General features: G+C 34.3%; 47 protein-coding genes, 1 pseudogene and 1 riboswitch (1 of these 49 running past the window's edge). Of the genes and pseudogenes, 41 read left to right on the top strand and 7 right to left on the bottom strand.

From position 1 onward, the window contains the following. From F1592_RS04390 to F1592_RS04315, 16 genes are all read left to right on the top strand, one after another. A protein-coding gene (locus F1592_RS04390) for a 5,10-methylene-tetrahydrofolate dehydrogenase (RefSeq protein WP_037538311.1) crosses the window boundary here: on the top strand, nucleotides 1-11 show its final stretch. 1,189 nt of this gene lie to the left of the window's left edge; only the last 11 of its 1,200 coding nucleotides appear in the window; its start codon lies beyond the left edge, outside the window; it ends in the stop codon at nucleotides 9-11. After that, nucleotides 8-1,126 carry a hypothetical protein gene (locus F1592_RS04385; protein WP_053016323.1) on the top strand — a complete coding sequence of 373 codons (1,119 nt, stop codon included), beginning with the start codon at nucleotides 8-10 and terminating at the stop codon, nucleotides 1,124-1,126. Before F1592_RS04390 ends, F1592_RS04385 begins: the two co-directional genes overlap by 4 nt. Before the next feature lie 190 nt (nucleotides 1,127-1,316). After that, nucleotides 1,317-2,114 (top strand): zinc-ribbon domain-containing protein, encoded by a 798-nt coding sequence (locus tag F1592_RS04380; protein WP_053016324.1) that lies wholly within the window; start codon nucleotides 1,317-1,319, stop codon nucleotides 2,112-2,114. A 195-nt stretch (nucleotides 2,115-2,309) separates the two neighbouring features. Then, on the top strand, nucleotides 2,310-3,041 hold the full coding sequence (locus F1592_RS04375; protein ID WP_037538321.1) for a phosphoadenylyl-sulfate reductase: 732 nt from the start codon (nucleotides 2,310-2,312) through the stop codon (nucleotides 3,039-3,041). Nucleotides 3,042-3,215: 174 nt separating this feature from the next. Continuing rightward, nucleotides 3,216-5,084, top strand: a complete 1,869-nt coding sequence (locus F1592_RS04370; protein ID WP_149809766.1) for an assimilatory sulfite reductase (NADPH) flavoprotein subunit — start codon at nucleotides 3,216-3,218, stop codon at nucleotides 5,082-5,084. An 18-nt stretch (nucleotides 5,085-5,102) separates the two neighbouring features. Next, complete coding sequence (cysI, locus tag F1592_RS04365) at nucleotides 5,103-6,824, top strand: assimilatory sulfite reductase (NADPH) hemoprotein subunit (protein WP_016930652.1); 1,722 nt, start codon at nucleotides 5,103-5,105, stop codon at nucleotides 6,822-6,824. 36 nt (nucleotides 6,825-6,860) lie between these two features. After that, nucleotides 6,861-7,625 carry a uroporphyrinogen-III C-methyltransferase gene (cobA, locus tag F1592_RS04360; RefSeq protein ID WP_016930653.1) on the top strand — a complete coding sequence of 255 codons (765 nt, stop codon included), beginning with the start codon at nucleotides 6,861-6,863 and terminating at the stop codon, nucleotides 7,623-7,625. A 44-nt stretch (nucleotides 7,626-7,669) separates the two neighbouring features. Next, nucleotides 7,670-8,281: an NAD(P)-binding protein gene (locus tag F1592_RS04355; RefSeq protein ID WP_033079703.1), complete on the top strand. Its 612-nt coding sequence runs from the start codon at nucleotides 7,670-7,672 to the stop codon at nucleotides 8,279-8,281. A gap of 20 nt (nucleotides 8,282-8,301) precedes the next feature. Then, nucleotides 8,302-9,171 carry a sulfite exporter TauE/SafE family protein gene (locus F1592_RS04350; RefSeq protein WP_053016327.1) on the top strand — a complete coding sequence of 290 codons (870 nt, stop codon included), beginning with the start codon at nucleotides 8,302-8,304 and terminating at the stop codon, nucleotides 9,169-9,171. Nucleotides 9,172-9,222: 51 nt separating this feature from the next. Continuing rightward, nucleotides 9,223-10,401, top strand: coding sequence for a sulfate adenylyltransferase (gene sat, locus F1592_RS04345; protein WP_149809765.1), 1,179 nt, complete (start codon nucleotides 9,223-9,225; stop codon nucleotides 10,399-10,401). 16 nt (nucleotides 10,402-10,417) lie between these two features. Next, nucleotides 10,418-11,017: an adenylyl-sulfate kinase gene (cysC, locus tag F1592_RS04340; RefSeq protein ID WP_053016329.1), complete on the top strand. Its 600-nt coding sequence runs from the start codon at nucleotides 10,418-10,420 to the stop codon at nucleotides 11,015-11,017. A gap of 148 nt (nucleotides 11,018-11,165) precedes the next feature. Then, nucleotides 11,166-12,536, top strand: a complete 1,371-nt coding sequence (locus F1592_RS04335; RefSeq protein WP_107609736.1) for a CitMHS family transporter — start codon at nucleotides 11,166-11,168, stop codon at nucleotides 12,534-12,536. A gap of 519 nt (nucleotides 12,537-13,055) precedes the next feature. Next, nucleotides 13,056-13,835, top strand: coding sequence for a CHAP domain-containing protein (locus F1592_RS04330; RefSeq protein ID WP_149809764.1), 780 nt, complete (start codon nucleotides 13,056-13,058; stop codon nucleotides 13,833-13,835). 181 nt (nucleotides 13,836-14,016) lie between these two features. Beyond that, entirely contained in the window at nucleotides 14,017-14,283 is a 267-nt protein-coding gene (locus F1592_RS04325; RefSeq protein WP_053016331.1) for a hypothetical protein, read from the top strand. 223 nt (nucleotides 14,284-14,506) lie between these two features. Beyond that, nucleotides 14,507-15,799, top strand: coding sequence for an anaerobic C4-dicarboxylate transporter family protein (locus tag F1592_RS04320; RefSeq protein WP_053016332.1), 1,293 nt, complete (start codon nucleotides 14,507-14,509; stop codon nucleotides 15,797-15,799). Nucleotides 15,800-16,161: 362 nt separating this feature from the next. Then, on the top strand, nucleotides 16,162-17,787 hold the full coding sequence (locus F1592_RS04315) for a BCCT family transporter (protein WP_053016333.1): 1,626 nt from the start codon (nucleotides 16,162-16,164) through the stop codon (nucleotides 17,785-17,787). Between the two features lie 60 nt (nucleotides 17,788-17,847). Here F1592_RS04315 and cudC read toward each other — a convergent pair whose 3' ends face one another. After that, complete coding sequence (cudC, locus tag F1592_RS04310; protein WP_037551526.1) at nucleotides 17,848-18,402, bottom strand: choline uptake/conversion transcriptional regulator CudC; 555 nt, start codon at nucleotides 18,400-18,402, stop codon at nucleotides 17,848-17,850. Nucleotides 18,403-18,665: 263 nt separating this feature from the next. Here cudC and betB point away from each other — a divergent pair, with 263 nt between their 5' ends. From betB to mbcS, 9 genes are all read left to right on the top strand, one after another. Then, the gene (gene betB / locus F1592_RS04305) at nucleotides 18,666-20,156 is read left to right on the top strand and encodes a betaine-aldehyde dehydrogenase (protein WP_053016334.1); all 1,491 of its coding nucleotides are present in this window, start codon (nucleotides 18,666-18,668) and stop codon (nucleotides 20,154-20,156) included. Between the two features lie 141 nt (nucleotides 20,157-20,297). Continuing rightward, entirely contained in the window at nucleotides 20,298-22,004 is a 1,707-nt protein-coding gene (betA, locus tag F1592_RS04300; RefSeq protein WP_053016335.1) for a choline dehydrogenase, read from the top strand. Nucleotides 22,005-22,307: 303 nt separating this feature from the next. Next, nucleotides 22,308-24,572, top strand: a complete 2,265-nt coding sequence (gene aryK / locus F1592_RS04295; RefSeq protein ID WP_149809763.1) for a transcriptional regulator AryK — start codon at nucleotides 22,308-22,310, stop codon at nucleotides 24,570-24,572. Nucleotides 24,573-24,718: 146 nt separating this feature from the next. Next, complete coding sequence (locus tag F1592_RS04290) at nucleotides 24,719-25,894, top strand: M20 family metallopeptidase (protein WP_149809762.1); 1,176 nt, start codon at nucleotides 24,719-24,721, stop codon at nucleotides 25,892-25,894. Nucleotides 25,895-25,906: 12 nt separating this feature from the next. Further along, nucleotides 25,907-27,289: an MFS transporter gene (locus F1592_RS04285; protein ID WP_037558319.1), complete on the top strand. Its 1,383-nt coding sequence runs from the start codon at nucleotides 25,907-25,909 to the stop codon at nucleotides 27,287-27,289. 182 nt (nucleotides 27,290-27,471) lie between these two features. Beyond that, nucleotides 27,472-28,653 (top strand): amidohydrolase, encoded by a 1,182-nt coding sequence (locus tag F1592_RS04280; protein WP_053041300.1) that lies wholly within the window; start codon nucleotides 27,472-27,474, stop codon nucleotides 28,651-28,653. A gap of 116 nt (nucleotides 28,654-28,769) precedes the next feature. Beyond that, on the top strand, nucleotides 28,770-28,982 hold the full coding sequence (locus tag F1592_RS04275; protein WP_037538349.1) for a sterile alpha motif-like domain-containing protein: 213 nt from the start codon (nucleotides 28,770-28,772) through the stop codon (nucleotides 28,980-28,982). Between the two features lie 71 nt (nucleotides 28,983-29,053). Continuing rightward, the gene (locus F1592_RS04270; RefSeq protein ID WP_011274761.1) at nucleotides 29,054-29,527 is read left to right on the top strand and encodes an antibiotic biosynthesis monooxygenase family protein; all 474 of its coding nucleotides are present in this window, start codon (nucleotides 29,054-29,056) and stop codon (nucleotides 29,525-29,527) included. A gap of 166 nt (nucleotides 29,528-29,693) precedes the next feature. Further along, on the top strand, nucleotides 29,694-31,289 hold the full coding sequence (gene mbcS / locus F1592_RS04265; protein ID WP_053016339.1) for an acyl-CoA synthetase MbcS: 1,596 nt from the start codon (nucleotides 29,694-29,696) through the stop codon (nucleotides 31,287-31,289). A 117-nt stretch (nucleotides 31,290-31,406) separates the two neighbouring features. Here mbcS and F1592_RS04260 read toward each other — a convergent pair whose 3' ends face one another. After that, the gene (locus tag F1592_RS04260) at nucleotides 31,407-32,177 is read right to left on the bottom strand and encodes an SDR family NAD(P)-dependent oxidoreductase (protein WP_223197211.1); all 771 of its coding nucleotides are present in this window, start codon (nucleotides 32,175-32,177) and stop codon (nucleotides 31,407-31,409) included. 120 nt (nucleotides 32,178-32,297) lie between these two features. Here F1592_RS04260 and F1592_RS04255 point away from each other — a divergent pair, with 120 nt between their 5' ends. The 4 genes from F1592_RS04255 (at nucleotide 32,298) to lqo (ending at nucleotide 38,649) form a co-directional block, all read left to right on the top strand. Then, nucleotides 32,298-33,179: a LysR family transcriptional regulator gene (locus tag F1592_RS04255; protein ID WP_223197210.1), complete on the top strand. Its 882-nt coding sequence runs from the start codon at nucleotides 32,298-32,300 to the stop codon at nucleotides 33,177-33,179. Nucleotides 33,180-33,386: 207 nt separating this feature from the next. After that, on the top strand, nucleotides 33,387-36,014 hold the full coding sequence (ppdK, locus tag F1592_RS04250) for a pyruvate, phosphate dikinase (RefSeq protein WP_149809761.1): 2,628 nt from the start codon (nucleotides 33,387-33,389) through the stop codon (nucleotides 36,012-36,014). 1 nt (nucleotide 36,015) lies between these two features. Then, complete coding sequence (locus F1592_RS04245) at nucleotides 36,016-36,846, top strand: pyruvate, water dikinase regulatory protein (RefSeq protein ID WP_011274768.1); 831 nt, start codon at nucleotides 36,016-36,018, stop codon at nucleotides 36,844-36,846. A 309-nt stretch (nucleotides 36,847-37,155) separates the two neighbouring features. After that, nucleotides 37,156-38,649 (top strand): L-lactate dehydrogenase (quinone), encoded by a 1,494-nt coding sequence (gene lqo / locus F1592_RS04240; RefSeq protein ID WP_053016342.1) that lies wholly within the window; start codon nucleotides 37,156-37,158, stop codon nucleotides 38,647-38,649. 53 nt (nucleotides 38,650-38,702) lie between these two features. Here the strand turns inward: lqo and F1592_RS04235 are convergent, their stop codons facing one another. Next, entirely contained in the window at nucleotides 38,703-39,407 is a 705-nt protein-coding gene (locus F1592_RS04235; RefSeq protein ID WP_149809760.1) for a GntR family transcriptional regulator, read from the bottom strand. A 214-nt stretch (nucleotides 39,408-39,621) separates the two neighbouring features. Between F1592_RS04235 and F1592_RS04230 the strand changes: the two genes are divergently transcribed. The 5 genes and pseudogenes from F1592_RS04230 (at nucleotide 39,622) to F1592_RS04210 (ending at nucleotide 44,326) form a co-directional block, all read left to right on the top strand. Then, nucleotides 39,622-41,061, top strand: a complete 1,440-nt coding sequence (locus F1592_RS04230; RefSeq protein ID WP_149809759.1) for a 6-phospho-beta-glucosidase — start codon at nucleotides 39,622-39,624, stop codon at nucleotides 41,059-41,061. 172 nt (nucleotides 41,062-41,233) lie between these two features. Beyond that, nucleotides 41,234-42,085, top strand: coding sequence for a class I SAM-dependent methyltransferase (locus tag F1592_RS04225; RefSeq protein ID WP_053016345.1), 852 nt, complete (start codon nucleotides 41,234-41,236; stop codon nucleotides 42,083-42,085). 11 nt (nucleotides 42,086-42,096) lie between these two features. Then, the gene (locus F1592_RS04220; protein ID WP_053016346.1) at nucleotides 42,097-42,414 is read left to right on the top strand and encodes a YciI family protein; all 318 of its coding nucleotides are present in this window, start codon (nucleotides 42,097-42,099) and stop codon (nucleotides 42,412-42,414) included. Nucleotides 42,415-42,550: 136 nt separating this feature from the next. Beyond that, nucleotides 42,551-43,128 (top strand): annotated as a pseudogene (locus F1592_RS04215) (PadR family transcriptional regulator). 19 nt (nucleotides 43,129-43,147) lie between these two features. Continuing rightward, on the top strand, nucleotides 43,148-44,326 hold the full coding sequence (locus F1592_RS04210) for an FAD-dependent oxidoreductase (RefSeq protein WP_149809758.1): 1,179 nt from the start codon (nucleotides 43,148-43,150) through the stop codon (nucleotides 44,324-44,326). Nucleotides 44,327-44,529: 203 nt separating this feature from the next. Here the strand turns inward: F1592_RS04210 and F1592_RS04205 are convergent, their stop codons facing one another. Then, a complete protein-coding gene (locus tag F1592_RS04205; protein ID WP_011274776.1) occupies nucleotides 44,530-45,420 on the bottom strand; it encodes a fructose bisphosphate aldolase in 891 nt (296 codons plus the stop codon). A gap of 173 nt (nucleotides 45,421-45,593) precedes the next feature. Between F1592_RS04205 and F1592_RS04200 the strand changes: the two genes are divergently transcribed. The 3 genes from F1592_RS04200 to F1592_RS04190 all read left to right on the top strand — a co-directional run bounded on the left by F1592_RS04200 (nucleotide 45,594) and on the right by F1592_RS04190 (nucleotide 48,662). After that, a complete protein-coding gene (locus tag F1592_RS04200; protein ID WP_053016348.1) occupies nucleotides 45,594-46,076 on the top strand; it encodes an AAA family ATPase in 483 nt (160 codons plus the stop codon). 197 nt (nucleotides 46,077-46,273) lie between these two features. Beyond that, nucleotides 46,274-47,020 carry an HAD family hydrolase gene (locus tag F1592_RS04195; protein ID WP_053016349.1) on the top strand — a complete coding sequence of 249 codons (747 nt, stop codon included), beginning with the start codon at nucleotides 46,274-46,276 and terminating at the stop codon, nucleotides 47,018-47,020. A 316-nt stretch (nucleotides 47,021-47,336) separates the two neighbouring features. Then, nucleotides 47,337-48,662, top strand: a complete 1,326-nt coding sequence (locus F1592_RS04190; protein ID WP_053016350.1) for a putative glycoside hydrolase — start codon at nucleotides 47,337-47,339, stop codon at nucleotides 48,660-48,662. A 161-nt stretch (nucleotides 48,663-48,823) separates the two neighbouring features. On the opposite strand, the gene F1592_RS04185 is transcribed toward F1592_RS04190, so the two are convergent. Both F1592_RS04185 and F1592_RS04180 read right to left on the bottom strand, forming a co-directional pair. Next, on the bottom strand, nucleotides 48,824-49,450 hold the full coding sequence (locus tag F1592_RS04185) for a cell surface protein (protein ID WP_223197212.1): 627 nt from the start codon (nucleotides 49,448-49,450) through the stop codon (nucleotides 48,824-48,826). Between the two features lie 202 nt (nucleotides 49,451-49,652). After that, on the bottom strand, nucleotides 49,653-50,075 hold the full coding sequence (locus F1592_RS04180) for a hypothetical protein (protein WP_053016352.1): 423 nt from the start codon (nucleotides 50,073-50,075) through the stop codon (nucleotides 49,653-49,655). Nucleotides 50,076-50,222: 147 nt separating this feature from the next. After that, nucleotides 50,223-50,329, top strand: a riboswitch (SAM riboswitch). A gap of 113 nt (nucleotides 50,330-50,442) precedes the next feature. Between F1592_RS04180 and F1592_RS04175 the strand changes: the two genes are divergently transcribed. Then, nucleotides 50,443-51,258 carry a MetQ/NlpA family ABC transporter substrate-binding protein gene (locus tag F1592_RS04175; RefSeq protein ID WP_053016353.1) on the top strand — a complete coding sequence of 272 codons (816 nt, stop codon included), beginning with the start codon at nucleotides 50,443-50,445 and terminating at the stop codon, nucleotides 51,256-51,258. Between the two features lie 379 nt (nucleotides 51,259-51,637). Beyond that, nucleotides 51,638-52,975, top strand: a complete 1,338-nt coding sequence (locus tag F1592_RS04170; RefSeq protein ID WP_053016354.1) for an aspartate aminotransferase family protein — start codon at nucleotides 51,638-51,640, stop codon at nucleotides 52,973-52,975. 57 nt (nucleotides 52,976-53,032) lie between these two features. Here the strand turns inward: F1592_RS04170 and F1592_RS04165 are convergent, their stop codons facing one another. After that, on the bottom strand, nucleotides 53,033-54,484 hold the full coding sequence (locus F1592_RS04165; RefSeq protein ID WP_037551542.1) for an APC family permease: 1,452 nt from the start codon (nucleotides 54,482-54,484) through the stop codon (nucleotides 53,033-53,035). Between the two features lie 740 nt (nucleotides 54,485-55,224). Between F1592_RS04165 and alsS the strand changes: the two genes are divergently transcribed. Both alsS and budA read left to right on the top strand, forming a co-directional pair. Continuing rightward, nucleotides 55,225-56,889 carry an acetolactate synthase AlsS gene (gene alsS, locus F1592_RS04160; protein WP_053016356.1) on the top strand — a complete coding sequence of 555 codons (1,665 nt, stop codon included), beginning with the start codon at nucleotides 55,225-55,227 and terminating at the stop codon, nucleotides 56,887-56,889. Nucleotides 56,890-56,923: 34 nt separating this feature from the next. Next, the gene (budA, locus tag F1592_RS04155) at nucleotides 56,924-57,628 is read left to right on the top strand and encodes an acetolactate decarboxylase (RefSeq protein ID WP_053016357.1); all 705 of its coding nucleotides are present in this window, start codon (nucleotides 56,924-56,926) and stop codon (nucleotides 57,626-57,628) included. The last annotated feature ends 43 nt before the right edge of the window (nucleotides 57,629-57,671 follow it).

The raw sequence follows: 57,671 nt of genomic DNA, 5'->3' as shown, positions 1-57,671 counted from the left end.
ATGACGCATGAATGAAGCTAAAACAATCGGTTTAGTTGTAGCGCCTGGTGTTACAGAAAAATTAGCTGAGAGTTTAATGGATGATATTCCGAACATCTTATCTCACCAGAATAACAACCAACATGACTGGGAAGTGGATCTCGTGGTTGATCCTCTGACAGGCTACGCAGAATCCGTTGGCAAAATTTTTAAAAAGATACAAGATTATCATGATAAGCGACAATGGGATTATGTCGTTGCAATTACAGATTTACCTATGTTTCATAATGAACGGGTGTTAGCACTGGACATTAATAAGAAGAATGGCGCTGCTGTTTTCTCTTATCCTGCTTTTGGTTGGCGTCCAGTTAAGAAACGTTTTAAGAACGCCATAGTTGCGATAATTAATGAAGTACATCATTCTGAAGCTGAAAAGAATGATTATGATGCCGATGATAATGTAACATATGCTGTTAACAAACAATTTCCATTGTCTAAAATTGATAAAACTGAAGTATATTTAGATGAAACAGGTAATGATCATTTACGCTATTTATCCAATACTAGGTCAATGGGTATGGTTCGGCTTGTGAGTGGTATGACATTTGCGAATAATCCACTTAATATGATGGCAAGCCTTAGTAATATTGTGGCCATTGCTTTTACCACTGGCGCATTTGGCTTAATATTTACGACGATGTGGCAGATGAGTATGGAATTCTCAATGTGGCGTCTATTTGGAATATCTATTATCGCTGTCTTAGGTATGTTACTTTGGATTATGATGTCTCATGATTTGTGGGAATCTGTCAAACAAAGTCGTAATAAACGAATTACTTGGTTATATAACTTAACTACAGTGATGACGCTCTTTGTAGCTATTATCATTTATTACATTATTCTCTACACATTATTTTTAATTGCGGAGCTTGTGTTATTACCATCTGATTTCTTAGGGCAACAAGTAGGGTTAAAAGGACCGGCTGGAATTGATTTATATCTAAGTATTCCTTGGTTTGCTGCTTCTATTTCAACTGTTGCAGGTGCGATTGGTGCTGGATTATTAAATGATCAACTAATCAAAGAAAGTACTTATGGTTACCGACAACAAATGCGATATGATGATAGAGATAAAGATGAAGAATAACGAGATTAAAGTCGAGAAGTGTTAAGCTTTCTTCGGCTTTATTTTTTAGGTAAATTTATATAAAAAATTATAGAAATTAATTAGTGCTTAATTTAAAATTAAATATAATGTAGGTGTCAAAATAAATAAGAGACCTAAATTCACAACAACTACTTAGATTTAGCAACATGAAGTGAAGGAAGGTAATATCATGAATTTTTGTCCTAGATGTGGTAATAAAATAACTAAAGAGCAACGATTTTGTAGTAAGTGTGGCAATGATTTACGCGTATTTGAATATGATTCAATTGAGTCACAATATGAAGTAGCTGAGCGTAAGTCAAGCATTTGGCCATTTATATTAGTTGGCTTAGTTGTTATTGGGATTATAGTCAGTTGCTGTTTTGCTTATTATCATTTCTTTTTAAAAGAAGGGGAACAATCGAAGCAGACTACGACTACAACAGCGCATGTGAAGAAAGATAAAGAAACAACGGATGACGGTAAAGTGTCTAACGATCCTATTAAAGCGGAAAAGCAAAAAGCGAAACAAAGTGAAGATGAAAAAGACAAAGATGCAACTCATTCACAAGCACCTAAAATTGATGTCATGAGTGAGGATTTCCATAAGTCATTTATGCAAAAGGATACAAGGGACGCTTATATGGGAATTAAACCTGGCATGACCAGAGCAGAAGTGGAAAAACGGTACGGAAGTTCAAATCGTGTCTTTCATAAAACAGGGATGGATTATCTTTATACCATTTATGGAAATTTAGCAGTGGCCTATGAATTGAAAGGTAATAAAGAAGTAGTTCGTGAGATTGGTGTAGCACCTTTGAATGTTGATGAACAAACATTTATTAGTAAATACAGTGATTATGAAAAAAATAATGGTTCTGGAAGTTATATTTATAATACCGTGAAAAATAATGGCTTTGAAATTTTAGTAACTACAAAGAATGGTGAAATTGCTTTGATTCAGTGTATTCCAGAAAATCATTACTAGGGAAAAGTTGAAACGTTTAGGGAGTGTGACGGATGCAAAATGGAATCAATGTCATACTCCCTCTTTCTTTATATAATTCTCCACAGAACCTTGACTTTATAGCAAAATCTCGATAAAGTAGTAACATATTATTCTGACAATTCTGATAGGTATTAGATTAATAAATTTTGAAATTTTAGGGGGGACCATAAGTTTATGTCAGTACCGACAATTACGTATGAGAATTTTGAAGGTGACCCTTTCATTGATTCTATTTCTACTGACGATGCAACTAAAGGCGCTTATGAAATATTAGAATGGGCGTATCGCACATATGGTGATTCCATTGTTTATTCATGTAGTTTTGGTGCGGAAAGTATGGTTTTAATTGATTTGATTTACCAGATTAAGCCAGATGCACAAATTGTCTTTCTAGATACGGATTTACATTTCCAAGAAACGTATGACTTGATTGATAGAGTGAAAGAACGCTTTCCAAAACTTCGTATTGAAATGAAGAAGCCTGATTTAACGCTTGAAGAACAAGCTGACAAATATAATCCGGCATTATGGAAGAATAATCCTAATCAATGCTGTTATATAAGAAAGATTAAACCTTTAGAAGAAGTGTTAGGTGGTGCTGTTGCTTGGGTTTCAGGTTTACGTCGAGACCAATCGCCAACACGTGCAAATACGAACTTTATTAATAAAGACGAGCGTTTTAAATCAGTAAAAGTGTGTCCTTTAATTTATTGGACAGAAGATGAAGTTTGGGACTATATTAAGAAACATGATTTACCTTATAATGTATTGCATGATCAACATTATCCTAGTATTGGTTGTATCCCATGTACCGCTCCTGTATTTGACTCAGACGATTCTAGAGCAGGGCGTTGGTCGAATTTCGATAAAACAGAATGTGGCTTACATGTTGCTGATAAACCATAATGTGTTTGGATAAAAATTTTTAACTATAAAACATAGTATTCTGATATGTTTTAAACAAAACCTACAAAATATGTCCGACAATAGTGTACAGACGGACATATTTCTTACATAATAAAAGTAGTATAAAGCTTTTATAAAATGATTGTTATTTTACGGAATAAGAGGTGGATACAATTGAATTTAAGTGTTACAAATAGTCCTTTTACAGAAGGACAAGCGGCACAAATTAATGAACTCTTACAAACACTTACACCTGAACAAAAGGTATGGTTAAGTGGATACTTAGTTGCTAACCAACAATTGACGTCAAATGGAACTGTACCATCACAAACAGGTTCAAGTTCAACAAATGCAAATGGTCTAACTGAAGGCACAGAAGCGATGCTTCAACAAAACGAGCCTGTCATCACGCCGGAGAAACGAGCAATTACACTCTTATATGGTTCTGAAACAGGTAATGCACAAGGGTTAGCTGAAATATTTGAAGAACGCTTATCAAATATAGGTCATAACGTGACATTGAAAGCAATGGACGATTTTAAACCTAAGAATCTAAAAAATGTTGAAGATTTATTCATTATCACTTCTACTCAAGGTGAAGGGGATCCACCTGATAATGCAGCTGAATTGCATGAGTTCATTCATGGTCGTAAGGCACCTAAACTTGAAGGTGTGAGATTCTCAGTTCTAGCATTAGGGGATCAAACGTATGAATACTTCTGTCAAACAGGTCGTGACTTTGATAGAAAGCTAGATGAATTAGGTGCAGAACGTATATATGATCGTGTGGATTGCGACGTTGATTATGAAGAAGATGCTGAAAAGTGGATGGCAAATGTAATCAATGCGATTGATACTGCACCAGAAGGCACTCAAAATGAACAAATTGTAAGTGAATCAATTAAGTCTGCAAAAGAAAAGAAATTCTCTAAAGCAAATCCATATCAAGCAGAAGTCTTAGAAAATATTAACCTTAATGGACAAGGTTCAAATAAGGAAACGAGACATATTGAATTTCTATTAGATAATTTCGGTGAAGATTATGAAGTTGGAGACTGTTTAGTCGTTCTACCTCAAAATGACCCAGCTTTAGTTGATTTATTAATTAGCACATTAGGTTGGGATCCAAATGATCAAGTTCAAATTTCAGATGAGGGTGACACATTAGGATTAGAAGAAGCCTTAACAACTCATTTTGAAATTACGAAGTTAACGAAACCGCTTCTTATCAATGCGGCGTCATTCTTTGAAAATGAAGAACTTAATGAAAAAGTTGAAGATAATGAATGGGTTCAAAGTTACATTGAAGGTCGTGACCTAATCGACTTATTAAATGACTTTGCGACAACAGAACTTCAACCAGAAAATTTATATCAATTATTAAGAAAATTACCACCTAGAGAATATTCAATATCTAGTAGTTATGAAGCGCTACCAGATGAAGTGCATATTACAGTTGGGGCGGTTAGATACAACTCACATGGACGTGACCGTTCAGGTGTATGTTCAGTTCAATTTGCTGAACGTATTCAACCAGGTGACACTGTTCCAATTTACTTGAAACGTAATCCAAACTTCAAATTCCCTAAAGAGGCTGACACACCAGTTATTATGATTGGACCTGGTACAGGAGTTGCACCGTTTAGAGCATATATGCAAGAAAGAGAAGAACATGGATTTAAAGGTAACACTTGGTTATTCTTTGGTGATCAACACTTTACAACAGACTTCCTATATCAAACGGAATGGCAAGAATGGTTGAAAGACGGCGTGCTAGGTAAAATGGATGTTGCATTCTCAAGAGACACTGATGAAAAAGTATACGTCCAACATCGTATTGCTGAACACAGTAAAGAATTTAATGAATGGCTTCAAAATGGTGCTTCAATTTACATTTGTGGTGATGAAAAACATATGGCGAAAGATGTACATCAAGCTATCCGCAATGTTTTAGTGAAAGAACAAAACTTATCTGAAGAAGATGCTGAAGCCTACCTTAAACAAATAAAGAAAGATAAACGTTACCAACGCGATGTGTACTAATAGAAAGGGTGGTACTTAATGGCTAAGACAAATAAGCAAATGTCAGAAGAACTTGATAAGAAGCTAGATGCTTTAGAGTATTTAAAAGACGAAAGTAATTATTTACGTGGGACAATTGAGCAAGGCTTAGCAGACCCACTTACTGGTGCTATTTCAGATGATGACACTAAATTATTGAAATTCCATGGTAGCTACCAACAAGATGATAGAGATTTACGTGACGAACGTCGTAAGCAGAAATTAGAACCAGCATACAGCTTTATGATTCGCGTGCGTCTACCAGGAGGAACAGCTACACCTGAACAATGGATTGCCATGGATGACATTTCTAATAATTATGCCAACCAGACACTGAAATTAACAACACGTCAAACTTTCCAATTTCACGGCATTTTAAAAAGAAATTTAAAAACATCTATGAAGAAAATTAATGAGTCTGTACTTGATACGATCGCGGCATGTGGGGACGTGAATCGTAATACAATGTGTAATCCTAATCCATATCAATCTCATATTCATAAAGAGATTAATGATTATGCAACTAAAATCAGTGACCATCTATTACCTAAGACCAATGCCTATCATGAAATTTGGTTAGATGGAGAGAAAGTATTAGATTCTTCAGAAGAAATTGAACCAATGTATGGTAAGAAATATTTACCACGTAAGTTTAAAATTGGTATCGCCTTACCACCATCTAATGATATTGATGTCTATTCACAAGACATCGGACTTATCGGTATCGTTGAAGATGAAACACTCGTCGGATTTAATGTCACAGTTGGTGGCGGTATGGGTATGACACACGGAAATACAGATACGTACCCACAAGTTGGTCGTTTAGCTGGTTTCGTCCCTAAAGAACAAGTCGTTGATGTTTGTGAGAAAATCTTAACAATTCAACGTGATTATGGTAATCGTGAGAACCGTAAAAATGCACGATTCAAATATACAGTTGACCGCTTAGGTGTGGATAAAGTTGTAGAAGAACTAAATACACGTTTAGGTTGGGAAATTGAAGAAGCACGTGATTTTGAATTTGAACATAATGGTGATCGTCTAGGTTGGATAGAGGGCGACGAAGGTGTTTGGAATTATACATTATTCATTCAAAATGGACGTGTTAAAGATACAGAAGATTATCAATTAAAAACGGCATTACGAAAAATTGCAGAAACACATACGGGCGACTTCAGATTATCTCCTAACCAAAATTTAATTATTGCAAATGTAACTCCAGAGAAAAAAGAAGAAATTCAAAATCTTATCGATCAGTATGGTTTAACAGATGGTAAAAATTATACGGGATTAAGACGTAATTCGATGGCATGTGTTGCGTTCCCAACATGTGGATTAGCGATGGCTGAGTCAGAACGTTATTTACCATCATTAATCTCTAAGATTGAAGACTTATTAGATGAAGCGGGTGTGAATGATGAAGAAATCACAATCCGTATGACTGGATGCCCAAATGGTTGTGCTAGACCAGCACTTGCAGAAATTGCATTTATAGGTAAAGCACCTGGCAAATATAATATGTATTTAGGCGGTGGCTTCAAAGGTGAACGCTTAAATAAATTGTACAAAGAGAATATCGGAGAACAAGAAATACTTGAAAGTCTACGTCCAATTCTTATGGATTATGGTAAAGAACGTCTTGAAGGTGAGCATTTTGGTGACTTTGTCATACGTTCAGGTGTTGTTGCTAAAGTTCATGGAGGACAAGACTTCCATAGTTAAAGTTTGAGATAAGTTGTTTTAAACGGGGGTGACAACATGGGGAAAGTGTATTTAGTAGGAGCAGGACCTGGTGATCCTGATTTATTAACTATCAAAGGTATGAAAGCCATTCAAATGTCAGATGTGATTTTATATGATCGCCTAGTCAATAAAGACATTTTAGATTTAGCTAAACCGGGGACAAAGTTCTTTTATTGTGGCAAAGACCCGAATAGACATTCATTACCGCAAGAAGAAACGAATCGAATGTTGGTTAATTTAGCGAAAAAAGGACATGTTATCACTCGTTTAAAAGGTGGTGATCCGTTTGTCTTTGGCCGAGGTGGTGAAGAGGCAGAAATATTGGCACAACATCAGATTGCATTTGAGATTGTGCCTGGTATCACTTCGGGTATTGCTGCACCAGCTTATGCAGGCATTCCTGTCACGCACAGAGATTATAGTTCGTCAGTTGCTTTTGTGACAGCAGTTAATAAACCTGGTATGTCTAAAGATGATTATTGGGCACATTTAGCGCATGGTCCAGAAACACTTTGTGTTTATATGGGTGTTAAACGATTACCAGAAATTTGTGACCTACTTATTGAACATGGTAAATCAATAGACACGCCTGTCGCACTTGTTCATTTAGGAACGACGACTTCTCAAAAAACAATTGATGGTACGTTAGGTAACATCGTGGAAAAAGCGTCAGAAATAAAAAATCCTGCTATGATTATTATTGGCGATGTTGTCCAAATGCGACAAAAAATTAGTTGGTTTAAAGAACAAACTACGGATTTAGAAATGACCTTACCTTAATTATTAATAATAAAAAAAGAATAATCATAAAAGGAGGATACAATATGAGCAATATGCCACTTATGATTGATTTACAAAATAAAAAGATTGTCATTGTTGGTGGTGGGAAGGTAGCAACTCGACGAGCAAAGTCATTAGTTGAATACTGTTCTCATGTTCATATTGTTAGTCCTTCAATCACCAAAGAATTACATACTTTATTTCAGCAACAGCGATTGACTTGGGCTGAAAAAATGTTTGAACCACAAGATATTAGTCACGCATTTCTAGTTATTATTGCGACAAATCAACCAGAGGTAAATCAACATGTTAAAGATAGTTTGCCAGAAGGTACATTATTAAATCACGCTGCAGATGCTTCTGCGGGGAATGTGACGTTTCCTAGTATGCTTAGACGTGGCAAATTGACTATTAGTGTATCTACAGATGGTGCAAGTCCTAAACTAGGTCGACAAATTATATCGACATTGCAAGACACCTACGATGAACGTTATGAAAGTTATATCGATTTTTTATATGAAAGTAGACAACTTATTAAAGCATCAACGATAGAGCCATCTAGAAAGCAAGCGTTATTACAACATGTATTATCTGAGGACTATTTGGATGAGGAGAAACAAAAAGAATTCAAGCGATGGCTTCAATCACAAGTTTAATGTCAGGGGGCATGTGATATATGAGAAAATTATTTATATTTGCATTAGCTGGTTTTTTAGCCCAACTTGTTGATGGTTCACTTGGCATGGGATTCGGTGCCTCATCATCATCAATATTATTAACTTATGGTATTGCACCGGCCGTTGTATCGGCGACTGTACATTTTTCAGAAATAGCTACGACTGCTGCATCAGGAACATCACATTGGAAATTTGAGAATGTGCATAAGCCCACCATGTTAAAGTTAGCTATTCCTGGTGCTATAAGTGGATTTATTGGTGCAGGTCTACTTACACAAATACATGGAGATTATATTAAGCCATATATCGCATTGTTCTTACTTTCAATGGGTATATATATTTTGTATCAATTTTTATTTAAAAGAAATAGAGAAATTCATACACATGTTGGTAAGTTGAGTGGTTTCAAACTTGTGCCTCAAGGTGCTATCGCCGGATTCTTAGATGCAATTGGTGGAGGTGGCTGGGGACCAGTAAATACACCTTTATTATTGGCTAGTCATAAGATCCAACCACGATATGCAATTGGTACTGTATCGGCGAGTGAGTTTTTTGTAACATTATCAACGTCATTGAGTTTCATCATCTTCTTAGGTATTACTCAGATTAATTGGTGGTTTGTTATTGCGTTAAGTGTCGGCGGTATGATTGCAGCACCTATCTCTGCATATTTAACAAAGATATTACCAATTAATATTCTAGCCATTTGTGTTGGTGGCTTAATCATCTTCACAAATAGCAATGCATTAATGACTTATTTCGTACACGATGACACAATTTCAAATATTGTAAGATTCGCAATTATTTGTGCGATTGTGATACTTGTTATTATCACTGTGATTCGCAACAAAAAATTGTCTTTTTCTTGAAAATAAAACCGAGTAAACTAATCTAATTAATTGGAAAAGGAGTTATCAATAATGACAACACATGAACAGATTATTAATTATACGATTAAACCACATGGTGGAACATTAATTAACCGCGTAGTAGAAGGTGAAGAAAGAGATCATCTTTTAGAAGCAGCACAATCATATAAAGTGATTACTTTAAATCCTTGGTCAATTTCTGACTTAGAATTAATCGGTATTGGTGGTTTTAGTCCGTTAACAGGATTTATGGGTGAGGCTGACTACACTAAAGTTGTTGAAGATACACATCTTGAAAATGGATTAGTGTGGAGTATTCCGATTACACTACCTGTTTCTGAAGAAGAAGCGGATAAATTAGAAATCGGTGATGACATCGCATTATACGGTGAAGATGGCGAATTATATGGCACATTGAAATTAGAAGAAAAGTACACATATGATAAGAAAAAAGAAGCTCAAAATGTGTATGGTACGACTGACGAGGCGCATCCAGGTGTTAAAAAAGTTTATGACAAAGGGAATGTTTACCTTGCTGGACCGATTCAATTAATTAATCGACCTAAACATGATGAGTTCTCTGATTTCCATTTAGACCCAGCAGAAACACGTCGATTATTCCATGATTTAGGATGGAAGACCGTCGTTGGATTCCAAACAAGAAATCCTGTGCATCGTGCGCATGAATATATCCAAAAATCTGCATTAGAAATTGTAGATGGTCTTTTACTTAATCCATTAGTAGGAGAAACGAAATCAGATGATATTCCAGCGGACGTTCGTATGGAAAGTTATCAAGCTATCTTAAAGAACTACTTCCCTAAAGATAGAGCGCGCTTAGTCATTTATCCTGCGGCAATGCGATATGCTGGTCCACGTGAAACAATTCTACATGCCACAGTACGTAAAAACTATGGTTGTACGCATTTCATTGTTGGACGTGACCATGCAGGTGTGGGCGATTATTATGGCACGTATGAAGCACAAGAATTAATTTCTCAATTTGAAGATGAACTAGATATTCAAATATTGAAATTTGAACATGCATTTTATTGTGAAAAATGCGGCAACATGGCTACTGCTAAAACATGCCCACACGACGCATCAGAGCATGTACATTTAAGTGGTACTAAAGTAAGAGAAAAGCTTAGAAATGGTGAATCACTACCTACAAAATTCTCTAGACCTGAAGTAGCTGAAGTCTTAATCAAAGGGTTAAAACAAAATTAATTCGGAGGGATTTAGCATGAGTCAATCAAGTAATATTACATGGCATGATTCTGAAGTTACTAAGTCAGATAGACAACAACAAAACGGTCATAAAAGTGTAGTGATATGGTTTACAGGATTATCAGGATCTGGAAAATCAACTGTATCAGTAGAACTTGAAAAAGCTTTGTTCCAATTAGGAAAGCATTCTTATCGATTAGACGGCGATAATGTAAGACATGGTTTAAACAAGAATTTAGGCTTTAGTCCAGAAGACCGTAAGGAAAATATTCGACGCATTGGTGAAGTAAGTAAATTACTTGTAGATGCGGGAACAATTGCTATAACAGCATTTATTTCGCCTTACAGAGCTGATCGTGATGAAGTTCGTGAAATTTTAGAAGATGGAGAATTCATTGAAGTTTACACAGAGTGTAGCGTGGAAGCATGTGAACAACGTGATCCTAAAGGTCTTTATAAAAAAGCACGCTCCGGTGAAATAAAAGAATTTACTGGTATAAGTGCGCCGTATGAGGCACCACATCAACCAGAAATTAAGATTAATACAGAGCATCAAAGTGTAGAAGAATCAGTAAGTACTATTATCGAATATTTGAAGAATAAAGAAATTATTTAAAAGTATTCTGCGTGTTGTCAGTCCTTTTATAGATTGATAACACGCTTTTTTTGCATATCGTCTTAAATTAAAGTCAGATTTTTGATAAAATTATGAAAACGTTTTCTATATAAATGGAGAGCGTATTACGATATAAGGGGGAATTCACATGCAAGGGGATAGTATGTGGTTAACAATAATCGGGATAATCATTATCGGCTCAATTGTTGGACTTTTAATTGCAAAAAAGATTAGTCCGGTCGTTGGTATGATTTTAATTCCTAGTATTGGTGCTTTGCTATTAGGATACGGCATTAAAGATTTAGTTAAATTCTTTAATAGTGGTTTAGAATCTGTGATGAGCGTAGTCATCATGTTTATCTTCGCAATTATATTCTTTGGCATTATGACTGACAGTGGACTGTTCAAACCCATTGTCAAACGACTTATATTAATGACTCGTGGTAATGTGGTCATTGTCTGTATTGTCACAGCATTGATTGGTATGTTTGCACAATTAGATGGTGCAGGTGCTGTCACTTTCTTATTATCAATTCCTGCATTATTGCCACTATATAAAGCTTTAAATATGAACAAATACTTATTAATTCTTTTACTAGCAATTAGTGCCGCAATTATGAATATGGTGCCTTGGGGCGGACCAATGGCGCGTGTTGCTTCTGTATTGAAAGTGAAAAGTGTTAACGAATTATGGTATGGCATCATTCCAGTACAATTGATTGGCTTCGTGTTAGTACTTATCTTCGCAACTTATCTAGGGTTTAGGGAAAAGAAACGAATTAAGAAGGCAATCGATAACGGTGAAGTAGAACCTACATTAAACATTGATATTCATCGACTTGTGAAAAATTACGAACGAGATCAAGACATTAAGTTTCCAGTAAGAGGACGCGCACTCAAACATGGTTGGGTAATTTGGGCCAATGTACTGTTGACGATTATCGTATTAGTTATGATGTTAGCTAACGTTGCACCGCCAGAATTTGCTTTTATGATTGGTGTTGCAATTGCATTAGTGATTAACTTCCCAAATGTGGATGAACAAATGAACCGTCTAAAGGCACATGCACCAAATGCATTAATGATGGCCGCAGTTATTATAGCAGCAGGTATGTTCTTAGGTGTTTTAGAAGAAACAGGTATGCTAAAGTCAATTGCTTTAAATTTCATTAAGATCATTCCTGATGCCGTTGGACCATATTTACATATCATTGTCGGTTTCTTTGGTGTTCCACTTGATTTGCTTACAAGTACAGATGCGTATTACTTCGCGTTACTTCCTATAGTAGAACAAACTGCAAGTCAATTTGGTATTAATCCAGTTTCAACAGCATATTCAATGGTAATCGGTAATATTGTAGGAACATTTGTAAGCCCGTTCTCTCCTGCATTATGGTTAGCTATTGGTCTCGCTGAGGCAAATATGGGTACATATATTAAGTATGCATTCTTTTGGATCTGGGGATTTGCGATTGTGTTATTAGGCATAGCAGTATTAATAGGTACAGTTACAATCTAAATGACTCTATATAGTACGTTGTTAAAAGATCTAAATTGAATAATTAAACTCATATTCCTCCTTATAAGCATGTCGCTGATGTCTTATAAGGGGGATTTGATTTTTATCATTATTATTATAAAAAATACTTCCAAAATATCCTCGCCAAACTTTGAAAACGCTTCATACTTCCCACTTTTCATGAAATAAAACATCTTTAAAATTATCAGATATTTTACAAGTCGAGTATATACACTGTTGATTAATATAGTATAAGCACTGTCATAGAAGTGTTTTTACAATTGTAATATAAGTCTATGTTTATTACATGCAAAGTAAAATTATTATGATTCATTTACAAACCCTTAACATTCCACACAAACCCTTGTGTGTCTGTTAGAGTATGTCTTGTCGTTATTTAACGAGGAAAAAATTTCTTAAAACTATTTTGAATCAAATTGATTTGAAATTTCTAATATGTCAATTGCAGGTAGCCACGAGAAAAAATAAGCTTTAAACATTCTAGGAGGATATTTTATTATGAAAAAGATCGCTACAGCTACAATCGCAACAGCAGGTATTGCAACATTCGGATTAGCACATCAAGATGCAGACGCAGCGGAAAATAATAATGGATATAACCCTAATGACCCATATTCATATAGTTACACTTATACAATTGACCAACAAGGTAATTATCATTATGAATGGCAAGGTAACTGGAGTCCATCTCAAGCTCAACAAGGTGGTCAACAAAACACTGGCAACCAAGCAGTAAACAATGCTCAATCAAACAATAACTACAACTATAATTACAATAACAATCAATCAAACCAAAACACTCAATCATACACAGCAAACAATAATGCTGGCGGTGGTTTAGGTGCTAGTTATTCAACTTCAGATCGTAACGTTAAAGTCACAACTCAAAACGCACCAACTACACAATCAACTAGTTCAAGTTCTAGTAGCGAAGCATTAGCTGGTAAATCAAGTGGAGGTTCAAACCTTTACACTGTAGGTCAATGTACGTATTATGTATATGACAAAGTAGGCGGTAAAATTGGTAGCACTTGGGGTAACGCAAATAACTGGGCAACTGCAGCAGCTGCAGATGGCTACACAGTTAATAACACACCTAAAGCAGGTGCAGTAATGCAAACATCTCAAGGTGCATACGGTCACGTTGCATACGTTGAAAGTGTAAACGATGATGGTTCAGTTAAAGTTTCAGAAATGAACTATAATGGTGGACCTGGTGTCGTTTCATCACGTACAATCTCAGCTAGCCAAGCTGGTTCATACAACTACATTTCATAATTTGAAATCACTTTTAACCACGATTCCTTATCATACGGAGTCGTGGTTTTTTCTTTTGAGAAAAGACTGTGACAAGATAGGGCTTCGTGTGATTGAAGCCAAAGCATAAAGGGAAACATAATATAAAGAAAAAGAATACTTAAAGAATATTATGTTTAATTGTGAAGGAGGGTGAGTAGAGATGACGTTTGATGTAATTAAGTGGATTATATTAGCTCTAATTGCTATTGTAACTATTGCGATTATTTGTGGCCTCATTTGGGGTTCATTATTAGAAGAACGAGCATATGATAAACGCTCTAAAAAAGAAAAGCGAAAAGAAACTGAGAAAAATTTAGAAATGGCAAAAGGTCATACTGATGATAAAGGTGTAGATAGTGACTATGAAGAGGCACCAACTAAAAAAGGAACACTCAAAGATGAGCATATTAATCATCGTGAGAAATAATGATTATAAAACCCTTGGAAGATGCTATATTAAGCATACTTTCAAGGGTTTTTAAATTGAAATTGATGAGGAATAAATTGAATAGTAAGGTTGAATGTTCACATTTTATTTACATTTAATATCTCAATTTTTCTTCAATTCTATACTTTTAGCATCTGCAAGTGATAAACTATGTATGTTAAAAAAATCACAATAATTTTCAGAAAAGTTAGGAGCTTTCATCATGCTACTGTTTGTAGTAGAAATCATCATAATGATACTGTCTATTATATTAGGGCTTCGCACAGCTGGTGCATTAGGGTGTGGTATCTTCGCCATTGTGGCACAACTCATTATGATTTTTGGCTTTCAATTGCCTCCAGGTTCAGCGCCTGTCACTGCAGTTTTAATCATTTTATCTATTGGTATCGCAGGTGGTACCTTACAAGCTACAGGAGGAATAGACTATTTAGTCTTTCTTGCTTCTAAAATTATCGAGCGTTTCCCGAAATCCATTATTTTTATCGCACCAATGATTGTCTTTCTGTTTGTATTTGGTGTAGGTACCGCAAATATTGCGTTATCTTTAGAACCTATTATTGCTAAGACTGCTGTTAAAGCAAATATCCAACCTAAACGACCACTCACCGCATCTGTTTTGACTGCAAATTTAGCCTTATTATGTAGTCCTGCAGCATCGGCAACAGCTTATATCATATCAGTAATGGCTGGTTATCATATATCAATGGGACAATATTTAAGTATTGTATTACCTACAGCGATTATTACGATGCTAATGTTGAGTGTCTTTTGTACATTTGTGGGTCGTAAGACAACGGTCACTGCAAGTGAAATTGCACATACGCCTGAAGTGTCAGTCAAACAATCATTTACAACGAAAACCAAATTAGGCGTAGTTGGATTTTTATTATGTGTTGCAGGTATATTAACTTTTGGTATTTTTCCAAATTTAATGCCTTCATTTAATGTTGATGGTGAACAAGTTAAAGTAACTATGACGGAAATCGTCCAATTCTTTATGTATTTGAGTGTCGCAATTAATTTATTAATGATGAAGATTAACACGAGTGATATATTGTCATCTAATATTTCGCAATCAGCTATTGGTGCACTCTTTGCAGTACTTGGTCCAGGTTGGTTAGGTGCTACTGTATTTAATGCACCGCAAAATTTAAAAATTATACAAGACGATATTGGACAAACAATTCAATCTATACCTTGGCTAGTCATTGTCTTAGTTGCCATAGTGGCAATGATCGTTATCTCGCAAACTGCAACAGCCTCCATTATGGTGCCGATTGTCATGAGTATGGGTATTCCACCAATGTATTTCATTGCAATGGTCCAAACGCTTAATGTCAATTTCGTCATTCCAGCACAGCCAACATTATTATTTGCAGTTAATCTAGATGAGACCGGACGCACACGTGCAACAAGTTTTATTATTCCAGGGTTCTTTGCGATTGGTGTATCAATCGTGGTTGGATTCTTAATTAAATTTTTATTGGGATTATAGATTATAAGACCACTAATTTTGGGCAAATGCTCAAAGTTTAGTGGTCTTTTTTTTGAAAATAAACAGGTATTTTAAAAGAATTCAAATAAATATAAATTCACAATAACAGTATTATTATGCAAAATTAATGCAATATAAAATTTGTTAAATACGTTAAGTTTAAATTTAACACTGTTGTTATGGCGATTTTTAAAGCTTTAAAATATGTCTGAAATATATATTTATTCAATAAACAGAAAAGTATAATTTGAATGGAATTTGCATTTTTATTTAATTTTAGATATCGTCAATATGTGAATAAACCGTGACAAGAAAGTGGTTTTTAATTTTTATCGAAACAACAATTTTGAGGAGGAACATAATTGAAACGAGAAAAAATTATGGATTGGCCGACTTTTATAGGGACGGTAATCGTATTACTTGTAGCTGTTACACCGATGATGGTATTTCCTAAAGCTAGTGAAAAAGTAATTACCGATATCAATAACGCAATTTCCAATTCAATTGGATCTGTGTATTTATTTATGGGATTAGTTATTCTATTCTTTGTACTATATATTGCATTCGGTCGTTATGGCAATGTAACACTTGGAAAGGCAACTGACAGACCAGAATTCAATAACTTTAGTTGGGCGTCTATGCTCTTCTGTGCAGGTATTGGATCGGATATTTTATATTGGGGTGTCATTGAGTGGGCTTTCTATTATCAAGTACCACCGAATGGTGCGAAAGCGATGTCAGATGAAGCACTTACATATGCAACACAATATGGGATGTTCCATTGGGGACCAATCGCTTGGGCAATCTATGTGTTGCCAGCATTACCTATTGGTTATTTAGTATTTGTTAAGAAACAACCAATTTATAAAATCAGTCAAGCATGTCGTCCAGTTTTAAAGGGGCAAACGGATAAATTCTTAGGTAAATTAGTGGATATATTATTTATTTTTGGTTTACTAGGAGGCGCAGCAACATCACTCGCACTTGGCGTGCCAATGATTTCTGCTGGTATAGAGAAACTTACAGGAATCGATGGAGAGAATATGGTTGTGCGTTCAATCATCTTATTAACAATCACAGTAGTATTCGCAGTCAGTTCGTATTCTGGCTTGAAAAAGGGAATTCAAAAATTAAGCGATGTTAACGTATGGCTATCATTCTTATTGTTAGGCTTTGTATTTATTGTTGGCCCTACCGTATTTATTATGGAAACAACGATTACTAGCTTTGGTAATATGTTGAGAGATTTCTTCCATATGGCCACTTGGATGGAACCTTTTGGTGGCATTAAAGGACGAAAAGAAACGAATTTCCCACAAGACTGGACAATATTCTATTGGTCATGGTGGTTAGTATATGCACCATTTATCGGTCTGTTCATCGCACGTATTTCAAAAGGACGTCGTCTTAAAGAAGTCATTCTAGGTACTATTATTTATGGTACATTAGGCTGTCTATTGTTCTTTGGTATATTTGGTAACTATGCTGTGTATTTACAAATTACAGGTGAATTTAATGTGATTAACTTTTTAAACACACATGGTACTGAAGCAACGATTATTCAAGTAATGCATCAATTACCATTCTCATCATTAATTGTTGTATTGTTCTTGATTTCTGCTTTCTTATTCTTGGCGACTACATTTGATTCAGGTTCATATATTTTAGCTGCCGCATCTCAGAAAAAAGTTATTGGAGAACCATTAAAGGCTAATCGTCTATTCTGGGCGTTTGCGTTATGTCTATTACCGTTCTCTCTTATGTTAGTTGGTGGCGAACGTGCGCTAGAAGTATTGAAAACAGCATCCATACTGGCGAGTGTACCATTAATTGTCATATTCATTTTTATGATGATATCGTTTATTATTACGCTTAATAGAGATCGGATTAAACTGGAGACAAGAGCGGATAAACATAAAGAAATTGAGAGACGTTCATTACGTATTGTGCAAGTTAAAGAAAAATCAGATGATGATGATAACTTATAAATAAAAAAAGAGCTAGCAGATTCTTCAAAGTTTTACACTTTAGAAAATCTGCTAGCTTTTTTAAATATCTTCTTTTTCTGGAATTGGGTAATGTTCGAATATCTGTCCACTTTCAATGGCATTACTTAGGTTTTCTAACCATTTACAATATTGCTTTGTGTGATCTAATTGAGCTTGGATTTTATCGACTTCTGCTTTAGCATGCTCGTCTAAGTCAGCATTTTTTAATGTTTCGTCTAACAGTAATTGTGCCTTTTCGACCGCTTCTAAATTAGTATCAACTTCACGTTCCCACTTTTGTGTAAAGAAATTTCGGAAAAAATGGAAGAAGTTTTTTTCAGCAATAAAATGTTGTTTTCTGCTACCACGCGTAAATTGTTGTTTTACGATGTCGAATTCTTGTAATTTCTTGACGCCAGCACTCATGCTAGGTTTACTCATTTGTAAATGCTCACGCATCTCATCAAGCGTCATGCTTCCTTCGAAGACCATTGTGCCATATAAATTACCAACGCTACGATTCGTACCGTACAAATCCATCGTTTCACCGATTGAGTTAATTACAAGGTCTTTTGCTTCTTCAATTTTTTGATCATAATTTGTTGAACGTGCCATAGTGCACCTCCATTGTTACTTAGTAATTTTTCAAAAGAGAAATAAACGTTGATGTTCATTTTTCGATTCTAAATCATTATAAAGTGTTTGATGAAAAGTTTCAAAATCGCATATTCATTATTAGCACTTTTGATACTAAATTTTCAAGTTTATGTAAAAAATTGTCTAGTTCTGTCTCGTTTGCAAGGCTGTGAAAAGTGTGATAACCTAGTTTTGTAAAATTCGTTAAATAAAAATTTAACAAACTTAACGGAGGTCGTTTGATGGAACTTGTAGAGAAATTGTCTAATCGTCAATATATCGATGGTGAATGGGTAGAAAGTTCAAATAAAAATACAAGAGATATTATTAATCCTTATAACCAAGAAGTTATCTTTACGGTTGCAGAAGGTACTGCTGAAGATGCAGAAAGAGCAATACTTGCAGCACGTCGCGCATTTGAAGATGCCGAGTGGTCACTAGAAACAAGTGAAGTCAGAGGTAAAAAAGTAAGAGCAATTGCGGATAAAATAACAGAAAACCGTGATGAATTAGCCAAATTAGAAACTTTAGATACTGGTAAAACGTTAGAAGAATCATATGCGGATATGGATGATATAGCTAATGTATTTACTTACTTTGCAGGTTTAGCAGATAAAGATGGTGGTGAAATGATAAATTCACCAATTCCTAACACTGAGAGTAAAATAGTTAAAGAACCTGTAGGTGTAGTTACTCAAATCACACCTTGGAACTATCCATTACTTCAAGCTTCATGGAAAATCGCACCAGCTTTAGCTACAGGATGTTCACTCGTTATGAAACCAAGTGAAATTACGCCATTAACTACCATTCGTGTATTCGAATTAATGGAGGAAGTTGGCTTCCCTAAAGGCGTTATCAACTTAGTATTAAGTAGCGGTGAAGAAATTGGAGATACGTTATCAGGTCATGAAGAAGTAGACTTAGTTTCGTTCACAGGCGGAATTGAAACAGGTAAACATATCATGAAGAATGCGGCCAATCATGTAACTAACATCGCTTTAGAACTTGGTGGTAAGAACCCTAATATCATTTTTGATGATGCTGACTTTGAAGTTGCAGTAGATCAAGCGTTAAATGGTGGTTACTTCCACGCAGGTCAAGTATGTTCAGCAGGTTCACGTATATTAGTACACAACGATATTAAAGCTGACTTTGAAAAGGCATTAATCGATCGTGTAGACAAAATTAAACTTGGTAATGGTTTCGATGATGATACAGAAATGGGACCAGTGATTTCTACAGAACATCGCAATAAGATTGAAGGTTACATGGAAATCGCAAAAGAAGAAGGCGCTACAATCGCGATTGGTGGTAAACGTCCAGAACGAGAAGATTTACAAGCTGGTTTGTTCTTTGAACCAACAGTGATTACAGATTGTGATACTTCAATGCGTATCGTTCAAGAAGAAGTCTTTGGACCAGTTGTGACAATTGAAGGATTTGATAGTGAAGAAGAAGCAATTAAATTAGCTAATGATTCTATTTATGGTTTAGCCGGTGCAGTATTCACTAAAGATATCGGTAAAGCACAACGTGTAGCTAATAAATTAAAACTTGGTACAGTTTGGATTAATGATTTCCATCCATACTTTGCACAGGCACCTTGGGGTGGCTATAAACAATCAGGTATTGGACGTGAACTAGGAAAAGAAGGCTTGGAAGAGTACTTAACTAGTAAACACATCTTAACTAACACAAACCCAGAACCAGTCAACTTCTTTAGTAAATAACAAGTCCATGCTAGAACTTTAGAGTCGTTATATTAATTAACTATGCGACTCTATTTATTTGAGTTATAAAGTTGTACGTATCGAACTTAAAACATGAAATAAAAAGACATAATAATCAATTTAAGGGAGGACGAATTTATAATGAGTAAAAAGAATTCATATGATTACGTCATTATTGGCGGCGGTAGTGCAGGATCAGTATTAGGTAATCGTTTAACAGAAGATAAAGATAAAGAGGTATTAGTGTTAGAGGCAGGACGTAGTGACTATCCTTGGGATTTATTCATTCAAATGCCAGCAGCATTAATGTTCCCATCAGGTAATCGTTTTTACGATTGGATTTATCAAACGGAAGAAGAACCGCATATGGGACGTAAAGTAGACCATGCACGTGGTAAAGTGCTTGGTGGCTCTAGTTCAATTAACGGTATGATTTACCAAAGAGGGAATCCAATGGACTATGAAGGATGGGCTGAACCAGAAGGTATGGAATCATGGGACTTCGCACATTGTTTGCCATACTTTAAACGTCTAGAGAAAACATACGGTGCTACACCATTTGATCAATTCAGAGGACATCACGGTCCAATTAAATTAAAACGTGGACCTGCAACAAATCCTTTATTCAAATCATTCTTTGATGCCGGTGTAGAAGCGGGTTATCATAAAACAAAAGATGTGAACGGATATAGACAAGAAGGGTTTGGACCGTTTGATAGCCAAGTGCATAATGGTCGTCGTGTTTCAGCATCAAGAGCTTACTTACACCCAGCAATGAAACGTAAAAACCTAACTGTTAAGACTCGTGCATTTGTCACTAAAATTCATTTTGATGGTAACAAAGCAACAGGGGTAACATTTAAACGTAATGGTAGATATCATACTGTTGACGCTGGTGAAGTTATATTATCTGGTGGAGCGTTCAACACGCCTCAATTATTACAATTATCAGGTATTGGTGACGCAGAATTCTTGAAATCTAAAGGTATAGAACCACGTATGCATTTACCAGGTGTTGGTGAAAACTTCGAGGACCACTTAGAAGTATATATTCAACATGAATGTAAAGAGCCTGTGTCACTGCAACCTAGCTTAGATGTTAAACGTATGCCATGGATTGGTTTACAATGGATATTCGCGCGTAAAGGTGCAGCAGCATCAAACCACTTTGAAGGCGGTGCCTTCGTAAGATCAAATAATCAAGTTGCATATCCTAACTTAATGTTCCACTTCTTACCAATTGCTGTAAGATATGATGGACAAAAAGCACCAGTAGCACATGGTTACCAAGTTCACGTAGGTCCTATGTATTCTAATTCACGTGGTAGCTTGAAAATTAAATCAAAAGACCCGTTTGAAAAACCAAGTATTGTCTTTAATTACCTTTCAACTAAAGAAGACGAACAAGAGTGGGTAGAAGCTATTCGAGTAGCTAGAAATATATTAGCGCAAAAAGCAATGGATCCATTTAATGGCGGTGAAATTTCACCAGGACCATCAGTACAAACAGACGAAGAAATCTTGGATTGGGTACGTAGAGATGGTGAAACAGCATTGCATCCATCATGTAGTGCTAAAATGGGACCTGCTTCAGATCCAATGTCTGTTGTAGATCCATTAACAATGAAAGTTCACGGTATGGAAAACTTACGTGTTGTTGACGCTTCGGCTATGCCTCGTACAACAAACGGTAATATTCATGCACCAGTATTAATGCTTGCTGAAAAAGCAGCAGATATCATCCGTGGTAAGAAACCATTGGAACCACAATATGTGGATTATTATAAACATGGCGTAAGCGATGAAAACGCAGGCGCAATGGAATTTGATCCATATTACCAACACTAATTATAAAACACTATATTAATACTCTAGAACTAGTATAATTAATAAACCAATGCTACTTTACAAATTTGCAGTAGCTAACTGAATTGAGAAGGCGTTTAAATCAAGTTTTTCTTAGTTCTAGTTATCCCTGCAGGGGGAGTGGGACAATGAATTCAAAATGAATTCTGACTCACTCCCCCTTTTTCTATTTAACTTTTGATTTTAAACATTCAGAACAATATCACGTTAATAAAATCTTCTTAGTCATCAAAATTTGATATTATAGATTGAAAGAAGTGATTAAGAAGGGCGGGTTAATACCTCTTGAATACTAATTATGAAATCACGTTCGACACTAAAAAGGAAGATATAGCCTCTGATTATTTATCGCTAAATTTAATTTTAAAAGGTAACGTCACATGTCAAAGTGAAAATCAAAATAAGCACTATCATGTTGGAGATTTAATATTAATCAATAGCTATCAAAACTTTTTGATTTTAGAAGATTCAGATGTAAGTTATATGTCGCTCCGACTGTCTAATAATTATTTTTCTCATTACATAGAAGATAAGAATATTTATTTTCATTTTGAAGAAGTATCTCAAAAAATACATGATGACATCAAAACATTGTTAGCTAAAATAGGGATTACTTATTTAAGAAAAGGGAAGTTTCATCAATTACACATGGATCAAATGATGATTCAATTAATTGAAATGTTAGTGAAATTTATTCCCTATCAATATAGACAAGAGTTGATTCATGAACATAATAAAGATGATGTATTTGCTAGTCTCGCTTCAGAATTCATTAATCAACATTATATGGAACGTATTGGTTTGGATGATTTGTCAAACTATATTAATTTGTCTAGTTCGTACACTTCTAGATTATTCACGAAAAAATTAGGAACGTCGTTTAATAGTTATCTTAATAAAGTGAGAACGAGAAATGCTGAACATGATTTGAAACATAGTGATATTTCAATTACTGACATAGCAATGAAGAATGGTTTTTCTAATTCAACGTCATTAGCTAAACATTTTAAATTATGGTATCACATGACACCGGGTGATTATCGTAAGGAATTTCAAGTTAAAGACTTGAATCAGTTGAAAATGAAACCTTTAAATAAGCAAAGTATTAAGAGATATGTTCAATATTTGTCGTCTTTTGTGAATAATCAAATGGATGTCGTCATTCATTCGGCAGAACCCCAAAAAGAAATCGATATTCAATTAGAAGACAGTCTTGGATATTTAAATAAATACAATCATATCGTTCAAATTGGAAGTATCGTCAATATGCGCGTGCATCGTTATAGAGAGCAATTATTGGAAGTGAAAGATAGAGTTGGTTTAGATACTGTATTGGTACAAGATTTAGTAATTGATACTTCTTGGAGAGAACATGTCGTTGCATCTGATGAAATTATTCCGCATAGCCACCAATATATGACTTTAGATGAGTGTTTGTTATTTTTAATGAACCATCAAATACATTTGAGTATTCGTTTGAGACCGCCACATAGTGCAACAGCATTTCAAGCGTATTGTGATACATGGGTACAGATTCTTAAACATTTTATAAATATGACAACACATAGCAGTAGAATGCAACTTTCAGTAATTATAGACGCCATAGATCTGAAACAGTACATTCAATTATTTGAAGTTTTTAATCGTTATATATCTAACGTGAAATTTATTGTAAATTATCAAGATTTTAGTAATCAAAAAAATAACTTGAAGTTACTTTTTAAAGATCATTCTGAAAAAGTTAATATGTTAGCGTTTGAAGCTAATCAGAATGACGTAGTCAATTTAGAAGTTTCTGAAGATATACAGTATCAGTATGCTAAAAATCATATCAACGAGACAGTAGAAGCCTTAGTCGAATGGCTCCCGACAAAGCAGAAAGCTATGCCATTAATGTTACTCAACTGGAATACCTTAACTGGTAATTCAAATCTTACTAATGGCGAATATTTTAGAGCGGGTATTATATTTAAACAATTACTAGATATTAATGAAAAAGTGTGTACGGTGGGTTATTGGCTGAATTATGAATTACACCAAAAATATGGTGTCGTGAATGAACATCAATTAATGGGAATTGACTTATATCATCAATTTGATGGTAAACGCCCTGCATTCTTTACAAGTAATTTCTTTAGAATGTTGCAAAATAATGTGAGATTCAGAAATGAAGAATGTATGGTTGTTGGCGACGATACACATCTTCAAATTGTTGTATGGGATGCGGATCATTACAATCCTTATTACACGATTTCAGAGCAGCCGAATGTAATGGAAAAGAGAAATTTTAAAATAGAAATTAATCAACTTCAAAGTGGGCTATATAAAATTAAACACTACACGTTAGATAAAGAGAACGGTGCTTTATATCGGGTATGGCAACAACACAATACAACATATGGTATGGATCAGGAAACGATTGATTATGTTAATCGTATTTCATATCCTAAATTGGATATCGCAGAAGTGGAGGTAGAAGAAACACTTACCTATCATTTAAAAGTAATGACGAATTCCATTCATATTATAGAAGTGAATAAGTATGTATAAGTTGGATAATGACAAAAATTAATCATTAATTTTTGTCATTATCCTTTTTTAATTCAAAAATAAATAAATTTAGTGCTAAATAGGACAACGATTGAATATTAAATTTAGAGATAAACGATACAATAATAAGTGAGGAGAGATGAATTATGAATAAACAATTAATTAACACTTTACAAGAAAAAGAAGAACGTATGATTGAAATAAGAAGATATTTACATCAACATCCTGAGTTATCATTCAAAGAACAGGAAACGCCAAAATATATCGCTGATTTTTACAAAGATAAAGATTGCGAAGTAGAGACTAATGTAGGACCTAATGGCGTCAAAGTGACGATAGATAGTGGTAAACCTGGTAAAACAATTGCGATTAGAGCAGACTTTGACGCTTTACCAATTCAAGAGGCTACGGGCTTACCTTTTGCTTCAAAAAATGAAGGTGTTATGCATGCTTGCGGCCATGATGCACACACAGCTTATATGTTAATTTTAGGTGAAACATTAATAGAAATGAAAGATCAATTTAAAGGTAAAGTTATTATTATTCATCAACCAGCAGAAGAAATGCCTCCAGGTGGTGCGCAAGGCATGATTAAAGATGGCGTGCTTGATGGTGTAGACCATGTGTTAGGTGCACATGTAATGAGCACAATGGAAGCAGGAAAAGTATTCTATAGAGAAGGCTTTGTACAAACTGGACGTGCTTACTTTAAATTAAAAGTACAGGGTTCAGGTGGTCATGGATCTTCACCACATATGGCAAACGATGCGATCGTTGCAGGTGCTCAATTTGTTACGGAAGTACAAACGATTGTATCAAGACGTTTAAGTCCATTTGAAACGGGCGTTATTACAATAGGTTCATTTGATGGTAAAGGTCAATTTAATGTTATTAAAGATGCGGTAGAACTTGAAGGTGATGTAAGAGCGCTAACTGATGACACACGTGACACAATTGAAAAAGAATTGAAACGCTTAGTAGAAGGTCTTGAATCAACGTTTGGCGTTACATGTGAGTTCGAATTTAAAAAGGATTATCCAGCATTATATAATGACCCTGAATTTACACAATATGTTGCACAAACAATTAAAGAAGCGGATGCATATGATATACAAGGTATTGAAGTTTGTGAACCTCAACCACCTTCAGAGGATTTCGCTTTCTATGCAGCGACATTGCCAAGTACATTTATTTATTCAGGCGCTGCACCTAAAGATGGCAAGATTTATCCACATCACCATCCAAAATTCACAATTGATGAATCATCAATGTTAGTAGCTGCAGAAGCAGTAGGGACAGTCGTTTTAGACTACTTAAGTTAAGGGGAGAGCATTATGGAAATGAAACAACAACAATTCACTGGAAATAATAAGCTTTTATTAGGTATTGTACTCGGCGTAATTACATTTTGGTTGTTTGCGCAATCATTACTCAATTTAGTGCCAACAATTCAACATTCATTTTCAAGTAGTATTGGTACAACGAGTATTGCGATAAGTATTACGGCGTTATTTAGTGGTATGTTTGTCGTTGGTGCAGGTAGCTTCGCCGATAAATTAGGCCGCGTAAAAATGACGTACATTGGTTTAATATTGAGTATTATTGGCTCATTATTGATCATTGTAACACCATTTACGCCAATGTTAATTCTTGGTCGTATTATTCAAGGGTTATCAGCAGCAGCAATTATGCCATCTACATTAGCGATTATTAAAACGTATTATCAAGGTTCAGATCGACAACGTGCGTTGAGCTTCTGGTCAATTGGGTCTTGGGGTGGCTCAGGATTTGCTTCTCTATTTGGAGGTATGATTGATACAGCAATTGGTTGGCGCTGGATTTATATTATCTCTATTATTGTTGCGATTTTAGCTATTCTATTAATTAAAGGTACTCCTGAAACTAAAGCGAACCAAACAACAAATACTAAATTTGACTTTGTAGGACTTACGTTGTTTGTCATCATGATGCTAAGTATTAATGTTGTGATCACTCAAAGTGCTAAATTAGGTTTATTCTCACCAACGATTTTAGCTTTAATTGCAGTGTTTATTATTTCAACAATCATCTTTGTTCGTGTCGAAATGAAAATGCACTACCCATTAATAGACTTTAAATTATTTAATAATAAAGCGTATACGAGTGCAACAGTTTCTAATTTCATGTTGAATGGAGTTGCCGGTACGCTAATCGTTGCTAATACATTTGTTCAACAAGGGTTAGGTTTCTCAACATTTCAAACCGGACTACTTTCAATTACGTATTTAATTACAGTATTATTGATGATTCGTGTCGGTGAAAAGGTTCTCCAAAAAGTTGGCGCAAGAAAACCAATGTTACTGGGTACTGCATTGAATATGGTTGGTATTTTATTAATATCATTTACATTCCTATCTTCACAAATGTATGTTGTCGTATGTGTCATTGGTTACTTATTATACGGACTAGGATTAGGTTTCTATGCGACACCATCTACAGATACAGCCATTTCAAATTCTCCTGAAGATAAAGTAGGTGTGGCATCTGGTATTTATAAAATGGCATCTTCACTTGGTGGTGCCTTTGGTATTGCCCTTTCAGGTACGCTATATGGTATCGGGGCAGCGATGGTTAATATTAACTTTGGCGCAATGTTAGGATTATGGTTGAACATTTTAATGGCAATCATTTCATTTACCGTTATACTTATCGGTGTTCCTAAACAACAATCTAAATAATTAACGATAACCATTTAACAGAAGTATATGCAATCATTTATCAATGTTCGCATATGCTTCTTTTTTCGGGAAAAGAAGACTATAAATGAATGTAACATTGAATCATGTTTGGAACATATGAAACCGTGACGCAACATTGTTAAACGAGAAAAGCATATAATGAGGAAAAAGGAGTGGATATAATGATGAAAGATCTAGTAAAACGTCTACAAGAGAAAGAAGAAAAAATGATTGAAATTCGTAGACACTTACATGAACATCCAGAATTATCATTCCAAGAATCAGAAACACCTAAATATATTGCTGATTTCTATAAAGACAAAGACTGTGAAGTTAAAACGAATGTCGGTGAAAATGGTGTGAAAGTGACTATCGATAGCGGCAATCCTGGAAAAACAATTGCGATTAGAGCAGACTTTGATGCTTTACCAATCCAAGAAGATACTGGATTGTCATTTGCGTCTAAAAATGATGGTGTGATGCATGCATGTGGTCATGATGCGCATACCGCGTATATGTTAATATTAGCTGAAACGTTAATTGAAATGAAAGATCAATTTAACGGTAAAGTGATCGTTATTCATCAACCAGCAGAAGAAATGCCTCCAGGTGGTGCCAAAGGTATGATTGAAGATGGTGTGCTAGATGGTGTCGATCATGTGCTAGGTACACATGTAATGACGAATATGGAGCCGGGTAAAGTGTTCTACCGTCCTGAAAATGTTCAAACAGGTCGCTCATACTTCAAGTTAACGATACAAGGTGAAGGTGGTCATGGTTCATCACCTCATACAGCAAACGATGCGATTGTCGCTGGTGCTAACTTTGTTACTACTGCACAAACAATCGTTTCACGTCGCCTTAACCCGTTTGAAACTGGTGTTGTAACAATTGGCTCATTTGATGGTAAAGGTCAATTTAATGTCATTAAAGATAAAATCGAGCTTGAAGGTGATGTGCGTGCATTAACAGATGCTACACGTGATAAAATTGCTGACGAATTACAACAAATGGTCAAAGGGCTTGAAGCAACATTTGGTGTTAAATGTGACTTTGAGTTTAGTAAAGACTATCCAGCACTATATAATGACCCTGATTTTACAAATTATGTTGCAGAAACTATAAAAAAAGCTGATTTAGATGACGTAAAAGGGGTAGAAGAATGTGAAGCACAACCGCCATCAGAAGATTTCGCATTTTATGCTAAAACATTACCAAGCACATTTATTTATTCAGGTGCTGCGCCTCAAGATGGAAAAGCGTATCCTCATCATCATCCTAAATTTAAAATTGATGAGAAAAGTATGTTAGTCGCAGCAGAAGCCGTGGGTGCAGTTGTGTTAGATTACTTAAATTCAAAATAAAAAATTGTTATCTCAACTTAGCCAACAAAACTTCAGAAATTGTTGGCTTTCCAGTACTAGTGTAAAGCTATGTATCATGATAATATTAGCGTATATCTAAACACTGGGGTGAGATAATGAGTTTTTACGAATTTATGCAAGGATTTATTGGTGACCAAACCCCTTTAGGCGAACTTGCACATTGGATTAGCCAAGATCAGCATTTCCCAAAGTATGAACGAATTTCTGATAACATACTTAGTTATTTTACGAAAATTACAACATTGGACCACGAATTTTTAGAAATCGTAAAGCGTTCTATCTCGCTTTATGAACAAAGCCAATTATAATGACAGAACGCATATAGATATACAAATTTAATAGTAGCTCAGTGCTAGTTTAGAAATGAAGGATAAGAATCATGATTTTAAAAGATAGTTACAAAACTTATGTAGTAGAAGAAAAAGGCGATAACACGATTTCAATAAAGAAAAATAATGATGAACATCAATATGATGTGTTAGAAGTGATTGATGATTTATCAAATGATTCTTTTTGTGTGTTAAATCATTTATTTGTTAATGAAGGTATGGAAGACGCATTCGAGAAGAAATTCTTAGAACGTCCTAAATACCTACAAAATGTTCCAGGATTTAAAGCTTTAAGATTTTTACGTCCACAAGTAGCAGGACGACACTATATTATTTTAACTTTATGGGAAGAACGTCAGGCATTTTATGATTGGCAGAATTCTAATGAATATAGTCAAACCCATAAACATAGAGGCACTGAACGTGGTGTTGATCGCAACATTGTTAATCGTGATTTATCTTATAATGTGCGTATTGAGCTATCTGGTTTAGAGTCAAAATTAGATTTAAGTCATATTTTCTAGTACAGATATAAAGATTAAGCCAATGTCATTGTTATCGACATATGTGCTTAATCTTTTTCAATTTCAAATCAAATTGTAAAAACGTTTACATAAATGATTTTGATTTCATCAGACTAAAGCGTTTGATAAGATAATAAATAAGGTCGAACTGAAAGGGAGTATAGTAATGGATAATTCAAGTTTATTAGCACCAGAGACTTACAATATTGTTTCAGAAATTGAGAAACATGCTTCTAATACATCGAAGAAAGCCCTAATTTATGAAAATGGGGTAGACGAACCAATTACAGTGACATATTCAGAATTAATTAAAAATGCCAATAAAGTGGGACATGTCTTATTAAATCACGGACTTAAAAAAGGTGATAAAGTATTAATCATGATGCCGAGAGCAATTATGACATATGAACTTTATCTTGCTGCATTAAAACTGGGTATTGCAATTATTCCTAGTTCAGAAATGCTAAGAACTAAAGATTTACAATATCGAATTACACATGGTGAGATTAAAGCAGTAATTGCTAAATCTGATTTTATTGAAGAGTTCAAAGGCGTTAAAGAGTATGACGCATTAACGAAATTTATCATTGACGGACACGAAACGGACTGGATTAATATTGAAGATGAAAAAGCGTCTCAAAGTGATGCGTTAGATATTGAAAAAACTTCAAGAGACGATTTAGCCATCTTATCATATACATCTGGAACGACAGGAAATCCTAAGGCTGTTACACATTCTCATGGTTGGGGCTTTGCACACATGAAAATGGCGCCAGAACATTGGTTATGTATTAAAGAAGACGACTTAGTGTGGGCGACAGCTGCACCAGGTTGGCAAAAATGGGTATGGAGTCCTTTCTTATCAATTATGGGTTCAGGCGCAACAGCATTTGTTTATAATGGTAAATTCAACCCTTCTCGTTATCTTGAATTATTACAAGGCTTTGAAATCAATGTCTTATGTTGTACACCAACAGAATATCGTATGATGGCGAAATTAGACAATTTACAAGAATATAACTTAGAACACCTTCACAGTGCTGTATCAGCAGGAGAGCCATTAAACCGTGAAGTTGTAGAACAATTCCGCAATAACTTTAATTTAACGGTGCGTGATGGTTATGGACAAACAGAGAGTACTTTATTAATCGGGTTCTTAAAAGACACTAAATCACGACCAGGTTCAATGGGTAAAGAAATCCCAGGTAGCCGTGTTACGATCGTTGATGATGAAGGACAACCGGTTGAAACAAATGTTAAAGGAAATATTGCTTTACCACTTGATTTCCCTGGTTTGTTTAAAAGTTATTATAAAGATGAAGAACGTACGAAAGCAGCTCAAGCGGGTGACTATTATATTACTGGAGACTTAGCGCATATAGATGAAGATGGCTATTTCTGGTTTGAAGGCCGACGAGATGATATTATTATCAGTTCAGGTTATACGATTGGACCGTTTGAAGTTGAAGATGCCTTAACTAATCACCCGGCCGTTAAAGAATGTGCTGTTGTAGCAAGTCCTCATGAAATTCGAGGCAACATTGTTAAAGCATTCGTTATTTTACAAGATAATTATCAAGGTAATGATGACCTTGTTAAAGAATTACAAACTTTCGCGAAGAATGAAGTAGCACCATATAAATACCCACGTGCAATTGAATTTGTAGACTCATTACCTAAAACAAATTCAGGTAAAATCCGTCGTGTTGAATTACGCGATGCTGAACGTGAGAAATATAATAAAGAAAATGGATTTAAATAATATCGATTTCAATGTATAAAAGACACCTCGTTAAATGCTTTGGTCATCTAACGAGGTGTTATTTTTGTGTATCAGTTTGTATTTGATTGAGTAATCGATACCAATTGATGAAGCATATTATCTGGCAGTGTATCCACCGTCTACAGTTAATGCTGCACCTGTAATAAATCGAGCTTCATCACTTGCTAAGAATAATACTGCATTGGCAACATCTACAGGTTCACCTAAATAGCCAATTGGATGGCGTTCAGACATTTTAGCAGTATAGGCTTCTAAACCACCTTCTGTTTCTGCACCGAGTTTTTTCACTAAAGGTGTTAATATTGTACCTGGATGAACAGAGTTAACACGAATGTGATCTTTACCAAAGCTGATGGCATCTTGTCGTGTCATATTTGTAACAGCACCTTTAGCAGCTGCGTATGGTGTGAGTTCATCTGTACCCACTAAACCTAAGATAGATGAGAAGTTGACGATTGAACCGCCACCATTTTCACGTAAGAGTGGTACAGCATGTTTAGTACAGAAGAATACGCCTTTTACATCGACTGCAAATACCTGATCCCATTCTTCTTCAGTGAGTTGGTCTGTCGCTTTGTCAGCACCAGTTATACCCGCACAATTAATGAGTATGTCTAATTTACCAATATCATGCTTAATATTCGAAAATGTATCTTCAACGCTAGCTTCTTTAGAAACATCTAAGACATAACCGTATACCTTTTGATTAGTTTCTTTAGAAAGTGTGTCAACCGCTTGATTGACTACATCTTCTTTAAGGTCTGAAATGATAACTGTTGCACCCTCTTCAACAAAACGCTTAGCAGTTTCGAAGCCCATTCCACCAACTGAACCAGTAATTAAAGCTACTTTGTTTTCTAGTCTCATAATAATCCCCTTTTCAAAAATAGTCTCATCACAATTTAATGGTATCATCGTCAATATATAATGTATAATGCATAATAATTATATTTTTATAACTTAAAGTTATGATTAGAGGTGTAGCGTTTGGAGATTACAAAGCTCAAATATTTTAAAGTGGTAGCTAATATGAATAATATTACAGAGGCGGCAAAGCGACTGAATATTTCTCAACCAGCACTAAGTAAGGCGATTGCATCAATTGAAGATGAATTGGGTGTGGCATTATTTGACCGGAAAGGCAGACATATCTACTTAAACCGATATGGTGAATTAATGCTGAATTATATAGATAGTGCATTTAGGGAATTAAATGAAGGTGAACGTATAATCAAGGAATTGACAGGTATCGAAAGTGGTCAAGTTACTTTTGCAGTAACATTTCCACATGTCATGCCATTACTCATTCAAAATTATGTGTCACGACATCCCAATATTAAAATTAAGCAATATCAAGCAATATCTGAACGGGCAACTCATTTGATTTTAAATAACGAAGTAGATTTTGCTATATCATCTTCTAAAATTGAACATCGCGATATTAGTTGGGAACCTATCATACAAGATGATATTTATTTAACTGTTAGTAAAGAACATCCGCTCTCTCAATGTATTTCTATTGAATTAACACAAATTAAAGATGAACGATTGATAGGTCAAATTGAAGGTTATGGTTTTCGAGATACGATAGATCACATTTTAAAACAAGAAGGGATTGTTCCTAATTATCAAGTAGAGGTTGAGGATTCGAGCGCTATCTTAAAACTAGTAGCTATGAATATAGGCATTTCATTCACACCCAAACAAGCCTTAAGAAATTTGGATAAGCAAATTGTAGCAATACCTATTAACAATGAACATTGTTATCGGGAGATTGGTTTAGCTTATAAAAAATCTCATTACTTTACAGAAGTAGCGTCGTCATTTAAGACTTTTGTGAATGATTATTTTCAGAATCATATCACTTAAACTGAATAATATATATAAATAGTATGACACAATTAAAGCGTGTAAAACCGACTTTTAATTATTATTGTAAGTCCTTTTTATGCTTTAATTGTGTCTTTTTTATAAATCTTGAAACTAAATGTGATGTTTTTAATTGTATTTATTTTAATTATATGACATACTAAATATTAATTAGTATGACATATAATTAATTGAGGTGACATTATAATGACGAAATATATTTATGCTTTTGATGAAGGACAAAAATCGATGAAAGATTTACTTGGAGGTAAAGGTGCTAACCTATCTGAAATGAAACGTTTAGGTTTACCTGTGCCTGATGGTTTTACAATAACAACTGCAGCTTGTATTGAATACTTAAGACAAGGTAAATCACTATCAACTGATGTAAAAACACAATTAATTGATCATCTTGCTGACTTCTCAGAGAGAACTGGGAAAGCATTCTCATCAGATGCTAACTTATTACTTGTATCTGTACGAAGTGGTGCGAAAATATCGATGCCTGGTATGATGGATACAATTCTTAACTTGGGATTAAATGACGATAACGTAAAGAAACTTGCAGACAAAACAGGTGATGCTCGCTTTGCATATGACTGTTACCGTCGCTTACTACAAATGTTCGGTGAAGTGGTATACAACGTACCGATGCAAGCATTTGATACATATTTTGAAGATTATAAACAACGTCACAACTTTGAAAATGACGCTGCAATTACAGCTGAAGGTTTACAAGAAATTTGTGAACGTTTCAAAGACATTTATATGGAAGAAGTTTATAAACCATTCCCTCAAGAACCTTTGAAACAATTAGAAGAGGCAATCGAAGCGGTCTTTAAGTCTTGGGATAATGACCGTGCACGAATTTATCGTGATTTAAATGATATTCCAAATGACATAGGTACTGCTGTTAATATCCAAGAAATGGTATTTGGTAATAGTGGTAATAATAGTGGAACAGGTGTTGCATTCACTCGTAATCCTGTGAGCGGAGAAAATAAATTATTTGGTGAATATTTATTAAATGCACAGGGTGAAGATGTTGTAGCAGGTATTCGTACACCAAAAGACATTTCAACTTTACACGATCAAATGCCTGACGTACATCAAGAATTTGTTGAAGTAACGAAACAACTTGAACAGCATTATAAAGATATGCAAGATATTGAATTTACAATTGAAAATGGAAAGTTATACTTATTACAAACACGTAATGGTAAACGTACGGCACGTGCAGCAATTAAGATAGCAGTAGATTTAGTAGATGAAGGTGTCATTAAAAAAGAAGAAGCGATGTCAAATGTAGATGTGAAATCAATCGACCAATTATTACATCCTAATTTTGATGAAAAAGCACTAAAACAAGCGACTGAAATTTCAAAAATAGGTTTACCTGCAAGTCCAGGGGCAGCTACAGGACAAATTGTATTTTCAGCTGAAGATGCTAAGGCACTAGCTGATGCAGGTAAGAAAGTTATCTTAATGCGTCCGGAAACGTCTCCTGAAGATATTGAAGGTATGATTGCGAGTGAAGCAATCGTAACAACACACGGAGGTATGACATCTCACGCAGCAGTTGTAGCTCGTGGTATGGGTAAATGTTGTGTGACAGGTTGTTCGGATTTAGAGATCAATACTGTAGCGAAGACAGTTTACTATGATGGTGGGGAACTTCATGAAGGCGATACAATTTCAGTTGATGGTTCTAAAGGTGACATCTACATAGGTGAGATTGAAACAGTGAGTGCTGAACACAGTGAAGAGTTCACTCAATTTATGGAATGGTCAGAGGATATTGCACGCTTGAAAGTTCGAATGAACGCAGAGACGCCTCAAGATATTAAAGCGGGTTATGACTTTGGTTCTAAAGGTATTGGTTTAGTTCGTACGGAGCATATGTTCTTCGGAGCGGAACGTTTAGTTGAAATGCGACGATTTATTCTTTCATCTTCATATGAACAACGAGTAGAAGCTTTGAATAATATTCGTAAGTATCAAGTAGAAGACTTTGAAGCAATATTCCGATTATCTGGAGAGCGTCCTACAATTGTCCGTTTGCTTGATCCACCTTTACATGAGTTTTTACCTAATTCTGATGAAGATGTTGAAAATGTAGCACGACAACTCAACATTCCTAAAGAAGTATTGAATAAACGCATTGTAGATCTTCATGAAGTGAATCCAATGCTAGGACATCGTGGTTGTAGACTTGCAATTACATACCCTGAGTTATATGAAATGCAAGTTGAAGCGATTATGGGAAGCGTATTAAAACTTAAAAAAGAGGGTATAACATGTAAACCTGAAATTATGATTCCGCTAGTATCAACTGTGGAAGAATTCACAACGCTTAAGGAGAAACTGGTTAAAACCATCGAACAATTAGAGAATGAACAAGGTGACAGCGTACCGTATTTAATCGGCACAATGATTGAAACGCCGCGCGCATGTTTAGTAGCAGATGAATTAGCAAAACATTGTGATTTCTTTAGCTTTGGTACAAATGATTTAACACAATTGACATTTGGTTTCTCAAGAGATGATGCAGGTAAATTTATAAATGTGTATACTGAAAGTAATATATTGAAGCTTGACCCATTCCAAACGTTAGATAGAGATGGTGTCGGAAAATTAATCGAAATTGCAGTTGAACAAGCTAAAAAAGTGAATCCGAAAATCAAAATCGGTGTATGTGGTGAATTAGGTGGAGATGCTAAGTCAATTCGTCGCTTCAATCAATTAGCGATAGACTATGTTTCGTGCTCACCATTCCGAGTTCCAGGTGCAATTTTAGCAACAGCTCAGAGTCAAGCGGAGGAAAGCGAGCAGTAAAGTGAACGAAACTCAATCAAATGAACAAATTCTAAAGTTATTTATCGTATCAGATTCCATTGGCGAAACAGCACAACGAATGATTCATGCAACATTAACACAATTCCCTGATTTGCATAATGTTGAAATTAAGAAATTTCCATATATTAAAGATGAAGAGGAATTCTTAAATATTTTAAATTTAGCACGTGAACAACATGCGATTGTAGCGACGACGTTAGTAAGTGAATCCTTTAACGCATTGGGACATCAATTTGCGCATGAACATGATATTCCTTATGTTGACTACATGTCTGATTTAATTAGCATTATTGAGAAGGTAACACACAGTCAACCGCTTATGGAGAGTGGTGCGTTACGTAAATTAAATGATGAATATTTCAAGCGTATTGAAGCGATTGAATATTCTGTTAAATACGATGATGGTAAACATTTTACTGATATAGGTGAAGCGGATGCATTAATTGTTGGTGTGTCACGAACATCCAAAACACCATTAAGTATGTATTTAGCTAACAAAGGTTATAAAATAGCTAATATTCCATTGGTACCTGAAATTGAAATTCCTGATAATGTTTATAAACAAAAAGGATTAAAAGTATTTGGATTAACTGCGAGTCCACAATATATTGCAAACATACGAAAGAATCGTGCGGAAACATTAGGTTTATCTAGTGAATCACGATACAATAACTTGGATCGTATTAAGAAAGAACTTGTATATGCTGAGGAAGTCTTTAAGAAATTAAATGCGACAGTCATCAATACCGAATATAAATCAATTGAAGAGTCAGCATTCTATATTGAGAAGTTTTTACAACCTAAATTGTAATTGCAAGAAGAAAGAAGTCTTTGATTGCAGTTTATATGGTAGAAAGTATATAAATTTAAACACTTAGTTGCATATTTGTGACTAAGTGTTTTCATTTTAAAACTATGTAGCGATAATGCTTTCAATTTTATATAAAAAAATAATTTTAATTAAGTTTCTCCAATTTACAATTTACCATATTTGTTTTAACATAGAAATGAAAGGCTTAACAATCTTAATATAAAAAGATATTACTTTATATTAGGGAGAAAGAGTAGTAAGTAATAACTTTTTAGTTGTTAACTAATAAATTTGGAGAGGTGTACAACCATGGCAGAATCAAAAGACGTCATTTTAATTGGTGCGGGTGTCTTAAGTACAACATTTGGTTCAATGTTAAATGAGCTTGAGCCTAATTGGAATATCAAGCTTTATGAACGTATGGATCGACCAGGTCTAGAAAGTTCTAATGAACGCCACAACGCTGGTACTGGTCATGCTGCACTTTGTGAATTGAACTATACTGTTCAACAACCTGATGGTTCAATTGACATTGATAAAGCAAAAGAAATCAACGAAGAATTTGAAATTTCAAAACAGTTCTGGGGTCACTTAGTGAAAGCAGGACATATCGAGAATCCAAGAGAATTTATTAATCCTCTTCCACACATTAGTTTTGTTAGAGGCGTTAACAATAAAGAATTCTTGAAGAAACGTTACGAAGCAATGAAACAATCACCAATGTTCGATAACATCGAATATACTGAAGACATTGAAGTAATGAGAAAATGGATTCCATTAATGATGCAAGGTCGCGTTGATGACGGCAAAATGGCCGCTAGTAAAATCGACGAAGGTACAGACGTTAACTTTGGTGAATTAACACGTAAAATGGCACGTCACTTAGAATTAGACGAGCATGTTGAAGTTAAATATAGTCACCAAGTACTTGACTTTGAACGTTTATCAAATGGTAAATGGCAAGTTAAAATCAAAGACCTTAAAACTGGTAACGTATTTGAAGAAGTTACTGACTATGTATTCATTGGTGCAGGCGGTGCTGCAATTCCATTACTACAAAAAACAGGCATCCCTGAAAGTAAACATTTAGGTGGATTCCCTATTACTGGTCAATTCTTAGCATGTACTAATCCACAAGTGATTGAAGCACATGATGCGAAAGTATATGGTAAAGAACCACCAGGTACACCACCAATGACAGTACCTCACCTTGATGCACGTTACATCGAAGGTAAACGTACTTTATTATTTGGACCATTTGCGAACGTTGGACCTAAATTCCTTAAAAATGGCTCAAACTTAGATTTATTCAAATCTATTAAACCTTATAATATTACAACGATGTTAGCTGCTGCAGTTAAAAACTTACCATTGATTAAATATTCATTTGATCAAATTATCATGACTAAAGAGGGTTGTATGAACCACTTACGTACATTCTATCCTGAAGCTCGTGATGAAGATTGGGAATTATACACAGCAGGTAAACGTGTACAAGTAATTAAAGATACTGAAAAAGAAGGTAAAGGATTTATCCAATTCGGTACAGAAGTGGTTAACTCTGAAGACCATTCTGTAATTGCTTTACTTGGTGAATCACCAGGGGCATCAACTTCAGTATCAGTAGCTTTAGAAGTTCTTGAGAAAAACTTCCCAGAACAAATCGGCCAATGGAATGCTAAAATTAAAGAAATGATTCCATCATACGGTCAATCATTAATTGAAGATGTTGAATTAATGAGAAAAATACGTCGTCAAACATCTAAAGATCTTGAATTAGGTTACTATGAAGACGCTAAGTAAGATGTTTTAATAATAAGAGTCGCTTGAGAGTTTATAGCTCAAGCGACTCTTTTTTAATTTTCTATAGGGATAAAGAAGTTAGCATATTCATAATGGTAAACAATCTTCGAATAATCGAATGGTATTCCTTTATTAGTGTAAAAGGTCAAATCATGACGCATACAAGGATCATTTGGATTGAGATCCAATTGTGGCGCTTCACCTTCAGTTAGAAAATCAATATAGAAATAGATATCTGAAAAGCCGATATTGATCTTAAGTTGTGATTGAAGATAGTCAAATATTGAATGTTCCGCACTGTCACGATCAAGGTGAGTAACTAATGTTTTATTGAAGTAAGATGTTTCAATACATAAAGGGTTATGATCTAAATAGCGAATACGTTCGACATAATAAACTTCTTCATCTTGTTCCGTTAAACGTAAGTGTGCTCTTGCTTCATCATTAGGTTTTATCGTCTCAAACGTTAGAATTTTACTTGTTACTTCATGACCTTGTAAATTATCTGAGAAGCCTTTTGTTTTCAAAAGGTTGATATAACCGGATTTATTTTTATTACGTACATAAATACCACTGCCTCTTGTTTGGAAAATTATACCATCTCTTTGGAGTATCCCTAATGCTTTAATAATGGTACTTTTGCTAACTTCATATCGTGATTTTAATTGTTCGACACTTGGCAGTTTATCACCAACATTATATTCATCATTTGCAATGGCACTTGTAATATCTTGAGCAATTCGTTCGTACTTTAACATCATTTGACTCCCTTAATGCGTAATTTATATTTATTATAACAAATGTAAAACCCTATTAGTAAATTGTACCGGTATAATTTTGGTTATTCTGTTTACAAATTGTACCGGTATAATTATAATAGTTTTTGAAAGGGTTTGCATTCTAATAAAAAATATGACAGTTGTTAAGAAATAAAAACGTATGATTAATAATTTGGAAGAGGAGTTTTGGAATATGTCTAAATTACCTAATGATTTCTTATGGGGTGGCGCTTTAGCGGCTAATCAATTCGAAGGTGGCTATGACCAAGGTGGAAAAGGACTAAGTGTCATTGATGTTATGACAGCTGGCGCACACGGTAAAGCGCGTGAAATTACACAAGATGTAGAACCTGACAAATATTATCCAAATCATGTTGGCATTGATTTCTACAATCGCTATAAAGAAGATGTGAAAATTTTTAGTGACATGGGCTTAAAATGCTTAAGAACATCAATTGCTTGGACTCGAATTTTTCCAAAAGGTGATGAAGTTGAACCTAATGAAGAAGGTTTACAATTCTATGATGACTTATTTGATGAGTTATTGAAATATAACATTCAACCTGTTATCACACTTTCACATTTTGAAATGCCGTTACACTTAGCTCGTGAATATGGTGGTTTCAGAAATCGTAAAGTGGCAGATTTCTTTGCTCATTTTGCTGAAACAGTATTTAACCGTTATAAAGACAAAGTGAAATATTGGATGACATTTAACGAAATTAATAACCAAATGGACATTAATAATCCGATCTTCTTATGGACAAACTCAGGTGTCTCATTAAAAGAGGACGATAATAAAGAAGAGGTATTGTACCAAGTAGCTCATAATGAATTAATCGCTAGTGCTAAAGCAGTTAAGATTGGTAAAGCGATCAATCCTGAGTTCGAAATTGGTGCGATGATTTCACATGTTCCAATCTACCCATATAGTTGTAATCCAAATGATATTATGGAAGCAGAAGTGGCTAGTCGTATGCGTTTCTTCTTCCCTGATGTTCATGCGCGTGGTTATTACCCAGGTTATGCGACGAAGATGTTTGAACGTGAAGGTTTCGACATTGGTTGGCAAGAGGGTGATGATGAAATTTTACGTGATGGTAAAGTGGATTACATTGGATTTAGCTACTATATGTCAACTGTCGTAAAACATGATAATGAAGCAAGTGTCGAAGATAATATTGTTAATGGTGGTTTACCTAATTCAGTAGATAACCCTTATATTAAGAAGAGTGATTGGGGTTGGGCAATCGATCCAGTAGGGTTACGTTATACATTAAATGCCTTATATAATCGCTACCAAATTCCATTGTTTATTGTTGAAAATGGCTTTGGTGCCGTGGATGAGTTTGATGAAAATGGACAAATCCATGATGATTATCGTGTAGATTATTTACGTGAACATATCAAAGCAGCTATTGATGCAGTTGACAAAGATGGTGTTGATTTAATGGGCTACACACCATGGGGTATTATTGATATCGTGTCATTTACAACAAGTGAAATGAAAAAACGTTATGGCTTAATTCACGTAGATCGTGATAATGAAGGAAATGGCTCACTAGAACGTACGAAGAAAGATTCATTTGATTGGTACCGTAATGTGATTGAGTCAAACGGTGAAGAACTATAACTTTTGAAATTATTAGGAATAATAGAATACAACATTAGCTTTCAATCATTTTCAAAGCGTAGCTAACTTGCTTTGGATTGGTTGAAAGCTTTTTTTAATAAGAATGCGAATTAGTTTATGAACTATACAAGAGTGGTTAAGATGAGGGTATCAAATAAAAAGGAGATTACTTATGACAAAAGATATATTTAGTAATCAATATTGGGAGAAAGCGTGGGAAGCTGACTCTAATACTCAGGATAAAAGGATGAAACGTGCAGGTTTAGGTGATCCATCGGCACCAGGTTTTGAAAAGTGGGCAGAAAACTTTAATAAAAATTCTTTTACTGAAGAAAGTCAGCAACGTACGAAACGTATTATGAATTGGATTGAGCAACAAACAGGTCCATTTAGTAATTTAAGTGTGTTAGATGTAGGGGCTGCGTCAGGAGTGTTTAGTGTCCCGTTTGCTAAAGAAGGTGCAAAAGTTACAGCGTTGGAACCATCGCCAATTTTACATGACATGTTAAAAGATAATGCAAATCATTACGGTGTAGCACTTAAAACATTAAATCAATCGTTTGAAGATGCTCAGCTAGAAGAATTAGGGCAGCATGATTTAGTTTTTGCGTCAATGTGTCCAGCAGTGACGACGTGGGAAGCGGTTAGCAAGGCAATCGATATTGCACAGAAATATGTTTATGTCAGTTTAATTGCAGGACCTAAGGAAAACTCAATTGTCGATGAAGTCGTGGCATTTTTAGATGAAGAAAGTCAACCTATGACGGCGGATATGTATTATTTATTACAGTTGTTATACTTTAATGATTATACTTATGAAACATTAATCGAACGCCATACGCAACATAATGACAAACCAATTGAAGATGTGATGCAACAATTGCCACAATGGTTAAAAGAAGTAGAAGTGGAACTAGATGAACAGCAACTTGCAAGCGTAGAACACTATTTACGAGATAAATATGGCGATACCGTACTTGTTATCACTGGAGGTAAATTTGGTAAAGTATTGATTCACGTTTAGAGGAGCATTCGATGAAACACTATATCGTAAAATTTGAACACACTGATTTAAAAAGATGGAAAAAGTACGTTGTTCCACATGCTTTATATTTGAAGAAATTAATTAAACAAGGACATTTAATCGTTTCTGGTCCTACAGTGAATGCGCGGAAAGATATAAAAGAAGCTTATTTAATATTTAAAGTTAAAAATCGAGACGAATTAATGACATTACTTGAGAAAGATCCATTTTGGTATAAGGGATTGGTTTCAAATTATACCATTGAAGAGTGGAAACCATTATTCGGTCATCTGGAGCAACTCACAAGCAAAGAATTTAATAATGAATAATAAACGTAAATACTATTCTGACAGGGTTTGTTAGGGTAGTATTTATTTTTATTATAATTATTTCGATATATCGTTTATTATATCGATATATCGAAAAAGCAATTAATTAAATATAAAAGAAAAGGTGATTTTAATGATGTTTAGAAGACATTTGCAAGATATAAGACAAGGAATGGACCATTTTGAACAATTTGGTAGAAGTAAAGGGCCACAAGGTTTTGAGGATTTGGTGGTTTTGGAAGACGTGGTGGAGGTCGAGATAGATTTTTCAAAAAAGGTAATCTACAATTTATTATTTTACAAATGTTAGAAGAGGAATCACGTCATGGTTATCAAATCATTAAGGATTTAGAAGAACGTTTCAAAGGATTCTATTCACCAAGTCCTGGTTCAGTTTATCCAATTTTACAAATGTTAGAAGATAGAGATTTTGTATCAATTTCTAAAGAAGGTAACAAAAAAATCTACACAATTACAGATGAAGGTAAAACTTTTTTAAAAGAGAATGTAGACCAAGATGAATTCACAAAACGCTTAGAACAATTTAAAAATGTAGATTTTGAACAGATGAAAGCATCTCGTGAACAATTACAAGAATTATTCCATGGATTTATGAAAGCAAGTCAAAGCGTATTACAAGATGAAGAAAAACAAAAAGAATTAAATGTATTTATTGAGGAAACTAAACAAAAATTAGAACGTTTCTATAAATAATCATTTGGGGGTAAGGGTTATGAATATTAAAGAAGTAAAAAATGTAGGTATCATTGGTGGAGGGCCTGGTGGATTGATGCTTGGTCTTCTCTTACAACAACAAGGATTTGGGGTTAAAATCTTTGAAAAAGCAGGTTTAAATATTAATAGTCATCGTGGAGGTTCTTTAGATATTCACGAAGAAAATGGTCAATTGGCACTAAAAGAAGCTGGTATTATTGATAAATTTAGAGAACTTGCACGTTTTGAAGGTGAAGACACACGCGTATTAGATAAAGCTGGAAACATTTATTATGAAGAAACAGCAGACCCTGAAATTGAAGGCGGTCGTCCAGAGATTGATCGTGGTGAACTATGTGATATTATTTCAGAACAATTGAATGATGGCACAGTTATATATGATAAGGCGTTTAATTCATTGAAATATTTAGACAATGAACAAATTGAAGTGACGTTTGATGATGATAGTAATGAAACATTTAATTTTGTTATTGGGGCTGATGGTGCCTTTTCAAAAGTAAGACCATATTTGGCTAATGTGGATGTAGAATATAATGGTATTTCAATGGTTGAATTGAATGTAGAAGACGTATTTAATCAATATCCCGATTTAGCAAGGTTTAATAAAAATGGTAAAATGATGGCCTTTGGAGATAATAAAGCAATACTTGGACAAGTTAATGGCGACGGACGTATTAAAGTTTATATGTCTTATAAAATGGATTATGAGACATTTGATAAATTTAAAGCAATGTCTAAAACTGAAATTAAAAATCAGTTAATGAAAGATTTTGCAGATTGGGATGAAGATTTAAAAAAATATATTGAATATGCAGGTGATGATTTATTATTACGTCGTATTTATAAATTGCCAATAGGGTTTAAATGGGATAATCAACCAAATTTAACATTAATTGGTGATGCTGCGCATTTAATGAGTCCATTTGCGGGTGAGGGCGTTAATATGGCATTTTACGATGCATATTTATTAGCTGAAGCGTTAAAAGTTCATGCTGACTTACAAAGTGCATTAAAAGCCTATGAAGAAAATATGTATGAAGCATCTGAACAAAGTGCAAATGAATCACAAGCTAATTTAGAAAAAATGTTTAGTAACAATGCGGCGAAAACGTTTGGCGATTTCTTCAATCAAGTAGGGGATTTGTTTGAGGAGCATCAAACACATAATCAAGAATAGAATATATTAGAAAAGCCGGCCGGTTGAAATAACCAGTCGGCTTTTAAATATTCGAGTGAAGTTGTAGAGCACTTCGCCGGAATGATAAACGGGCTACAGTGAGCAGGTTTTTCGGCAGAAATACTCAAAGTTCAACAAAACTTGAAGAACAGTTTTGCTCACTTTTCGATTCTGCTCAAAACCTAAACGCTCACTTTCGCACCTTAGTTTTTATTTACTGATGCGTCGTAGATTGAATCTACTGCGTCACCTAATGCTTTATCAAATTCTTCTTGTGATTGGCTAGCGCGTAAGTCGCTTGCTAATGCACGTGAGAAGCTTGCGATTAATTCATCATTGTCTTTCAATAATTTGTTAGCTTCGTCTCTGCTGTAACCACCTGATAATACAACCACGCGTACAACATTTGGATGATCTGCTAATTCTTTGTATAAGTTAGCTTTAGTTGGGATAGTTAATTTTAACATTACTAATTGATCATCGTTTAAAGCATCTAAGCCTTTTTTAAGTTCAGCTTTTAATACTTCTTCAATTTCAGCTTTATCTTTAGCGTTAATGTTAACTTCAGGTTCAATGATTGGTACTAAACCTTTAGCGATGATTTTTTTAGCGAATTCAAATTGTTGTTCAACAACATCTTTGATACCTTGTTCATTTAATTCTAAGATATTAGAACGCATTTTAGTACCGAAGATATGACGTTCAACCGCACGGTCTAAAGTATCGTCTAAATCATCGATAGGTTTCATTAATTGAACACCGTTTTGTTGTTCAGCTAAACCTTTGTCGACTTTTAAGAAAGGTACAACACCTTTGTCTGCTAAGTAGTCACCAGTGTATTTGCCTTCAACTTCACGATCCATAGTTTGTTCGAAAAGGATAGCACCTAAAATTTTGTCTGGAGAGAATGAAGGTGAAGTTACAACTCTAGTACGCATATCGTGCACAAGTTGGAACATTTCGTCATCATTGCTATATTCGTCCTCGTTTACACCATACTCTTTCAATGCTTTAGGAGTACTACCGCCACTTTGGTCTAATGCTGCGATAAAACCTTTCCCATTTGTCATTTTTTCTAATTGTTCTTTATTCATTACTCTTTCCACTCCTTTAATTAACTTTCATATTTATTATGATAAAAATAAAGCTCATTCTCAAGTTATAAAACTTATATTTATTGAAAATTCATATTTTACAGTTTATAGTTTCATAAATTAGACGCATTTAGCGATAATAAAGTTAATAAATCTTATTAAGTGAGGGGAAAATGGAAAAACGTATTTTAATTATTGGAAGTCCAGGCTCTGGTAAATCGACATTAGCGCATCATCTACATAAAACGTATGGCATACCTTTATATCATATGGATAACATCAATTGGATTGATAACAAAACGACGATTAGACGAGAAGAATTAATTGAACAGCTTAATCAAATTATTGCTAAAAATACTTGGATTATTGATGGTAATTATTCGGACACACTACCTTTAAGGTTGAAGAGAGCAACTGTCGTTATATGGTTAAAAGAACCTAGATGGAAGTGTATTTACCGTGTCATAAAAAGGGTGATTATTCACAATTTGAAACGACATCGTATTGGGGGTAATCCGAATACAATTAGTTTTGAATTTATAAAATATGTGTGGCAATTTCCTGAAAATAATAATGAATTCATCAAGTTACAACAACTGAAAACGCAAGATCATATCAAATGGGTTATAAGTAATTCACGTCTCAAAAACCTATAACATAATCATCAAGATGGTCATTGGTTTAAAAAACACCTACAAATATTTAACATAGTTTCTTATTATTAAAGACATAAAAAACGAATAAAAACGAACTATTTATATGAAAAGTGAATAATAGTTCGTTTTATGTTATCATTTGTTTTAAAGGTAGGGAGTTTTTTTAACCTTCATTCATTTAAAAAGGCGTGTGAGTAATGATTAAAAAAGTTAAATTGGTTATTTTTGATTTAGATAATACGCTATTTTCTTTTAATAAATTATGGATAAAAGCGAATAAAGATACGTTTGAAGCGTATACGTTGTTTAAAGATATAGATTATAGTGACTTTATGAAATTATTTAAAAAATATGATTTATACTTTTGGAAACAGCATGATGAAGGGGTTATTACCTTAGATGAATTGCGAGAGTTAAGACTAATTAAAACTTTACAGCATTTTGATATAAATATTTCTCGCGAAGAAGCCAACGAGTATTTCGAATCCTTTTTTACTAAGTTATTGTCTAGTATAACTGTTAATAGAAAAATGAATGATTTACTTATGTCATTAAAAGAAAATGTAAACATCGCCATACTTACCAATGGAAAGCTTAAAGAACAGAATACTAAAATTGATAATCTCGATATTAGATCAATTTTTGAAAAGAATATTTTTATATCTGAAAATATAGGTTGCGAAAAGCCTGATCCTAAAGCATTTTTAAATGTCACGTCTAGACTAAACGTTAATCCTGAAGAGTGCTTGTTTATTGGGGATTCTTATAGAAATGACATCTTGGGTTCATTAAATGTTAATATGGCTGCCATTTGGTTAACGAATTCTGATAAAGATACAGAATTAAATATAAAAGATGGACTTTATTGTTGCGAAGATAATATAGAAGTTCTACTAAAAAAGCTCCTTGATGATGAATATAAAGATTTAACAATTTATAACTAGTTGAATACGAAAAATAGAGTGTGTAGAAAGTAACCATTTTCTGTACACTCTATTTTTATGCGTGATAGACAATTCCCATCTCAGAACGCTTGTAACATAATCAGGGTATCATTAATTTTAAAAAATTAAATGCATGCAAATATTAGATAATTTATTATATAAAATTTTGCCATATTGATTAATAGTACATAAAGTATGCTATTCTATAAGAAAGTTAGGTTCTCTTATTTAGGATAATTAAACTATTTAAATCGCTTACTATTCTAAATAATGAGAACCTAATTATACATAAAAAGCATATTCGGAGGCTAAGGGAATGAAAAAGAACAAAATATTTGCTGTATTAACAACAAGTGCTTTGTTACTCGCTGCGTGCAGTAATGGTGATAATTCATCTAGTAGCGGGCAAAAAGGGGACAGCCAGAAGAACGAACAAACTAACAGTCAAAGCGAGAAATTAAAAAAGAATAATGACAAAAACAAGAATGAGAATAAAGTCGATTACCCTAAAGATGGCGTTAAAGGAATTTATGTCACAAGCAATTCGACACAAGGTGATAAGATTGATGAATTAATTAAGTTCATTAAAGATTCTAAATTAAATACAATGGTTATCGATGTTAAAGATGATGAAGGTAATATCACAATGAAACTTAACACAGGAAATAAACAAGTGGATAAGAACACATTAGATATTGTAGATGGTAAGAAATTGTTGAAAAAATTGCATGATAACAATATTTATCCAATTGCTCGTATCGTTACATTTAAGGATACTAAATTAGCTGAAGAACACCCTGAGTGGTCATTTAAAGAAAGTGATGGGTCAGTTTGGACTAATGGTAAAGGCGATAGCTTTGTTAACCCATTCATGAAGGAAGTATGGGATTATGATATTACTGTCGCTAAAGCAGCAGCTAAAGCTGGATTCCAAGATATCCAATTTGACTATGTGCGTTTCCCAGAAGGCTTTGAAAATGAAGCAGACAGTTTAACTTATAGTAAGGGTGACTACAAAAATAGCAAGTTAAGTTCAGGAGATCAACGTGTTGATACAATTACAAAATTCTTAGAACATGCTAATAAAGAGTTGAAACCAATGGGTGTTAACGTATCGGCAGACGTATTTGGCTATTCTGCATTAGTTAAAAACGCACCAGGCATTGGTCAAAGTTTCCCTAAAATGTCTGAAAATGTAGATGCGATTTCATCAATGATTTATCCTTCACATTGGAGTAACGGTGACTTTGGTTTAGATGCTCCGGATACAGAACCGTACAAAACAGTAAATCGATACATTCAAAAAGAAAATAGTTTACTAGATTCACTTGGTAAGAAAAAACCAATTTCTCGTCCATGGATTCAAGATTTCACGGCATCGTATTTAGGTGATGGTAATTATATTGATTATGATGCGAAAGCAGTATCTGAGCAAGTTCAAGCTTTAAAAGATAATGGTGTGAATGAATTCTTACTATGGAATGCGGGTAACGAATATACTGAAGGTGCAAACTATAATCCTAAAAAAGGTAGTGCGAAAGAACGTGACCCAGAAGGTGTAGAGCAAGATACAAAACAGCAAGACAATAAAGACGACAATAAAAAAGATAGTAATGAAGAGAATGGGAACAGCAATCAATAAAAAAGCAGTCTGGGACATAAATAATATAATAATGCTATTTAGCAAATTCGCAGTAGCTGACTGAACTGAGAAGGCGCTTAAATCAAGCTTTTCTCAGTTCTAGTCATCCTTGCGGGGGTGGGACGACGAATTTTAAAAGAATTCTGTCCCACTCCCTTTTTCTATGAGATTTTTTTATGAGATTGTTTAGCTACTAACGCACCGCCTATTAATAAGAAAATGCTACCTAATAATTGAGTGGATTGTTCACTGTCTGAATGACCAGTTTCAGGTAATGAAGATCGAGAGTTAGTGCTATCATGGTTTTCTTGTTTTTTTACTGATTGAGACGAAGGCACTTCGTTAGATTTAACGTTACCGACATAATATGAATTTAATTCACGCGCACAATCTACAGAATTAATTTTAGATGCTTCTTCCTTTTGGTCATCTAATTCAGCAGCATTTGCAATACCGTGTTCAACATATGTTTCTCCACTTTGAAGTTGATTAAAGTTACTATATTTATCGTTTTTATATTCGACTTGGCCATTTTTATGAACTTTATAAACACCTAAACCAGCATTTGCTTTATTATGGCTTTTAATTTCAAAATAGTCCCCTTTGTCGATTGCTTTTCCAAAGTTTTGTAAATCTGGATTACCTCCACTATTTGATAACGCCTCTGAAGCAACTTCTTGTGCGTTATCCTTAGTAACGATATCAGCAGCAAAAGCTTGATGTCCGCTAAACGCAGTTAATAATACTGTACTTGAAATAAGTGTTGACGCAAATAGAGAAACCTTCATCACAATGAAAACCCCATTTCATTATTTATCGTTTACAGCCTTAGTGTAACACTCAGAATTAATTAAAATAGGGCTTTAAAGTAAACCATATTGAAACTTTAAATTAGCTTAAAGAATGACATATTTGTAAAGTTAGATTTACAATATTAAAGTTTTTATGAATATAAGTAATCGTGATACTAAATTTAATGATGCTATCTTATCATTTCTTTTTAGAAAAGTAAGGGATAGACCATACCATGCAAACAGTGAAAATCAAATGTGCAATCATCCATAAGCCATATTCTGTCCAACTAAATTGGAAAAATGAACGTTGTGCCAATAGAATAAGTAATGGATATAATATTAGAAATATGAGTATCAGTAATAAATAACTTATTTTGTAAAAAGGTTTGAAAAATTTATAAATAATTAGAAATGTGATGTAAATTAAAAATCCAATGACAATATGAATCAATAGTTCTAAAATCAGTGGTGTTTGATTTGGGTCAGCGATGAAATCGATATTGATCAATAACAAAGTTAGGTGCGTCGTGTGTGTTACGACATCCATAATAAACATAATAAGTAATAATAAAATGCTAATTAGCAATGCGCTAAGAAAGTGGTAGCTGTATTGTATCATAAATATCCATCCTTCAAATGTGTTTAACAAGCTATTCCCTATGGCAAGATGAATCACACATTTTAAAAATTTAGAATATTTAAAAAATGATATTGACCAAGACAAAATCCAATGCTAATATGATATCAATTCAATAAAACTTGTTAACTCTTATCAAGAGTGGTGGAGGGATGTGCCCTAAGAAGCCCAGCAACCGTCGTTAAACGAAATGGTGCTAATTCACATAAAGTAGACAATACTTTAAGAGATAAGAGAAAGTGTATCGATACTTTCTCTTAAATAATAGAAAGTATTTTTTTATGTCTTCTAACTATTTAAGAGTTGAAGTGTAATTGAATCATTTATTAAAAAAGAGGTGTCGATATACATGAAAAAATGGTTAAGTGTGATAAGTATTTTAGTTTTAGTTATTGTATTGGCAGGATGTGGCAAAGATAAAGAGGATAGTAAAAAAATCACGGTTGCTGCTTCACCTGCACCCCATGGAGATGTGTTGAAGAAAGCTAAAGAACAATTAAAGAAAAAAGGTTATGATTTAGAAGTTAAAGAAGTCAATGATTATAAAGTACCAAATAAATTATTAGATAAAGGTGATGTAGATGCCAATTTCTTCCAACATGTACCTTATTTAAAAGCTGAAAAGAAAAGTCATGGATATAAAATAGAGGAATTAGGTAAAGTATTTACAACTCCAATGGGCGTATACAGTAAAAAATATAAAAATCTAAAAGATATTCCTGAAGGTTCAACGATTTATGTTTCAAATAATCCAGCGGAAGAAGGACGATTTTTATCATTCTTTGTAGATGAAGGTCTCATTAAGTTGAAAAAAGGTGTCAAAATTGAAGATGCTAAGTTTGAAGATATCGCTGAAAATAAAAAGAATTTAAAATTCAATCACCAACAAGGGGCTGAGTTTTTACCAAAGACATATAAAAATGGTGAAGGAGCAGCAGTGATTATGAATTCTAACTATGCCATCGATAATGGTTTAAAACCTTCTAAAGATGCAATAGTTATGGAAGGTAAATCATCTCCGTTTGCCAATATTATTGCTGTTCAAGAAGGACATAAAAATGATAAAAAGTTCCAAGAATTATTAAAAGTTATGCAATCGAAAGAAATTAAAGATTATATTAAGAAAGAATATGGAGACGATGTAATTCCATACGAAAGTAAATAATTATCCATATTAAACTGGGAGTAGGACAGAAATAATATTTTCTCAAAATTTATTTCGTTGTCCTACCCCGGCAAGGATGACTAGGTTTGAAAAAAGCTTGATTCAAGCGCATTTTCAAATCAGTCAGCTACTGACAAAATGATAAAGTAGGCTGCGACATTTTATATTGTCACAGCCTCTCTTTTTAAAAATAAAATAATAAATACCAAAAATTACAAACTTTAATTATTTTTGATTATTCAGAAAATATTTACAAATCTGACAATTATTAGTAAGATATTGAATATTATCACTTAAATAGTGTTTATTTAGAGGGCCGAAGAACTTTTTAAATAGAGGGAAGCAAAAGGGATGGTCTATCTTGGGAGGATGAGCCGATATGAGTAAAGCAGAGGAATTAATTAATGAAGATGGGAAATACTTCGCCGCATCAGGGAGAATAAAATATTATCCATTAGCCATTGACCATGGTTATGGTGCGACACTAGTAGATGTGGATGGTAAAGAATATATTGATTTATTATCAAGTGCAAGTTCACAAAACGTAGGGCACGCACCTAAACCAGTTACTGAAGCGATTAAGAAACAAGCTGAGAAATTTATTCATTATACACCCGCATATATGTATCATGAACCAGCAGTAAAATTATCTAAAAAGCTATGTGAAATTGCTCCAGGTGACTATGAAAAGCGTGTAACGTTTGGATTAAGTGGGTCTGATGCGAATGACGGTATTATTAAATTTGCGAGAGCTTATACGGGGCGCCCTTACATTATTAGTTTTACAAATGCATATCATGGGTCAACATTTGGGTCATTATCCATGTCTGCCATTAGTTTAAATATGCGCAAACACTATGGACCATTATTGAATGGATTTTATCATATTCCATTCCCTGATAAATATAGAGGGATGTTTGAGCAGCCTAATGCAAATACAGTTGAAGAGTATCTTGCACCATTAAAAGAAATGTTTGCGAAATATGTGCCAGTGGAAGAAGTGGCTTGTATAGTTGTAGAAACAATCCAAGGTGACGGAGGTCTATTAGAACCTGTAGATGGTTACTTTGAGGCATTAGAAACGTTATGCCGTGAACATGGTATTCTAATTGCTGTAGATGATATTCAACAGGGGTTAGGGCGAACTGGTACATGGAGTTCAATTGATCACTTTAATTTCACACCGGATTTAATTACATTTGGTAAATCACTAGCAGGTGGGTTACCGATGTCAGCTATTGTTGGACGTAAAGAAATCATAGAGACACTTGAGGCACCGGCACATCTATTTACAACTGGTGCGAATCCTGTAAGTTGTGAAGCGGCTTTAGCTACATTAGGTATGATTGAAGATGAAGATTTATTAACTGCTAGTTCTGAAAAAGGGGCTTACGTGCGCAAGCGAATGGATCAATGGGTGAATGATTATGATTTCGTTGGAGATGTGCGTGGTAAAGGTTTATCAATTGGTATTGATATCGTATCAAATAAACAAGCTAAGACGAGAGCTTCTGAAGAAGCACTTAAAATATGTAATTATTGTTTTGATCAGGGTCTTGTATTGATTGCAGTAGCTGGTAATGTACTACGTTTCCAACCACCATTAGTTATTACGTATGAACAATTAGATTATGCGTTAAATACAATAGAGAATGCATTGCAAGCGTTACAAGATGGACAACTGGATAACTATAATATTGATGGTCAAGGTTGGTAATACGTAAAGAAGAGGGTGGGAATGATATCCCAGCCTCTTCTAGTTTATTTGATTATATTAATCTTTCGGTACAATGTAGTCTTCTTCTTCATTTTTCTTAGAGTGTCGAACACCATAACTTAAATAGATGATGATACCAACTACGAACCAAATTAAAGTATATAGTTTAGCATCGAAACTTAATCCCCAGAATACAAGTAATACTAAAATAAATGTGATTATTGGCAATACAGGGAAGAATGGTACTTTAAACGATGGTACTGGTAAATCTTTGCCTTCACGTTTTCTTAAACGATACATTGCAAGAGACACAAACATAAATGCGACTAATGTTCCTGCAGAGATAAGTTGTGCTAAGAATGCGAATGGGAACATTGAACCAATTAATACACCGATAATTGTTAGAATTAAAAGTGCTCTGTTTGGTAGATGTTTATGATTTAATTTTGATAACCAAGATGGTAATAAACCATCACGACCAAATGAATAAAGTAAACGTGATCCTGCTAACATCATACCAATTAAAGCAGTGAACATACCGATTACTGAAATAGCTTGGATGACAGCGGCGATAATACCGTGGCCACTTTGACGAAGTGCCCAACCTACAGGTTCAGCATTACCTGCATATCTAGAGTAATGGAACATACCAACCAATACTAGTGCTACACCTACGAATAATACTAATGCTACAGCTAATGAACCAAGAATACCACGAGGCATTGTTCTTTGCGGGTTAATGGCTTCTGCAGAGTTGGCAGCGATTGAGTCGAAACCAATGTAAGCTAAGAATATCATAGAAACCCCAGCATAAATACCTTGCCAACCACCGAAATCACCATTTTCAGTCACTTTATGTTCTGGAATAAACGGAACATAGTTTGATGCTTGGATAGCAGTTAAACCTACGATAATGAATAATACGATTGCAAATACTTTTAAGATAACTAAGACGTTTTCTACACGTGCTGTTTCAGACATACCACGTGATAAGATGATTGCTGTAATAATGATTACAACAGCAGCGATGATATCAATGACACCACCATCAGCTCCGAATGGATTCGATAATGCTTTAGGTAATACAATACCTAATGGCGAAATGAGTCCTCTTAGATTGGCTGAGAATCCGGATGCTACAAAGGCTACGGCAATAAAGTATTCAGCTAAAAGTGCCCAACCTGCGACCCAACCTGAAAATTCTCCAAATAAAACGTTAATCCAAGAATAAGCTGAACCGGCGAAAGGCATTGTTGATGCCATTTCGGCATATGAGAAGGCAACTAAACCTGCAACAATCGCTGCAAGTAAGAATGATAATGCAACGGCAGGGCCTGCGTGTTCAGCTGCTACAACGCCAGGCAATGTGAAAATTGCAGTTGATACAATCGTACCAACACCTAATGCAAGAAAATCTCGAACACGTAATGTACGTTTTAAATGACCATCTTTATTTTGATAGATTGTGGGATCTTCTTTTCGAGTTAAATTTTTGAAAAAACTGGCCATAATTATGAACCTCCACTTACTAATATATTGAGTTATAAGATTAGCTTGTTATCTCTGGAATATTTATTATATTAGCACAAAACTTTATATTTTTGTCTAAAATTTCTGAAAATTTTAAGTTTTCTTACTTTTTATAAAATGACAGAGTGTAACAAGGAAATTTTAAATGATAGATTTGATTATAACAGATTAATAAGAAATAAAAACAACAAAAAAGAGTAAAATTATCCTTAAAATATAAAAAGTGGTCTTTTGACTGAGAATAACATACTAAAAATACTCAATAAGTCAAGTAATTAGACCTTTATTTAGTGGTATTTTACTAAAAAATTAAAGTTTGTTGACCTATTCCATTATGGAATAGGTTCTATCGAAAATATGTATTTTATTAATAGTTCAGCGCATACTATAATTAGTTATGTAATAAAGTTACATCATATTTAAATGCTTCTATTTCGTGTAGTAAATCCATCCCCTTATATTGTATTAGCATAGTAGTGCTAAACTTTATGATTTATTACACCCATTGACATAGATAGAAGACTCCCATCTCGCATTTAAATATGTATCCCTAACTGAGATTACTAGCAACAATGAAATAATGAAGTAACTTTAAATATAAAGAAGCCACAACTCATGTAACTAAGTCTTTCCCTCTTTTTCCCTTAAAAAATAGACATGTAGGTGGCTTCTTTTTAATATTAAAATTTAAAATGGAACTTGAAAGGATATGAATTCAGATGACTAAAGAAAACTATTCTGCTGCAAACATGGTCATTGATACTTTAAAAAATAATAATGTAGATTACGTATTTGGTATTCCAGGAGCTAAAATAGACTATCTTTTTAATGCTCTTGAAGATGATGGTCCAGAACTTATTGTGACACGTCACGAACAAAATGCTGCCATGATGGCACAAGGTATCGGTCGTTTAACTGGTAAACCAGGTGTAGCATTAGTAACAAGTGGCCCTGGAGTAAGTAACTTAACAACTGGATTATTAACAGCGACTTCAGAAGGTGATCCAGTGTTAGCTATCGGTGGTCAAGTTAAACGTAACGATTTATTACGTATGACGCATCAAGCAGTAGATAACGCTTCTCTTTTAAGATCATCTACGAAATATAGCGCAGAAGTACAAGATCCTGAGTCTCTATCTGAAGTAATGACAAACGCTATTCGTACAGCGACTTCAGGTAAAAATGGTGCAAGCTTTATTAGTATCCCACAAGATGTTATTGAGTCTCCAGTAACATCTAATGCAATTGATTTATGTGAACAACCACAACTAGGTGTTCCAAATTTAGAAGATATTCAAGACGTTATCAAAGCTATAAAACATGCGAAATTCCCAGTGTTGCTAGTAGGTATGAGAAGCTCAAGTGAGAAAGAAACTGAAGCAATTCGTCAATTAGTTGCTAAATCAAACTTACCAGTTGTTGAAACATTCCAAGGTGCCGGTGTACTTAACCGTGAATTAGAAAATCACTTCTTCGGAAGAGTCGGTTTATTCCGTAACCAAGTAGGTGACGAATTATTAAGAAAAGCTGACTTAGTTGTTGCAATTGGTTATGATCCAATTGAATACGAAGCAAGTAACTGGAATAAAGAATTAGATACAGAAATCATTGTTATCGATGAAGTACAGGCTGAAATCACTAACTTTTTACGCCCTAAAAAAGAATTAATTGGTAATATTGCAGGCACAATTCAACTCCTATCTGAAAATGTGCATGAACCTATTATTAATCAAAATCGTTTAGATGACTTAGAACGTTTGAGAGCAGAAGTCATTGAAGCAACAGGTATCAAGTACACACATGAAGATGGCGTAATGCATCCATTAGAAATTATTGAAACAATGCAAAAAACACTAACTGACGATACAACTGTTACTGTAGACGTAGGTAGCCATTATATTTGGATGGCACGTAAATTTAGAAGTTACAATCCAAGACATTTATTATTTAGTAATGGTATGCAAACACTTGGTGTTGCTTTACCTTGGGCAATCGCAGCTGCATTAGTGCGCCCAAATACTCAAGTTGTGTCAGTAGCTGGAGATGGCGGTTTCCTATTCTCAGGTCAAGATTTAGAAACAGCCGTACGTAAAAATTTAAACATCATCCAATTAATTTGGAATGATGGTAAATATAATATGGTAGAGTTCCAAGAAGAAATGAAATATAAACGTTCAGCTGGAGTTGAATTTGGACCAGTTGATTATGTGAAATATGCTGAATCATTCGGTGCAAAAGGGTTACGTGTTACTAATCAAGAAGAATTAGAAGCGGCTTTAAAAGAAGGCTATGCAACTGAAGGCCCTGTATTAATTGATATCCCAGTGAATTATAAAGACAATATCAAATTATCAACGAATGTATTACCAGATTCTTTAAATTAATTATTAGTCAAACAAACATAGGAGTGAATATTCAATGAGTTACGTATTATATCAACATGGTACTTTAGGTACATTAATGGCAGGTCTATTAGAAGGAACTGCGTCTATCGATGAACTATTAGAACATGGTGATTCAGGACTAGCTACATTAACAGGTTCTAATGGTGAGGTTATCTTTTTAGATGGTGAAGCATTCCATGCTAACGAGCATAAGGAGTTTAAGAAACTAAATGGTGATGAAATGACGCCATATGCAACAATTACTCGTTTTGAAGCAGATCAAACATATCAAACTTCAAATAAAAACTCTGAAAAAGTGTTAAACGAAGTTAAAGAACATATGTTAAGTGATAACTTATTCTCTGCAGTGAAAATAAGTGGTACGTTTAAAAAAATGCACGTACGCATGATGCCTAAACAAGAGCCACCTTACACTAGATTAATTGATTCAGCACGTAGACAACCAGAGGAAACGCGTGAAGATATTAAAGGAACAATTATCGGATTCTTTACTCCAGAATTATTCCACGGTATTGGATCAGCTGGCTTCCATATTCACTTTGCTAATGATGATCGCAACTTTGGTGGTCATGTATTAGACTTTGAAGTAGACGATGTAACTGTTGAAATACAGAATTTCGAAACATTCGAACAACATTTCCCAGTTAATAATAAAACATTTACAGAAACAGAAATTGATTATGCAGATGTAGATGCAGAGATTAGAGAAGCTGAATAATTAATAATCATACCTAAAGTAGAAGAGCCTGGGACATAAATAA

Origin of the sequence: Staphylococcus sp. GDX7P312P (assembly GCF_008385775.1) — a bacterium.
Taxonomy (GTDB): Bacteria; Bacillota; Bacilli; order Staphylococcales; family Staphylococcaceae; genus Staphylococcus; species Staphylococcus haemolyticus.
Note: the sequence above shows the minus strand (reverse complement) of the source record. Positions and strands in the feature narration are given on the sequence as shown.

Bases quoted from the DNA above. Each gene is read 5' to 3' on its own strand.
- F1592_RS04385 (WP_053016323.1), top strand. From the start codon at position 8: ATGAATGAAGCTAAAACAATCGGTTTAGTTGTAGCGCCTGGTGTTACA.
- lqo (WP_053016342.1), top strand. From the start codon at position 37,156: ATGGCAGAATCAAAAGACGTCATTTTAATTGGTGCGGGTGTCTTAAGT.
- F1592_RS04210 (WP_149809758.1), top strand. From the start codon at position 43,148: ATGAATATTAAAGAAGTAAAAAATGTAGGTATCATTGGTGGAGGGCCT.
- F1592_RS04380 (WP_053016324.1), top strand. From the start codon at position 1,317: ATGAATTTTTGTCCTAGATGTGGTAATAAAATAACTAAAGAGCAACGA.
- F1592_RS04275 (WP_037538349.1), top strand. From the start codon at position 28,770: ATGAGTTTTTACGAATTTATGCAAGGATTTATTGGTGACCAAACCCCT.
- F1592_RS04235 (WP_149809760.1), bottom strand. From the start codon at position 39,407: ATGTTAAAGTACGAACGAATTGCTCAAGATATTACAAGTGCCATTGCA.
- F1592_RS04260 (WP_223197211.1), bottom strand. From the start codon at position 32,177: ATGAGACTAGAAAACAAAGTAGCTTTAATTACTGGTTCAGTTGGTGGA.
- F1592_RS04355 (WP_033079703.1), top strand. From the start codon at position 7,670: ATGAGCAATATGCCACTTATGATTGATTTACAAAATAAAAAGATTGTC.
- betB (WP_053016334.1), top strand. From the start codon at position 18,666: ATGGAACTTGTAGAGAAATTGTCTAATCGTCAATATATCGATGGTGAA.
- F1592_RS04195 (WP_053016349.1), top strand. From the start codon at position 46,274: ATGATTAAAAAAGTTAAATTGGTTATTTTTGATTTAGATAATACGCTA.
- F1592_RS04185 (WP_223197212.1), bottom strand. From the start codon at position 49,450: ATGAAGGTTTCTCTATTTGCGTCAACACTTATTTCAAGTACAGTATTA.
- sat (WP_149809765.1), top strand. From the start codon at position 9,223: ATGACAACACATGAACAGATTATTAATTATACGATTAAACCACATGGT.
- betA (WP_053016335.1), top strand. From the start codon at position 20,298: ATGAGTAAAAAGAATTCATATGATTACGTCATTATTGGCGGCGGTAGT.
- F1592_RS04330 (WP_149809764.1), top strand. From the start codon at position 13,056: ATGAAAAAGATCGCTACAGCTACAATCGCAACAGCAGGTATTGCAACA.
- alsS (WP_053016356.1), top strand. From the start codon at position 55,225: ATGACTAAAGAAAACTATTCTGCTGCAAACATGGTCATTGATACTTTA.
- F1592_RS04165 (WP_037551542.1), bottom strand. From the start codon at position 54,484: ATGGCCAGTTTTTTCAAAAATTTAACTCGAAAAGAAGATCCCACAATC.
- F1592_RS04205 (WP_011274776.1), bottom strand. From the start codon at position 45,420: ATGAATAAAGAACAATTAGAAAAAATGACAAATGGGAAAGGTTTTATC.
- F1592_RS04170 (WP_053016354.1), top strand. From the start codon at position 51,638: ATGAGTAAAGCAGAGGAATTAATTAATGAAGATGGGAAATACTTCGCC.
- F1592_RS04350 (WP_053016327.1), top strand. From the start codon at position 8,302: ATGAGAAAATTATTTATATTTGCATTAGCTGGTTTTTTAGCCCAACTT.
- budA (WP_053016357.1), top strand. From the start codon at position 56,924: ATGAGTTACGTATTATATCAACATGGTACTTTAGGTACATTAATGGCA.
- F1592_RS04225 (WP_053016345.1), top strand. From the start codon at position 41,234: ATGACAAAAGATATATTTAGTAATCAATATTGGGAGAAAGCGTGGGAA.
- F1592_RS04175 (WP_053016353.1), top strand. From the start codon at position 50,443: ATGAAAAAATGGTTAAGTGTGATAAGTATTTTAGTTTTAGTTATTGTA.
- F1592_RS04375 (WP_037538321.1), top strand. From the start codon at position 2,310: ATGTCAGTACCGACAATTACGTATGAGAATTTTGAAGGTGACCCTTTC.
- F1592_RS04335 (WP_107609736.1), top strand. From the start codon at position 11,166: ATGCAAGGGGATAGTATGTGGTTAACAATAATCGGGATAATCATTATC.
- F1592_RS04325 (WP_053016331.1), top strand. From the start codon at position 14,017: ATGACGTTTGATGTAATTAAGTGGATTATATTAGCTCTAATTGCTATT.
- F1592_RS04270 (WP_011274761.1), top strand. From the start codon at position 29,054: ATGATTTTAAAAGATAGTTACAAAACTTATGTAGTAGAAGAAAAAGGC.
- F1592_RS04220 (WP_053016346.1), top strand. From the start codon at position 42,097: ATGAAACACTATATCGTAAAATTTGAACACACTGATTTAAAAAGATGG.
- cysC (WP_053016329.1), top strand. From the start codon at position 10,418: ATGAGTCAATCAAGTAATATTACATGGCATGATTCTGAAGTTACTAAG.
- cysI (WP_016930652.1), top strand. From the start codon at position 5,103: ATGGCTAAGACAAATAAGCAAATGTCAGAAGAACTTGATAAGAAGCTA.
- F1592_RS04190 (WP_053016350.1), top strand. From the start codon at position 47,337: ATGAAAAAGAACAAAATATTTGCTGTATTAACAACAAGTGCTTTGTTA.
- cobA (WP_016930653.1), top strand. From the start codon at position 6,861: ATGGGGAAAGTGTATTTAGTAGGAGCAGGACCTGGTGATCCTGATTTA.
- F1592_RS04230 (WP_149809759.1), top strand. From the start codon at position 39,622: ATGTCTAAATTACCTAATGATTTCTTATGGGGTGGCGCTTTAGCGGCT.
- F1592_RS04280 (WP_053041300.1), top strand. From the start codon at position 27,472: ATGATGAAAGATCTAGTAAAACGTCTACAAGAGAAAGAAGAAAAAATG.
- mbcS (WP_053016339.1), top strand. From the start codon at position 29,694: ATGGATAATTCAAGTTTATTAGCACCAGAGACTTACAATATTGTTTCA.
- F1592_RS04200 (WP_053016348.1), top strand. From the start codon at position 45,594: ATGGAAAAACGTATTTTAATTATTGGAAGTCCAGGCTCTGGTAAATCG.
- cudC (WP_037551526.1), bottom strand. From the start codon at position 18,402: ATGGCACGTTCAACAAATTATGATCAAAAAATTGAAGAAGCAAAAGAC.
- ppdK (WP_149809761.1), top strand. From the start codon at position 33,387: ATGACGAAATATATTTATGCTTTTGATGAAGGACAAAAATCGATGAAA.
- F1592_RS04285 (WP_037558319.1), top strand. From the start codon at position 25,907: ATGGAAATGAAACAACAACAATTCACTGGAAATAATAAGCTTTTATTA.
- F1592_RS04180 (WP_053016352.1), bottom strand. From the start codon at position 50,075: ATGATACAATACAGCTACCACTTTCTTAGCGCATTGCTAATTAGCATT.
- F1592_RS04290 (WP_149809762.1), top strand. From the start codon at position 24,719: ATGAATAAACAATTAATTAACACTTTACAAGAAAAAGAAGAACGTATG.
- F1592_RS04320 (WP_053016332.1), top strand. From the start codon at position 14,507: ATGCTACTGTTTGTAGTAGAAATCATCATAATGATACTGTCTATTATA.